Origin of the sequence: Pseudomonas sp. B15(2017) (assembly GCF_002113215.1) — a bacterium.
GTDB lineage: Bacteria > Pseudomonadota > Gammaproteobacteria > Pseudomonadales > Pseudomonadaceae > Aquipseudomonas.
In genome coordinates, this window is record NZ_NEJZ01000006.1 from 112,347 (window position 1) to 170,017 (window position 57,671).

51 protein-coding genes and 2 pseudogenes (2 of these 53 cut by a window edge) are annotated in these 57,671 nt (G+C 60.8%); 33 read left to right on the plus strand and 20 right to left on the minus strand.

Annotated elements, in window-relative coordinates:
* The 3 genes from fdhD to CAF73_RS11430 form a co-directional block, all read left to right on the plus strand.
* Window positions 1-820: the 3' portion of a formate dehydrogenase accessory sulfurtransferase FdhD gene (gene fdhD / locus CAF73_RS11420; protein ID WP_085702727.1), read on the plus strand. 20 nt of this gene lie to the left of the window's left edge; the window shows 820 of its 840 coding nt (coding positions 21-840); its start codon lies off the left edge, out of view; its stop codon occupies window positions 818-820.
* Complete coding sequence (locus CAF73_RS11425) at window positions 817-3,165, plus strand: FdhF/YdeP family oxidoreductase (protein ID WP_085698022.1); 2,349 nt, start codon at window positions 817-819, stop codon at window positions 3,163-3,165. Before fdhD ends, CAF73_RS11425 begins: the two co-directional genes overlap by 4 nt.
* Window positions 3,166-3,375: 210 nt before the next feature.
* Window positions 3,376-3,855, plus strand: a complete 480-nt coding sequence (locus CAF73_RS11430) for a YMGG-like glycine zipper-containing protein (protein WP_085698021.1) — start codon at window positions 3,376-3,378, stop codon at window positions 3,853-3,855.
* A 64-nt stretch (window positions 3,856-3,919) separates the two neighbouring features.
* Here the strand turns inward: CAF73_RS11430 and CAF73_RS11435 are convergent, their stop codons facing one another.
* From CAF73_RS11435 to CAF73_RS11450, 4 genes are all read right to left on the minus strand, one after another.
* On the minus strand, window positions 3,920-4,351 hold the full coding sequence (locus CAF73_RS11435) for a thioesterase family protein (protein ID WP_085698020.1): 432 nt from the start codon (window positions 4,349-4,351) through the stop codon (window positions 3,920-3,922).
* 31 nt (window positions 4,352-4,382) lie between these two features.
* On the minus strand, window positions 4,383-5,606 hold the full coding sequence (locus tag CAF73_RS11440) for a 3-hydroxyacyl-CoA dehydrogenase (protein WP_085702728.1): 1,224 nt from the start codon (window positions 5,604-5,606) through the stop codon (window positions 4,383-4,385).
* A gap of 109 nt (window positions 5,607-5,715) precedes the next feature.
* Window positions 5,716-7,644, minus strand: coding sequence for an ATP-dependent DNA helicase RecQ (locus CAF73_RS11445; protein ID WP_085702729.1), 1,929 nt, complete (start codon window positions 7,642-7,644; stop codon window positions 5,716-5,718).
* A gap of 371 nt (window positions 7,645-8,015) precedes the next feature.
* Window positions 8,016-8,519, minus strand: coding sequence for a polysaccharide deacetylase (locus CAF73_RS11450; RefSeq protein ID WP_085702730.1), 504 nt, complete (start codon window positions 8,517-8,519; stop codon window positions 8,016-8,018).
* A 304-nt stretch (window positions 8,520-8,823) separates the two neighbouring features.
* Between CAF73_RS11450 and CAF73_RS11455 the strand changes: the two genes are divergently transcribed.
* The 5 genes from CAF73_RS11455 to CAF73_RS11475 all read left to right on the plus strand — a co-directional run bounded on the left by CAF73_RS11455 (window position 8,824) and on the right by CAF73_RS11475 (window position 11,854).
* On the plus strand, window positions 8,824-9,105 hold the full coding sequence (locus tag CAF73_RS11455; protein WP_085698016.1) for a hypothetical protein: 282 nt from the start codon (window positions 8,824-8,826) through the stop codon (window positions 9,103-9,105).
* A gap of 102 nt (window positions 9,106-9,207) precedes the next feature.
* A complete protein-coding gene (locus CAF73_RS11460) occupies window positions 9,208-10,335 on the plus strand; it encodes a hypothetical protein (protein WP_085698015.1) in 1,128 nt (375 codons plus the stop codon).
* A 347-nt stretch (window positions 10,336-10,682) separates the two neighbouring features.
* Window positions 10,683-10,982, plus strand: a complete 300-nt coding sequence (locus CAF73_RS11465; RefSeq protein ID WP_085702731.1) for a hypothetical protein — start codon at window positions 10,683-10,685, stop codon at window positions 10,980-10,982.
* A gap of 156 nt (window positions 10,983-11,138) precedes the next feature.
* Window positions 11,139-11,582 carry a hypothetical protein gene (locus tag CAF73_RS11470; RefSeq protein ID WP_085698013.1) on the plus strand — a complete coding sequence of 148 codons (444 nt, stop codon included), beginning with the start codon at window positions 11,139-11,141 and terminating at the stop codon, window positions 11,580-11,582.
* Window positions 11,582-11,854: a type II toxin-antitoxin system RelE/ParE family toxin gene (locus CAF73_RS11475; RefSeq protein ID WP_085698012.1), complete on the plus strand. Its 273-nt coding sequence runs from the start codon at window positions 11,582-11,584 to the stop codon at window positions 11,852-11,854. The genes CAF73_RS11470 and CAF73_RS11475 overlap by 1 nt, the downstream gene beginning before the upstream one ends.
* Window positions 11,855-12,026: 172 nt before the next feature.
* Here CAF73_RS11475 and CAF73_RS11480 read toward each other — a convergent pair whose 3' ends face one another.
* Window positions 12,027-13,568 (minus strand): phosphoenolpyruvate carboxykinase, encoded by a 1,542-nt coding sequence (locus CAF73_RS11480; protein ID WP_085702732.1) that lies wholly within the window; start codon window positions 13,566-13,568, stop codon window positions 12,027-12,029.
* Between the two features lie 181 nt (window positions 13,569-13,749).
* Window positions 13,750-14,652 carry an Hsp33 family molecular chaperone HslO gene (gene hslO / locus CAF73_RS11485; RefSeq protein WP_085702733.1) on the minus strand — a complete coding sequence of 301 codons (903 nt, stop codon included), beginning with the start codon at window positions 14,650-14,652 and terminating at the stop codon, window positions 13,750-13,752.
* A 104-nt stretch (window positions 14,653-14,756) separates the two neighbouring features.
* Here hslO and CAF73_RS11490 point away from each other — a divergent pair, with 104 nt between their 5' ends.
* Window positions 14,757-15,557: a phosphatase PAP2 family protein gene (locus CAF73_RS11490; protein ID WP_085698009.1), complete on the plus strand. Its 801-nt coding sequence runs from the start codon at window positions 14,757-14,759 to the stop codon at window positions 15,555-15,557.
* A 65-nt stretch (window positions 15,558-15,622) separates the two neighbouring features.
* Here CAF73_RS11490 and CAF73_RS11495 read toward each other — a convergent pair whose 3' ends face one another.
* Entirely contained in the window at window positions 15,623-16,030 is a 408-nt protein-coding gene (locus CAF73_RS11495; protein ID WP_085702734.1) for an RNA-binding S4 domain-containing protein, read from the minus strand.
* Window positions 16,031-16,146: 116 nt separating this feature from the next.
* Between CAF73_RS11495 and CAF73_RS11500 the strand changes: the two genes are divergently transcribed.
* Genes CAF73_RS11500 through rimK form a run of 3 tightly spaced genes read left to right on the plus strand, consistent with a single transcriptional unit; the run spans window position 16,147 to window position 18,324 of the window.
* Window positions 16,147-16,926, plus strand: coding sequence for an EAL domain-containing protein (locus CAF73_RS11500; protein WP_085702735.1), 780 nt, complete (start codon window positions 16,147-16,149; stop codon window positions 16,924-16,926).
* 49 nt (window positions 16,927-16,975) lie between these two features.
* Window positions 16,976-17,422 carry an ATP-dependent zinc protease gene (locus CAF73_RS11505; protein ID WP_170844915.1) on the plus strand — a complete coding sequence of 149 codons (447 nt, stop codon included), beginning with the start codon at window positions 16,976-16,978 and terminating at the stop codon, window positions 17,420-17,422.
* Entirely contained in the window at window positions 17,419-18,324 is a 906-nt protein-coding gene (rimK, locus tag CAF73_RS11510; RefSeq protein WP_065257794.1) for a 30S ribosomal protein S6--L-glutamate ligase, read from the plus strand. Before CAF73_RS11505 ends, rimK begins: the two co-directional genes overlap by 4 nt.
* A gap of 35 nt (window positions 18,325-18,359) precedes the next feature.
* On the opposite strand, the gene CAF73_RS11515 is transcribed toward rimK, so the two are convergent.
* Both CAF73_RS11515 and ompR read right to left on the minus strand, forming a co-directional pair.
* Window positions 18,360-19,673 carry an ATP-binding protein gene (locus tag CAF73_RS11515; RefSeq protein ID WP_085698006.1) on the minus strand — a complete coding sequence of 438 codons (1,314 nt, stop codon included), beginning with the start codon at window positions 19,671-19,673 and terminating at the stop codon, window positions 18,360-18,362.
* Between the two features lie 114 nt (window positions 19,674-19,787).
* Window positions 19,788-20,528: a two-component system response regulator OmpR gene (gene ompR / locus CAF73_RS11520; RefSeq protein ID WP_007952694.1), complete on the minus strand. Its 741-nt coding sequence runs from the start codon at window positions 20,526-20,528 to the stop codon at window positions 19,788-19,790.
* A 360-nt stretch (window positions 20,529-20,888) separates the two neighbouring features.
* Here ompR and CAF73_RS11525 point away from each other — a divergent pair, with 360 nt between their 5' ends.
* The 7 genes from CAF73_RS11525 to tauD all read left to right on the plus strand — a co-directional run bounded on the left by CAF73_RS11525 (window position 20,889) and on the right by tauD (window position 29,287).
* Entirely contained in the window at window positions 20,889-23,213 is a 2,325-nt protein-coding gene (locus tag CAF73_RS11525) for a Tex family protein (protein ID WP_085702736.1), read from the plus strand.
* Complete coding sequence (locus tag CAF73_RS11530) at window positions 23,213-23,596, plus strand: PaaI family thioesterase (RefSeq protein ID WP_007952699.1); 384 nt, start codon at window positions 23,213-23,215, stop codon at window positions 23,594-23,596. The genes CAF73_RS11525 and CAF73_RS11530 overlap by 1 nt, the downstream gene beginning before the upstream one ends.
* 317 nt (window positions 23,597-23,913) lie before the next feature.
* Window positions 23,914-25,497, plus strand: coding sequence for a glutamate--cysteine ligase (gene gshA / locus CAF73_RS11535; protein WP_085698004.1), 1,584 nt, complete (start codon window positions 23,914-23,916; stop codon window positions 25,495-25,497).
* Window positions 25,498-25,762: 265 nt separating this feature from the next.
* On the plus strand, window positions 25,763-26,740 hold the full coding sequence (gene tauA, locus CAF73_RS11540; protein ID WP_085702737.1) for a taurine ABC transporter substrate-binding protein: 978 nt from the start codon (window positions 25,763-25,765) through the stop codon (window positions 26,738-26,740).
* Window positions 26,741-26,756: 16 nt separating this feature from the next.
* A complete protein-coding gene (tauB, locus tag CAF73_RS11545) occupies window positions 26,757-27,551 on the plus strand; it encodes a taurine ABC transporter ATP-binding subunit (RefSeq protein WP_085702738.1) in 795 nt (264 codons plus the stop codon).
* Complete coding sequence (gene tauC, locus CAF73_RS11550) at window positions 27,548-28,387, plus strand: taurine ABC transporter permease TauC (RefSeq protein ID WP_085702739.1); 840 nt, start codon at window positions 27,548-27,550, stop codon at window positions 28,385-28,387. Before tauB ends, tauC begins: the two co-directional genes overlap by 4 nt.
* Window positions 28,388-28,444: 57 nt before the next feature.
* A complete protein-coding gene (gene tauD / locus CAF73_RS11555) occupies window positions 28,445-29,287 on the plus strand; it encodes a taurine dioxygenase (RefSeq protein WP_085698001.1) in 843 nt (280 codons plus the stop codon).
* A gap of 161 nt (window positions 29,288-29,448) precedes the next feature.
* On the opposite strand, the gene mgrA is transcribed toward tauD, so the two are convergent.
* The 3 genes and pseudogenes from mgrA to CAF73_RS11570 form a co-directional block, all read right to left on the minus strand.
* Window positions 29,449-30,486, minus strand: a complete 1,038-nt coding sequence (mgrA, locus tag CAF73_RS11560; RefSeq protein ID WP_085702740.1) for an L-glyceraldehyde 3-phosphate reductase — start codon at window positions 30,484-30,486, stop codon at window positions 29,449-29,451.
* Between the two features lie 39 nt (window positions 30,487-30,525).
* Window positions 30,526-31,845 (minus strand): LLM class flavin-dependent oxidoreductase, encoded by a 1,320-nt coding sequence (locus CAF73_RS11565; RefSeq protein WP_085702741.1) that lies wholly within the window; start codon window positions 31,843-31,845, stop codon window positions 30,526-30,528.
* A gap of 1 nt (window position 31,846) precedes the next feature.
* A pseudogene (locus tag CAF73_RS11570) lies at window positions 31,847-32,941 on the minus strand (TonB-dependent receptor); the annotation flags it as partial.
* Between CAF73_RS11570 and CAF73_RS11575 the strand changes: the two are divergent.
* Window positions 32,942-33,682, plus strand: a pseudogene (locus CAF73_RS11575) (substrate-binding domain-containing protein); the annotation flags it as partial.
* A 22-nt stretch (window positions 33,683-33,704) separates the two neighbouring features.
* On the opposite strand, the gene CAF73_RS11580 reads toward CAF73_RS11575, so the two are convergent.
* Entirely contained in the window at window positions 33,705-34,106 is a 402-nt protein-coding gene (locus CAF73_RS11580; protein ID WP_085684410.1) for a type II toxin-antitoxin system HicB family antitoxin, read from the minus strand.
* 59 nt (window positions 34,107-34,165) lie between these two features.
* A complete protein-coding gene (locus CAF73_RS11585) occupies window positions 34,166-34,348 on the minus strand; it encodes a type II toxin-antitoxin system HicA family toxin (protein WP_065261145.1) in 183 nt (60 codons plus the stop codon).
* A gap of 268 nt (window positions 34,349-34,616) precedes the next feature.
* Here CAF73_RS11585 and CAF73_RS11590 point away from each other — a divergent pair, with 268 nt between their 5' ends.
* Window positions 34,617-34,877 (plus strand): hypothetical protein, encoded by a 261-nt coding sequence (locus CAF73_RS11590; RefSeq protein WP_085697997.1) that lies wholly within the window; start codon window positions 34,617-34,619, stop codon window positions 34,875-34,877.
* Between the two features lie 24 nt (window positions 34,878-34,901).
* Here the strand turns inward: CAF73_RS11590 and betT are convergent, their stop codons facing one another.
* The gene (gene betT / locus CAF73_RS11595; protein ID WP_176247724.1) at window positions 34,902-36,863 is read right to left on the minus strand and encodes a choline transporter BetT; all 1,962 of its coding nucleotides are present in this window, start codon (window positions 36,861-36,863) and stop codon (window positions 34,902-34,904) included.
* A 288-nt stretch (window positions 36,864-37,151) separates the two neighbouring features.
* Window positions 37,152-38,078, minus strand: coding sequence for a serine O-acetyltransferase EpsC (epsC, locus tag CAF73_RS11600; RefSeq protein ID WP_085697995.1), 927 nt, complete (start codon window positions 38,076-38,078; stop codon window positions 37,152-37,154).
* Window positions 38,079-38,268: 190 nt separating this feature from the next.
* Between epsC and CAF73_RS11605 the strand changes: the two genes are divergently transcribed.
* The 12 genes from CAF73_RS11605 (at window position 38,269) to CAF73_RS11660 (ending at window position 50,430) form a co-directional block, all read left to right on the plus strand.
* A complete protein-coding gene (locus CAF73_RS11605; RefSeq protein ID WP_085702744.1) occupies window positions 38,269-39,273 on the plus strand; it encodes a D-cysteine desulfhydrase in 1,005 nt (334 codons plus the stop codon).
* 311 nt (window positions 39,274-39,584) lie between these two features.
* The gene (tcyJ, locus tag CAF73_RS11610; RefSeq protein ID WP_085697993.1) at window positions 39,585-40,385 is read left to right on the plus strand and encodes a cystine ABC transporter substrate-binding protein; all 801 of its coding nucleotides are present in this window, start codon (window positions 39,585-39,587) and stop codon (window positions 40,383-40,385) included.
* The gene (gene tcyL, locus CAF73_RS11615; protein ID WP_011331947.1) at window positions 40,385-41,050 is read left to right on the plus strand and encodes a cystine ABC transporter permease; all 666 of its coding nucleotides are present in this window, start codon (window positions 40,385-40,387) and stop codon (window positions 41,048-41,050) included. Before tcyJ ends, tcyL begins: the two co-directional genes overlap by 1 nt.
* Before the next feature lie 3 nt (window positions 41,051-41,053).
* Window positions 41,054-41,803 carry an L-cystine ABC transporter ATP-binding protein TcyN gene (tcyN, locus tag CAF73_RS11620; RefSeq protein ID WP_064382730.1) on the plus strand — a complete coding sequence of 250 codons (750 nt, stop codon included), beginning with the start codon at window positions 41,054-41,056 and terminating at the stop codon, window positions 41,801-41,803.
* A 456-nt stretch (window positions 41,804-42,259) separates the two neighbouring features.
* Entirely contained in the window at window positions 42,260-43,024 is a 765-nt protein-coding gene (locus CAF73_RS11625) for a hypothetical protein (protein ID WP_085702745.1), read from the plus strand.
* Window positions 43,025-43,290: 266 nt separating this feature from the next.
* Window positions 43,291-44,532, plus strand: a complete 1,242-nt coding sequence (locus CAF73_RS11630) for an SfnB family sulfur acquisition oxidoreductase (protein ID WP_085702746.1) — start codon at window positions 43,291-43,293, stop codon at window positions 44,530-44,532.
* A gap of 37 nt (window positions 44,533-44,569) precedes the next feature.
* Window positions 44,570-45,763 (plus strand): SfnB family sulfur acquisition oxidoreductase, encoded by a 1,194-nt coding sequence (locus CAF73_RS11635; protein ID WP_085702747.1) that lies wholly within the window; start codon window positions 44,570-44,572, stop codon window positions 45,761-45,763.
* A complete protein-coding gene (locus tag CAF73_RS11640) occupies window positions 45,763-47,115 on the plus strand; it encodes an LLM class flavin-dependent oxidoreductase (protein ID WP_085702748.1) in 1,353 nt (450 codons plus the stop codon). Before CAF73_RS11635 ends, CAF73_RS11640 begins: the two co-directional genes overlap by 1 nt.
* A gap of 69 nt (window positions 47,116-47,184) precedes the next feature.
* Entirely contained in the window at window positions 47,185-47,994 is an 810-nt protein-coding gene (locus CAF73_RS11645) for a MetQ/NlpA family ABC transporter substrate-binding protein (protein WP_085702749.1), read from the plus strand.
* Between the two features lie 2 nt (window positions 47,995-47,996).
* Entirely contained in the window at window positions 47,997-49,121 is a 1,125-nt protein-coding gene (locus CAF73_RS11650; protein ID WP_085702750.1) for a methionine ABC transporter ATP-binding protein, read from the plus strand.
* The gene (locus tag CAF73_RS11655; RefSeq protein ID WP_065261159.1) at window positions 49,111-49,755 is read left to right on the plus strand and encodes a methionine ABC transporter permease; all 645 of its coding nucleotides are present in this window, start codon (window positions 49,111-49,113) and stop codon (window positions 49,753-49,755) included. Before CAF73_RS11650 ends, CAF73_RS11655 begins: the two co-directional genes overlap by 11 nt.
* A 48-nt stretch (window positions 49,756-49,803) precedes the next feature.
* The gene (locus CAF73_RS11660; protein WP_085697986.1) at window positions 49,804-50,430 is read left to right on the plus strand and encodes a bifunctional 2-polyprenyl-6-hydroxyphenol methylase/3-demethylubiquinol 3-O-methyltransferase UbiG; all 627 of its coding nucleotides are present in this window, start codon (window positions 49,804-49,806) and stop codon (window positions 50,428-50,430) included.
* A gap of 3 nt (window positions 50,431-50,433) precedes the next feature.
* Here CAF73_RS11660 and CAF73_RS11665 read toward each other — a convergent pair whose 3' ends face one another.
* The 4 genes from CAF73_RS11665 to CAF73_RS11680 form a co-directional block, all read right to left on the minus strand.
* A complete protein-coding gene (locus CAF73_RS11665; protein ID WP_085702751.1) occupies window positions 50,434-52,686 on the minus strand; it encodes a glycoside hydrolase in 2,253 nt (750 codons plus the stop codon).
* A gap of 90 nt (window positions 52,687-52,776) precedes the next feature.
* Window positions 52,777-55,842, minus strand: coding sequence for an efflux RND transporter permease subunit (locus CAF73_RS11670; RefSeq protein WP_085702752.1), 3,066 nt, complete (start codon window positions 55,840-55,842; stop codon window positions 52,777-52,779).
* Window positions 55,839-56,903, minus strand: coding sequence for an efflux RND transporter periplasmic adaptor subunit (locus tag CAF73_RS11675; protein WP_085702753.1), 1,065 nt, complete (start codon window positions 56,901-56,903; stop codon window positions 55,839-55,841). The genes CAF73_RS11670 and CAF73_RS11675 overlap by 4 nt, the downstream gene beginning before the upstream one ends.
* On the minus strand, window positions 56,900-57,671 hold the 3' portion of the coding sequence (locus tag CAF73_RS11680; protein WP_085702754.1) for an efflux RND transporter periplasmic adaptor subunit. It continues 332 nt past the right edge of the window; the window shows 772 of its 1,104 coding nt (coding positions 333-1,104); its start codon lies off the right edge, out of view — the gene reads right to left on this strand; the stop codon is at window positions 56,900-56,902. The genes CAF73_RS11675 and CAF73_RS11680 overlap by 4 nt, the downstream gene beginning before the upstream one ends.

Below are 57,671 nucleotides of genomic sequence, written 5' to 3' on the forward strand. Positions count from 1 at the left end.
CTGCGCGGCGCCTGCTCTCGAAACGCCCGCGCCTGCTGCCAGTCAGACCTACAGTTACAGCGATCTTCCCCTCACGGAATCGGCCAGCACCGCGCTGGCCGAAGAGGTCGCGCTGGCGATTGCCTACAACGGCATCAGTCAGGCCGTGATGCTGGTGACGCCGACCGACCTTGAAGACTTCATCGTCGGCTTCAGCCTCGGCAGCGGCATCATCGAAGACGCTTCGGACATCTACGACCTGCAACTGACCGGCTCGGGCTCGGCGCAATACGCGCAAGTGACCATCGCCAACCGCGCCTTCTGGAACCTCAAGCAACAGCGTCGGCAACTGGCCGGCACCAGCGGATGCGGGTTGTGCGGCGTGGAAGCGGTGGAACAGGCGCTGCCTGATCTCAAGGTTTTACCCGGCGCCCCCTTGCCGCCCATCGAATGGCTCGACGGTCTGCGACAGCGCATCGGCGCGTTTCAGCCGCTGGGCCAGCACTGCGGCGCGGTACATGCGGCGGTGTTCATGAACGCCAGCGGTGAATTGCTGCTGGGTCGCGAAGACATCGGACGGCACAACGCCCTCGACAAACTGATCGGCGGCCTGATCCGGCAAAAGATATCCACAACGGGCGGCCTGGCGATTGTCACCAGCCGTTGCAGCCTCGAGTTGATCCAGAAAGTCCTTCGGGCCGGGATTCAGACCCTGGTCAGCCTGTCCGCGCCCACCGGCCTCGCCGTGCAATGGGCCCGACGCCATAACCTCAATCTCATCCACCTGCCGCAAAAAAACGCGCCGCGGGTGTATAGCCCAGAAATGGAGAAACACCCGTGAGCCAACACCATCAAGCCGACCAGAAACCCGTTCCGCGCTACAAGCCTTACAAGGGCCCAGCCGGTGGCTGGGGCGCACTGATCAGCGTGGCCCAGGCCTGGCTGACCAGTGACAACGCGTTGAAAAACCTGCGCGCGATGCTCAAGACCAACCAGAACGGCGGCTTTGACTGCCCGGGCTGCGCCTGGGGTGATTCGCCGGAAAGCGGCATGGTCAAGTTCTGCGAGAACGGCGCCAAAGCGGTGAACTGGGAAGCGACCAAGCGTCGGGTGGACGGCAAATTCTTCGCCAAGCACAGCGTCACTGCGTTGCTGGAGCAGAGCGACTACTGGCTCGAATATCAGGGTCGTCTGACCGAGCCAATGGTCTATGACGCCGAAACCGATCACTACAAGCCGATCAGTTGGGACGATGCCTACGCGCTGATCGGCAAACACCTGCAAGGGCTGTCGAGTCCGGATCAGGCCGAGTTCTACACCTCGGGCCGCGCCAGCAACGAAGCGGCGTACCTGTATCAACTATTCGTGCGCGCCTTCGGCACCAACAACTTCCCCGACTGCTCGAACATGTGCCACGAGGCCAGCGGTGTTGCGCTTGCGCAAAGCGTTGGTGTCGGCAAAGGCACCGTGACCTTCGATGACTTCGAACACGCCGATGCAATTTTCGTCTGGGGCCAGAACCCGGGCACCAACCACCCGCGCATGCTCGAACCGCTGCGCGAAGCGGTGAAACGCGGCGCTCAGGTGGTGTGCATCAACCCGCTGAAAGAACGCGGCCTGGAGCGCTTCCAGCATCCGCAGCACCCGATCGAAATGCTCACCAACGGCGACAAGCCGACCAACACCGCGTATTTCCGCCCGGCACTGGGCGGCGACATGGCGGTCCTGCGCGGCATGGCCAAGTTCCTGCTGCAATGGGAACGCGATGCGCAGAAGGCCGGTGCGCCGGCGGTGTTCGATCACGACTTCCTCAATGAGCACAGCGTCAACGTGCTGGAATACCTCGGTGTCGTCGACGACACGCCGTGGGAGCAGATCGTCGCGCAGTCCGGCCTGACGCTGGTGGAAATCGAGCAAGCGGCGCGCATGTACGCCAAAGGCAAGAACGTGATCATGTGCTGGGCGATGGGCATCACCCAACATCGTCATTCGGTGCCGACCATCCAGGAAATCGCCAACCTGATGCTGCTGCGCGGCAACATCGGCAAGCCCGGCGCGGGTCTGTGCCCGGTGCGTGGCCACAGTAACGTACAGGGCGACCGCACCATGGGTATCAACGAGCGTCCGCCGGTGGCGTTCCTCGATTCCCTGGAGCGTCGCTTCCAGTTCAAGGTGCCGCGCCACAACGGGCACAACGTGGTCGAAGCGATTCACGCGATGGCCGAAGGCCGCGCCAAGGTGTTCATCGGTCTGGGCGGCAACTTTGCCCAGGCCACGCCGGACAGCTCGCGCACCTTCCAGGCGCTGAGCAACTGCGACCTGACTGTGCAGATCAGCACCAAGCTCAACCGCAGCCATCTGGCCCACGGCAAGGAAGCGTTGATCCTGCCGTGCCTGGGCCGTACTGACATCGACATCCAGACCGAAGGCCCGCAGGCCGTCACCGTGGAAGATTCGTTCAGCATGGTGCACGCTTCCAACGGCCAGTTGCAGCCGCTGTCGAACCAGATGCGTTCGGAGCCGTCGATCATCGCCGGCATCGCCGCCGCAACCCTGGGCAGCAAACCGGTGGACTGGAACTGGCTGGTGGCCGACTACCGACGCATCCGCGAACTGATTGCCGACACCATCCCGGGCTTCAAGGATTTCAACGAGAAGGTCAAGAACCCGGGCGGCTTCTACCTCGGCAACAGCGCCGGCGCGCGCAAGTGGAACACCACGTCGGGGCGGGCCAACTTCAAGCCGAACATGCTGCCCAAGGACCTGATCCACGAGCGCACTCGCGCTACCGGCAAACTGCCGGACCTGATCCTGCAATCGATGCGTTCCCACGATCAGTACAACACCACGATTTATGGTCTGGACGACCGTTATCGCGGCGTGAAGGGACAGCGTGATGTGCTGTTCGCCAACGAAGCCGACATCATTCGTCTGGGCTTCAAGCCGGGGCAAAAGGCTGACATCGTGTCGCTGTGGGACGATGGCCGCGAGCGTCGGGTGAAGGGCTTCACGCTGCTGGCGTTCGACATTCCGGCGGGGCAGGCAGCGGCTTATTACCCTGAGGTGAATCCGTTGGTACCGCTGGAAAGCACCGGCGATGGCAGCCATACGCCGACGTCGAAGTTCATCGCTATCCGGCTGGAAGCGGCGAGTGAGACGGGGCTGATTATGGCCAGATCGGCCTGATACAAAACTTTTCTGCGCCCACAAAAAAGGCCGCTTTTGCATAAAAGCGGCCTTTGTGAAGTAGCTAAAGACCGGCGAAAATCCGTTAAGTTCCGCCCAAAAATCAGTAAGTTGCAGAATTGTATACAAGTCGTGTTATTCGTCGGATTTCGATTGTCACGCCCATTCCAGAGCCTCAGGATCGCGCCGTCATCCCTTTGAGGCTCCTCTATGAAGTTCTCCTCGATTCTCTTGTTGTCCCTTGGCCTGGTCAGTGGCTTCGCTTCTGCCGGAGGCACCACCGAAGCAGGTGTGGGCGGCGCATTGGGCGGGGTTCTTGGCTCGGTCGTCGGTCAGTCGTTAGGCGGCAGTACAGGTTCAACCATTGGCGCAGCCCTGGGCGGCGCGGGTGGTAGTGCGGTCGGCGCCGACAAGCGCAGCCGTGGCGAAGCAGCCATCGGTGGTGCGCTGGGCGCAGCCGGCGGCAACGTGGTCGGCCGCAGCATGGGCGGCACCACCGGCAGCCTGATCGGCGCAGCAGCCGGCGGCGGCGCCGGTGGCGCGCTGGGCAACTACATGGGCAACAAGAGTGACGACGATGATCGCCGTTACGATCGTCGCCATGATGATCGTCGCTATTACCGCGACCGTCACCCAGGTCGTGGTCATGCCTATGGTCATCGCAAGCACCACCGCTACTACCGCGACTGAGGTTTGACCTCGTTGCCGTAACAGCCAGATCGCAGCTCCCCCGGGCTGCGATTTTTTTTGCCTGTCACACCGCCAGGCGTTCCATCGCTTGGCGCAATCGGGCTGGAATCGCCACCGGCCGATTGGATGCCCGGTCGACGAATACATGCACGAAACGTCCGGCCGCACAGGCTTCCACCTCTCCTTCCTTGAACACCGCCAGTTCGTATTGCACCGAACTGTTGCCCAGCTTGCCGACCCGCAGACCGATTTCGATTCGATCCGGGAAAGCAATCGACGCGAAGTAGTCGCAGGACGAACTCACCACAAACCCCACCACCTCGCCGTCATGGATATCCAGCCCTCCGACCTGGATCAGGTAGGTGTTCACCGCCGTGTCGAAGAAGCTGTAATAGGTGACGTTGTTGACGTGGCCATAGGCGTCGTTGTCATGCCAGCGCGTGGTGATCGGCTGGAAGTGCGGGTAGTCGCTGCGTTGCGGCATCGGGTTAGACATGAGTGTCGATTCCTGGAGTGATTTGCCCAGTCTAAAGGTAAAAACCCTTGCCTCGCGCCGCCAGCTCGCCAATCAATGACGCCGGCCGCCAGTGATCGCCCTGCCGGGTCTCCAGCGCCAGCAATCGCTTGTGAATGTCAGCCAGCCCCTGATCGTCCGCCCAGGCCATCGGCCCGCCTCGCTCTACCGGGAAGCCGTAGCCATTCAGATAGACCTGATCGATGTCATGCGCCGACTCGGCAATCCCTTCCTGCAGGATCTTTGCGCCCTCGTTGACCAACGCCAACAGGCACCGCTCCAGGATCTCCTCCGAGCCGATATCCCGGCGATGAAACCCCAAACCTTCGCTGACACTCAACACCAGCGCATCGACCTCGGGATCATGTTCGGCCTGACGACTGCCGGGCTCGTAGTGGTAATAACCATTGCCAGACTTCTGACCGAACCGGCCCCGTTCGCACAAGCGGTTATCCACCTGAACCTCGGGCGCGTCCTGCCCCTTGCCGGCAAGCTCGCGAGCGCGCCACTCAAGATCGATGCCGACCACGTCGTACATGCGAAACGGCCCCATGGCGAAACCGAAACTCTGCAATGCCGCATCGACCTGCTGCGGGTATGCCCCTTCGAGCAACATCTTGCGCGCTTCGAGCACATACGGATGCAGCATGCGGTTGCCGATGAATCCGTGGCAGTTGCCCGACACCACACTGACCTTGCCCATGCGCTTGCCCAGCTCAAGCGCGGTTTCAAGCACCGCTGGCGAGGTCTGCGCGCCACGGACTATTTCCAGCAATTTCATGATGTGCGCCGGGCTGAAGAAATGCAGGCCCAGCACTTGAGTCGGACGCCGTGTCGCGGCGGCGATGGCGTCGATGTCCAGCGCCGAGGTATTGCTCGCCAGCAGCGCCTCAGGCTTCAGCACGCCATCGAGCTCGCGGAAGATCTTCTGCTTGAGTTCAAGGTTTTCGTACACCGCTTCGATCACCAGATCGACGTTGCGGATCGCCACATAGTCCGCCGCTGCGCTGATACGGGCGATCCGGGCATCGGCATCGGCCTGTTCAATTCGCCCCTGTCGCACGTTGTGCGCATAGTTGTCGGCCACGGTGGCCAGCGCCTGCTCGAGCATCTGTGGATTGTTATCGACCCACTGCACTGACACGCCGGCGTTGGCCAGGCACATGACAATGCCGCGGCCCATGGTGCCGGCGCCGATCACGGCGGCCTGCTGAATAGCGAAGGATTTCTGGCTCATGTTGTTCTCTTGTTGGCGATCCGAAGACAGCCATCACCATAGTCAGCCACCGGGCATTTTTGAAGTTCATGGCCGTGATGATCGACATTCAGCAGATGGATTCGAGAACTCAGAGATGCGCCTGAGCCCAGGCCCTCACCTCGGCGTAGGGATATTCCTCCAGCGCCGCAAACCCGGAAATGGCCCGCGCCTTGAGCTTGGTAAACAACGGCACGCTGATGCCGCACAGGAACCGGGTAACCTGCTCCGCCGACGGAGTACTGCCAGCGTGCTGCTGATGCCTGTGGATAAAATCGCCACACAACGCCGCGAAATTTTTACCCACAAGCGCCGGCAATTCCGGAGTTGTCGGCAGCCGGGCGACTTGCCCGTGACACACCGAACAATGCCCGCACTGCTGCGGCGCATCGTGATCGCCGAAATATTCGGCCAGCCGATAACCAAGGCATCGCTCGGTGGCGAACAGCTCGAGCATGGCGTGAATCCGCGCCACTTCGGTTTGCTCATGGCGGGTGAAATAGTCGTGCAGTTCAGCGCTCAAGGCCTGGCTGTCGAAATCGCCGCGCAGGACGTTGTAGACCTCGGTCATCTGCTTGCTCTCAAGCTCGACCCAGCCCTTTTCCTGGAAATAATCCAGTGCCTTCACCACCCGATTGCGCTCGGCCGAATACTGCTCGTACATCGCCTCGAAATTCACCGTGGCCCAAGTACGCGCGCGGCTTGAGGTCTGGATGATCGCGGCAACGAAATCCCTGCGCTCGCCCTCGAAACGCTCAAGCAGCGCTTCGGGCTCCAGCAAGTACTTGAAACGGTATTCGGCGTAGTACGCGTAGCGCGGGGCAATCAGCCCTCGCAGTTCCAGCTGCACCAGCAACGTCTTCAAAGGCAACGAACGAATGTTGCTCTGATCCGCCAACGGCCCGAGCAGAAACTCCCATTGGCCTTCGGCTGCGGCGGCCTGCAACTCGTCCAACACATGGCGAATGCCATCCTGTTCCGGCGTGTCGCCGTACACAAAGTTTTCCAGCACGTTGAGGCTGTCGCGGTTGGCCAGCACCAGGCAATCGGACGGCTGCCCGTCACGCCCGGCGCGACCGATTTCCTGGCTGTAGTTTTCGATGGATTTGGGCAGGTCGAAATGCACCACATTGCGGATGTCGCTCTTGTCGATACCCATGCCGAAGGCAATGGTGGCGACGATGCAATTGGACTGTCCGCTCATGAAGTGCTTCTGGATCGCGTCCCGTTGCTCATGGGGCAAACCGGCGTGATAAGCCTCGGCCTGAATGCCATTGCGCTCAAGATGTTCGGCAATCTGTTCGGCGGTTTTCTGCAGGGTGACGTAGACGATGCTCGGCTGACCCGCACGCTCGCTCATCCACTCCACCAGCCGGCGGCGCTTGTCCTGTCCACGCACCGGCTCGACCAGCAGATTGAGGTTGGGCCGATAGAAACCGGTGGTCACCACATCTTCTGCAGCGATGGCGAATTTCGCCTGCATGTCGGCGATGACTTTCGGTGTTGCCGTGGCGGTCAGCAGCAAGGTTTGCGGGATGTTGAACTGGCGCTGGTAGTCCGGCAGCTTGAGGTAGTCGGGGCGGAAATTGTGGCCCCACTCGGAGATGCAGTGCGCCTCGTCCACCACCAGCAGCGAGATCGGCACCTGCTGCAAAAAGTTGCGAAAGCGCTCGTTCTTCAAACGCTCCACGGAAATCATCAGGATCTTCAGTTCACCGGAACGGGCGCGAGCCATCACATTGTTGGCGTCTTCGCGGCTCTGCGCCGAATCGATGCTGCCTGCCGAAATCCCGTGCCGACGCAAGAACTCCAGCTGATCCTGCATCAACGCCAGCAGCGGCGAGACCACCAGCGTCAGGTGTGGCAGCAGGATTGCCGGCACCTGATAACAAAGGGACTTGCCGGAGCCGGTGGGAAAGATCGCAGCCGCCGAGCGCCCGGCGAGAACGGCGCTGATTGCCGCTTCTTGACCGGGACGAAACTGTGGATAACCGAAAACCTGTTCCAGGGTGTTGTGCATTCGCTGTCACTCCGTTGACCGCTGTGATGCCAACAGCCTAGCGGGCGATCGCAGCGCGTCGAGAAAGGTCGGGGGTCAAATCGATACGGGATGATACAGCGTGAAATGCCGAGTCACGGCTTGAAACAAACGAAACACTTTGTTCCTCGCCTGCATCGCCGTGGCGAGAGTAACGTCCGACATTCATCGCGCCAGGACGGCCGATACATCTAGAGACTCGCCAAGGAATGAATATGTCGAACCGTTTGAAATTGCTCTTCGCCCTTCTTGTCCAGAGCCTGTTACTGGGCGGGTGCCTGCCCTTTCCCGGCGAGCTTCCGCCACTCGCCAGCGTGGTGGCGGCGAGCCCCACGCCAACGGCTTAGCAGACTCTACGGCTGCAACACCGCCACTCGCAATTGCTCGTTCAACAGCTGCTCATGCACGCCCAGGCTTTTGCTGGCCCACAGTGCATGGGCCGGGCTGATATCACCGGTGAATGCCGCCGCCAGCTGACGCAGGTCGGCAACACTGCGCACCCGTGGGCAGAACGCTTGCTCGTCGCAGCTCTGACTGGCGTTGCGATAGGTGGCGAGCAGACGATCCCATAAACCCTCACGCACCTGACGGATTGACTTGAGCTGCGCATGCGGCACACCCAGGCGTTGTTTGAGTGCGGATTCATCCAGGCCTTCGCAGGCCAGCAGTGCCTTGCCGAACATCAACACTTCGGCACGGGAAGCCGTGTCGATGCCGGCCTGGGTCGTGAGTGCGTCCGGCCAGTCCGTGCGCTCCACGTGCGCGAGCAACAGTCCGTTGCCCGCCTCGGAGGCCAACGCCAAACGACATCCACTGGCCCAAAGCAAAATGATCGAGGCCATTCGTAGCCACTGCATACCTAATTCCCTTTAAGTCTGGGTCGGACGTCCGGAAACGCCCCACGGATTCTGGCGCGCACCATACAGATGTTTAACGGGAATCGCCCGCTAAACACGTAGGAAATCTCTCCACTCAGGGTTTGGCTGTGAAAAAGCCGTAAAACTGCGTAGGGAAAATGCCCGAACCCCGGAAAAACCCCTACGAATTCTGTCCATTGTGGCTGTCTTGTCCCATTCGAAGGAGCCCTTCTATAGTGGCCGGCGCGACTGAAAACTCTGTGTCGGCCCGCCGAAGCGACTTCGAAAAGGACACGCCTCAAACATGAACATTTCCACACCGCTGAATAATCGTTTTCGCCCTCTCAAGAGCTGCGACGGCAACAACCCGGTAATGGTCATCGACACCGAAGCAACACCGGTTGACTTACTCGATGCCGCCGATCTTCGGTTGCGCGCCGCCAGCGATCTTCTGGAAACTCTTTACTGCTTGTGTTTCAAACAGGCCGATGTAAAAGACATCCCCAACATCGTCAATGCGCTTTATTTATTGACGCAGGACGGCTGCGACTTATTGGAAGTTGCCAGGCAACGATTAAATAATTAGCGCTCGCGGACAAACTTACAAAGTTCGCAACAACCCACCACTTCCCTTACAGCAAAGTTCAGAACTAGCCTGTTCGCTCTTACATCAACCAAGAGCAATAACATGACTACGCTGACTATTTTCTTTTGCGGTACAGGTTCGACAAAGTTTGATGATACTCACGAAAACTATTGGAATGGAGAATTGGTCTCCACACTTGCGTCTCATCACACGGGGCGCGAGTTCGCCGAATGGATCGTCGTCGATGGCCCCGGTACCAGCAACCTGCAAGCTGATGATCTGTTCACCAAATCCAAGGACTACGGTCTCAGCGGAACTTTGTTCGGCAAGGGCTGGGAGGAGAACGTCCAACACGCGGTAAACATCATCAAGGGCCAATGTGACTGGCAGCGCGAGCAACTGACCGAAGCGGAATATAACCGCCTCAAAGCCGCCGGCATCCCGATTGAAGATGTAAAGGTCGAAGGTTCGTGGCTGTGGCGCAAATACAACTATGGCGATCGCAGCGTCACGCAACAGAAGTTACAGGAGCAGATTATTAAAACCTTCCGAAAGGGTGGTGTTATTCCAACAAAAGTCAATCTGGTGGGCTGGAGCCGCGGGGGTATCAGTTGTCACATGCTGGCCAATGTCATGTTCAAGGACAGTGCACTGAAAAACATTCCAGTGAATATCTTCGCCATTGACCCGGTGCCAGGTATTGGCAACTTTCAGGAACATCGGGTAAAGCTCAACAGCAACGTAAAAGAGTATGTGGGTTTCTACGCTCGGGATGAACGTTCCAAGGGCTTCAGTTGCGTCATCCCGCAAACCGCGACCGGAACCAAGACCAGCATCTTCCCGATGCCCGGCCGTCACGCCACCCTGGTGGGCAACGCCTCCGCCGATGGCAACAGTGGTCCAAAAGTGCTGGCCGAACCCGGCCTGATCGTGCGCCACTTTGCCGAGGTCTGCCTGAAACGCTGGGGCACCGTACTCGACAAAAACCTCAACCTCACCGATGCCGCCCTTCGCAACCACACCGCCGCCATCGTCAACGCGGCAGCGAAATACAAGGCCATGGAGAAGTGTTCCTACACCTGGTTCACCGAGCTGGATCAAGGCGAGCGCTACGTTTCGCTGGGCAGCAAAGGCGTTCCGTTCTCGACGGTGAAAGGCACGATCTATACCCCGGCGACCGGGCTGACCACGAGTGTGCTGGATATTGAGGCGTATCGATCGATTCGTTGAAAACCGTGATTGATCCGTAGGAACGGGCTGCACGAATCTGCATCCCGTTCCTACACGCAGCGGCGCCTTGTCTTCTATCGGCGCCAGTGGGCCGAAACCTATAGTTGTGACTGTCGCTGACAATTCAGCGACTCGGGCTTGGTCACCCGAATGGATCATGCATTCGCGTCCGCTGTATGCTGCCGGCACTCAATTGCCAGCAGCGTTATGGTGGCTGTGTTTGGGACGCTTTCGAGCGTGCCGGGTATGTGCATGATCCTCACCGGTTGACCAACCCGAACACAGTCGCCTCCAGTCGCTTGGTCACGATGTGGTGGCTTCATTCGAAGCAATTGAGGATCTAAAAAATGAAATCATGGAACGAGCTCCACTCCAATCGCTACCGCCCACTCGACTCCAATCTCACCGACACCAAGCCCCTCGTCATCGACACCGAAGCCAACCCGCAAGACATCCTCGAATGCGCCGTCCAGCGCCTACGCGCCTCAAGCGACCTGCTGCAAACCCTCTACTGCCTCTGCTTCAAACACGCCGACGTCGAAGACATCCCGCACATCACCCACGCCCTCTACCTGCTGACCAAAGACGGCTGTGACCTGCTGCAAGTCGCCCAGCAGAAAGTGCTCAGCTGGAAAGCCCCGGCCTGACGAACTTCGGGCAGGCGTGTTCATGGCTAGAACTGTCTGTCTCCATCTCGAACACTGACGCTGACATTTCCGGCGCAAAACTTAAGGACCTGAATTTTGCAAACTATTATTGATTGCGTACGATGGGAGCCATTGTTCAACCAAGGGCTTGCTTTCATGACCATTGAAACCATTGATCACAGCACTCTCACGCGACTGTTTGAGAGCGGTTCGATCAGTAGCGCACATATCGTCGCCAAGCCCGGTGGCTGGTCGATTCAAGTTCAGCAAGGAAGCAAAGAGTATTCACTGGCGGCGCAACGCAGTGGCCAGGTGCGGCTGTTTAAGCGGTTCGAAACACTGGTGACCTACCTGCAAGGAGTGGGTATCAATCACTTCGATGTGGACGCCTCCAGTTATGATCCTCTTCAAATAAAAACCTATGCTCGCCCTGATCGCGCCGAAGCGATGAAGCAAGCTCATGAAGCCGCTGCATATGAAGAATGGGTCAAACAACAGGTACAAATCAGCATTGATGACACAAGACCCAGCGTCAGCGATGAAGACGCTCGCAAATTATTTGCCGCCAAGCGGGATGCCTTGCGTCAGCGAGTACGTTGATGAGGTTGGTCTGGCGCCAAGAGGCGCTGGATGACCGAGACAACATCATGGAGCGTATCGGACAGGAAAATCCCGTTGCAGCGATTGAGCTCGATGAGGTTTTCGAACTGAAAGGAGAAAGCGCTCGCAAGCACCCAGCCATATACCGAAAAGGTATCGCGGAAGGCACCCGCGAAATCGTCGTCACCCCAAACTACATCATCATCTACGCAATCAAATTTGATGCTGTGGAAGTGCTGCGAGTGCTGCATACCAGAAGGCAATGGCCATGATGACTGGAGAAAAAATGCTTAGGAGTTCGCGGACCCTTAAGTAGCATTATTCTGGCTGTTCAGCGCGGACTCTGCGGGAATAATGGCAGCTGATCTGACAACGATGTCTAACCAATCACCCACAAAAAAGCCGCCCTCAAGAGGCGGCTTTTTCATTCACCAAAACCCAGTCTTACAACTTAGGCCCGGCAGCCTTGATCGCGTCGCTCACTTCGAACTTCTTGAAGTTCTCGATGAACAGACCGGCCAGTGCTTTGGCAGCTTCGTCGTACGCAGCCTTGTCAGCCCAGGTGTTGCGCGGGTTGAGCAGGTTGGTTTCGACGCCCGGTACAGCCAGTGGCACGTCCAGGTTGATGGTGTCCAGGTGCTCGGTGGCTGCGCCGATCAGCGCGCCGCTCTGGATCGCTGCGATCACCGCGCGGGTGGTCGGGATGTTGAAGCGTTTGCCGACGCCGTAGCCACCGCCGGTCCAGCCGGTGTTGACCAGGTAGACCTTGGAGCCGAAGCCGCGGATGCGCTTGATCAGCAGTTCAGCGTATTCGCCGGCCGGACGCGGGAAGAATGGTGCGCCGAAGCAGGTGGAGAAGGTCGACTTGATGCCGCTGCCCGAGCCCATTTCAGTCGAGCCCACCAGTGCGGTGTAGCCGGACAGGAAGTGATAGGCCGCTTGTTCTTCGTTGAGGATCGACACGGGTGGCAGGACGCCGGTCAGGTCGCAGGTCAGGAAGATCACAGCGTTTGGCTCACCGCCCAGGTTCTTCGCGGAACGCTTGGCAACGTGCTCCAGCGGGTAGGCCGCGCGGCTGTTCTGGGTCAGGCTGACATCGGCGTAGTCGGCGTGCTTGGCGTCGTCGATCACGACGTTTTCCAGCACCGCGCCGTGCTTGATGGCTTTCCAGATGACCGGCTCGTTCTTCTCGGACAAGTCGATGCACTTGGCGTAGCAGCCGCCTTCGATGTTGAAGACAACGCCTTCGCCCCAGCCGTGTTCGTCGTCACCGATCAGATAACGGCTTTCGTCGGCGGACAGGGTGGTCTTGCCGGTGCCCGACAGACCGAAGAACAGGGTCACGTCGCCTTCTTCGCCGATATTGGCAGCGCAGTGCATTGGCAGCACGTCAGCGGCCGGCAGCAGGAAGTTCTGCACGGAGAACATGGCTTTCTTCATTTCACCGGCGTAACGCATGCCGGCGATCAGCACTTTCTTCTGGGCGAAGTTGATGATCACGCAACCGTCGGAGTTGGTGCCGTCACGCTCTGGTACGCACTCGAAGTTGGCAACGTTCAGCACTTGCCACTCTTCGCGACCGGCCGGGTTGTACTGAGCCGGGTTGATGAACAGGCAACGACCGAACAGGTTCTGCCAGGCAGTCTGGGTGGTCATCTTCACGGCCAGGTAGTGATCTTCGGCCGCGCCTACATGCACGTGGGAAACGAAATGCTCTTGCGCGTTGTTGAATGCTTCAACACGAGCCCACAGCGCGTCGAACTTGTCGGCCGGGAACTTGCGGTTGATCGGGCCCCAGGCAATGGCAGCCTGGGTGGAAGGCTCTTCAACGATGAAACGGTCGACTGGCGAACGGCCGGTGCGGTGACCGGTGCGAACAACCAGAGCGCCGGTATCGGCAAGCTCGCCTTCACCGCGGTTCAGGGCTTCTTTTACCAGATCATCAACACTCAGATCGGTGTACACGGCGTTATTGGCTTGCGTCATGAGGTTCCCCGTCGGCCAGTGGCCGAGTGTGCTCCAAACGTTTTGTAGTAGAAAGTCGTGCACTACTACCGCGAAAAAAGTGGGCCGGATTATGCCAGAAAAGCCCAAAAAGAGTAGGGCCCTCCCGTCGTAACGGCGTTATTCCGTCGTTGAGCAGTGAATTTACCTGCGCTGAACCGTTTTAGTGCCGGGTCTCTGACGGCGTCTCGACGCCTGCGCCAGCGAACAATTGAGCGATATCTGCCGCATCGAACAGGTAGCGCTGGTTGCAGAACTGGCAATCGATCTCGACTTGTCCACCTTGCTCGGCAACAAGTGCCTGCGCATCTTCCAGACCCAGGCTGACCAGTGCATTGCCCGAACGCTCGCGGGAGCAGCTGCAGTGGAAGCGCAATTTCTGCACATCGAACAGACGAACCTGCTCTTCATGGTAGAGGCGATGCAGAATCGTTTCGTTGTCCAGGCTCAACAGTTCATCAGCGGTCAGGGTGTTGCCCAACGCGGTGATGTGCTGCCAGCTGGCGGCGCGTTCTTCTTCGTCTTTCAAGCGATCGGCCGGCAGTTGCTGCAGCAGCAGACCACGGGCACGACGACCATCGGCGCACAGCTTGAAGCGGGTGCCAACCTGCTGGGACATGACGAAATAGTTGGTGAAGCAGTCGGACAGGGTTTCGCCGTCGAGGTCGACGATGCCCTGATAGCGCTGGCCGACGATCGGGTCGACGGTCAAGGCCAGCACACCGTTGGGCATCAGTTCGCCGAGGGTGGCGTCGGCCGGAATCTGATCGGCGTGATAGCGCGCCAGGCCACGGATTTCGCGCTCGCTGGAGCACTCGATCATCAGCAGCGGGATCGGGCCTTCGGAACGGGCCTGAAGAATCAGCAAGCCATCGAATTTCAGGGTGCCCACCAGCAACGACGCGGCAGCCATCAGTTCGCCCAGCAATTGCGCAACCGGTTCCGGGTACGGGTGCTTGGCGAGCACTTCGGCATAGCTGCGCTCCAGCGACACCAGTTCGCCGCGAGTGTCGCTGTCATCGAAGATGAAGCGTTGGGTGTAATCGGTATCGAGGAAATCGGTCATAGGTCTGGGTATCTGAATGTGATGACAAAATGGTTACAAAGGATGAAAATTCCGCGCTTCTGGCATCCTTCTTGATGCCGATGTTCAGCCACGGGAGGCATTTTATGAACAATCCGGGTTTGTTCCAATCAAGGTGGAACCTCGGCCGGCTGGTTCTGTGCAACATCGTGCCATTGGCACTGTTGGCTTTCTGGTTATGGCCTACGGGTCAGATGCTGTGTGTGATTTTCGACGAGTGGCTGTTCCGCTCACTCAACGCACCGCTGGCCAGCAACCCCATATGGCTCCACATCTGGGCAATTGCAAGTCTGCGACCGTTCGACATCGTCGTCGGCCTGATTCTGCTGATGCTGCTGATCAAGGGCGACTGGGTGTTCAGGGCGATTGACGTGCGTCGCGCCTTTTTCGGATTTTTCTCGATCCTGCTGTTGATGGTGGTGATCCGCGCGCTGTTTTCCAAGTTCGCCGATCACATGGACTGGCAACACAGCAGCCCGTCGATGGTGCTCGAAGGCGCGGTGCATATCAGCGATTACTTCCCGCATCTGGAGAAGACATGGGAACTGAAGGATCGCTCGAGCCAGAGCTTCCCCGGTGACCACGCTTCGGTGTTGCTGATCTGGGCGCTGTTCATGGGCGTGTTCAGCCGCACGGTCGGCCAGTTCGCAGTGATCTGGGGCCTGGCGCTGCTGTTCATGCTGCCGCGTCTGGTCGCCGGTGCCCATTGGGGCCAGGACGATTACATCGGCGGCATGCTGCTGGCGGTGTGGGCACTGGGCTGGGGTTACTACACGCCATTTGCTTATCACGCGGCGAACTTCTGGTTGAAGGTCACGTCGCCGGTTTTCCGGCTGCTGGGCAAACTGCCGGTGATTTCGCGGATGAGTGTGGTGTCCGCGCAGTAATCAAATGGCTGAAAAAAACGCAGCCGCCAGCGGGTCTTGAACCCAGTCCGGCAGGCTGCGTTTTTTTATTCGCCGCTACTGTTCCCACGAAATTTAAACAGATCCCGACGCTGCTTCTTGCTCGGTTTACCGTCAGTGGTCACGCCCAGAGCGCCGGCCTTGCGCATCGCAGCAGCCGATTCACGTTTGGCAATACTCGCCTCGGTCTCGGCATACAGCGTCTGCGCCTCAGGTGCGCCGCGACGCACGATCGACAAGGCCTGAACCACCACGGTCTTCTCGTCGAAGCCGGTACGAATCTCGAACTCATCACCAATGCGTGGTTCTTTGCCAGGTTTGCAGCGCTCTCCCCGACAATGCACTTTGCCGCTCTCGATGGCAGCCTTGGCCAACGCGCGAGTCTTGAAAAAACGCGCAGCCCACAGCCACTTGTCGAGACGGACCTTGTCGTCCTCTTCCTGTTTTTGCGCCATATGAATTCCTCGTTCAGCCAGTAGTCGGAACTGTACTACCGATTCTGTCGGGCGCAAGAATCCGGCCCTCCAGATAAACTGTGATCTTCGCCGGGTCAACGGCATGGAGTGATCGAGTGACCAAATTTCCGTCTTCATTGACCTCACCCAAATCCGGGTGCGCGGGCTGCCAGCAAAGCGAACCGCTGGGCTTCGATTTTTCCTTCGCCTATCAGCCCATCGTGGATCTGCGTGACGAGTCGGTGTACGCCTACGAGGCACTGGTTCGTGGTGTGGCCGGTGAAGGCGCTTTAACCGTGCTGGATCAGGTTACGGAAGATAATCGCTACCGTTTCGACCAGCTCTGCCGGACTCGCGCCATCGAAGGCGCAGCCGAACTAAATATGCAGACACACTTGTCGATCAACTTCATGCCCAACGCCGTCTATCGTCCAGAGTTATGCATTCGCAGCACCCTGGAGGCTGCCAGGAAACACAATTTCCCGATCGACCGGCTGATTTTCGAAACCCTGGAAAGCGAGCACGTAGATAACTATCGCCATTTGACCAATATTCTGCGTGAATACCGCGAATTCGGCTTCAAGACGGCCATCGACGATTTCGGTGCCGGTTATTCGGGGCTCAATCTGCTGGCCGATTTCCAACCGGATCTGATCAAACTCGACATGTCGCTGATCCGCGATATCGACCGTGACCGTGTTCGTCAGGCTATCGTTCGGGGGATTGTCACAATCTGTGCGGAGTTGAACGTTACAGTCATCGCCGAAGGCATAGAGATTGCGGGGGAACGGGATTTCCTGGCGGACTGCGGAATATTTCTGATGCAGGGTTTCTGGTTCGCCAGGCCCGCATTCAAAGCGTTGGCCCAGGTGTCCCCTGAAGCGTGGACGCGTTAATCGTTGGTTTTTTCCTTTGAAGACATTTGACCATTTGACCGTTATCGGTCTGCGCGAGTGGGTGGCGCTTCCGGATCTGGGAGTCGCCGGCCTTCGGGCAAAAATCGATACCGGCGCCAGCACCTCCAGCCTGCATGCCACCGACATCGAGCCGTTCGAACGCGACGGTGAGAAGTGGGTGCGCTTCACCGCGCACCTGGGCACCGTCGTGCAGTTGCGCCATCGGCGATGCGAGGCGCCGCTGGTCGCCCGCAAGACCATCAAGAGTTCCAATGGCCAGGCCCAGGTGCGCTACGTGATCAGCACCACGCTGGCCCTGGGTGACAGGGTCTGGCCGATCGAGTTCACCCTCGCCTGCCGCAAGTCCATGCGCTATCGCCTGTTGCTCGGTTCCAAAGCCCTGATCGACGGCCAGCTGGTGGTCAATCCGGGCATCAAATATGTACAAGACAAGCCGGTGTTCCCGGTATCTACCTCCTCCACAGGTGTTGCATGAAGATCGCTGTGCTGTCGCGAAATCCGCGTCTGTATTCCACCCGCCGTCTGGTCGAAGCCGGAACTGAACGCGGGCATGAAATGGTGGTGATCGACACCTTGCGCGCCTATATGAACATTGCCAGCCACAAGCCGCAGATCCACTACCGCGGCAAGCCGCTGGAGGGTTTCGATGCAGTGATCCCGCGGATCGGCGCGTCGGTGACGTTTTATGGCTGCGCAGTGTTGCGCCAGTTTGAAATGATGGGAGTGTTTCCGCTCAACGAATCGGTGGCCATCGCCCGCTCCCGGGACAAGCTGCGTTCGCTGCAATTGCTGTCGCGCCGGGGCATCGGCCTGCCGGTGACCGGGTTCGCCCACTCGCCGGATGACATTCCCGACCTGATCGACATGGTCAACGGCGCGCCGCTGGTGATCAAGGTGCTGGAAGGCACCCAGGGAATCGGCGTGGTGTTGTGTGAAACCGCGACGGCGGCAGAGTCGGTGATCGAGGCGTTCATGGGCCTGAAGCAGAACATCATGGTGCAGGAATACATCAAGGAAGCCGGCGGCGCGGACATCCGCTGCTTCGTGGTCGGCGACAAGGTGATCGCGGCGATGAAGCGTCAGGCCAAGCCCGGCGAGTTCCGCTCCAACCTGCACCGGGGCGGCAGCGCCAGCCTGATCAAAATCACCCCGGAAGAACGCATGACTGCGCTGCGTGCAGCCAAGGTCATGGGGCTGACGGTGGCGGGCGTGGATATTCTGCGTTCCAACCACGGGCCGCTGGTGATGGAAGTGAATTCGTCACCGGGTCTGGAAGGGATCGAAACCACCACGGGCAAAAACGTGGCGGGGATCATCATCGAGCACCTTGAGAAGAATGGCGGGCCGAACATGACCCGCACAAAAGGCAAGGGTTGAACCTTGAATCAGGCGGCCGCAAGGCCGCCTGAAACTTAAACCGCGTCTCGCGGCAGCATCAATCCCAATGGCAACCGGACCCGCGCCTCCAGCCCGCCACCGGAGCGGTTGCGCAACTCGACATTGCCGCCGTGCATCGAAGCAATCCGCTTCACAATCGCCAGTCCCAGCCCGGTGCCCTTGCCGCCCCGCGCACGATCGCCACGGGTGAACGGGTTGAAGATCGCCTCAAGCTCGGAAGGATCGATCCCCGCACCCCGATCCATTACGCTCAGCACCACGTACGGCGCACTGGTGTCTCCGGAGACATAGGCCGCGACGTCCACGCTGCCGCCGGCATGATTCAAGGCGTTGCCGATCAGGTTGTTCAGCAAACGCTTCATCGACACCCGACGCAGCGGGAACGGCTGGATCGGCTCCAGGCGCAGGCGTACTTTCTCTTCACTCTGGTTGAAGGGCGCCGCCACTTCACGCACCAGATCGCTGAGATCCACTTCCTCCACCGACTCGTCCCGGCCATCGCGAATGAATGCGAGGAACTGGTCGAGGATCGCGTCCATGTCTTCGATGTCTCGGACCATGTCCTCGGTCAGGTCGGTGCGGTCGCCCATCAACTCCAGTGACAGCCGCAAACGGGTCAGCGGTGTGCGCAAGTCATGGGATACCCCCGCGAGCATCAGCTCACGCTCGCGACCGGCCTGCTCGACGTCTTCGGCCATCTGGTTGAACGCACGATAAACCTCGGCCATTTCGCTGGGGGTATCGCTGATCGGCAGGCGCACGCTACGGCCCTGGCCGAGTTGCCGGGCGGCATATACCAGACGTTTCAACGGTTGGTTGAGCTGGCTGACGAAAATCCACGCCGACGCCGTGGACAGCAAACCGATCGCCAGGAACCAGCCAAGCACGTTCCAGATTTTCTGGCCGCGCAGCGGGTGTGGATACAGCGGGACTTTCAGCCAACCATCACCGAGACTCGGCGCGCGAACCCACAAGGCCGGCGGCGAGTGCATGCGCAAGCGCACTTCGGTGTCGGCGCCCAGCTCCGCCTGCATCTGCCGCTGGTAGATTTCGCTGTACGGCCAGTGCTGTTCACCTTCCGGCACACCGGCACCAACCACCCGGATCAGGGTCGCGGCATCAGCGATTTTCGCGCGGTTTTCTTCGTCGGCCGCCCAGTAGGCACGCAGCGTCAGGGCGACGCCGTGGCTGTATTGCCGATCCACCAGCACGTCCTCGTTCATCAACAGATAAACCAGAGTCAGTGCCTTGGAAAACAATACGACGATGAGCACCAGCCACAGGGTGCGGGAGAAGAAACTTTGGGGGAACCAGACGGGGGTTTTCATGGATAAGCGCTACACACTTGCAGGAGCGAGCAATGCTCGCATATTGCGGATTGCGAGTCTGCGCGGACGGCATTTCCGACCGTTTCGCGCAGACCCGCTCCTACAAATCACCCATCACTTGGTGGAGTTGCCATCCGGCACGAACACGTAGCCGACACCCCAGACGGTCTGAATGTAACGCGGTTTGGACGGATCGGGTTCGATCATCCGGCGCAGACGAGAAATCTGCACGTCGATGGAACGCTCCAGAGCATCCCACTCGCGGCCACGGGCCAGGTTCATCAGTTTGTCGCGGGTCAGTGGCTGGCGGGCATTCATCACCAGAGCCTTGAGTACCGCAAACTCACCGGTGGTGAGCATGTGCACTTCGTCGCCGCGCTTGAGTTCCCGGGTGGCCAGGGACAGCACGTAATCGCCAAACGTGACGTTTTCTTCTTCACTGCCCGGCGCGCCCGGCACCGGTGCCGCCTGGCGGCGCAATACGGCTTTGACGCGAGCCATCAGCTCGTCCGGGTTGAACGGCTTGGCCAGGTAGTCGTCGGCGCCCAGTTCCAGACCCTTGATACGGCTCAGCTCGTCGCCCTTGGCGGTGAGCATGATGATCGGAATCTGATTGTTCGCACCGCGCAGGCGGCGGCAAGCGGTGAGGCCGTCTTCGCCCGGCAGCATCAGGTCGAGGACGACCAGGTTGAACACTTCACGCGACAGCAGACGATCCATCTGCTCGGTATTCGGTACGGCGCGGGCACGGTAGCCCTTGCTGACGAAAAAGCGTTCCAGCAGGCTGCTCAGCCCCGGATCGTCGTCAACGATGAGAATTTTTTCGCCTTCAGCAGTTTGTGCAGTGCTGCTCATTGGATGCTCCTTTTAGCTCGGCGCGCATTATGGCGTAGCTGCCGTTATACGCACCGTGTGCATTGTTAGCAGATTTTTCCTTCACTGCCAGAAAACCGGGGCTTGTGCCTACAGACTGCGTCGCCCCCGAATGACAGAACGCTGGTTATAATGCGCGGCCTTTTGTGTCAGGCAACGTCTGAATCGTTACCGCAGGTGGCCGCCCCTTATTTTCATGGGCGCCGCAGTAATTGTTCGATTTCACGGGTCAATGGGATGCCTTTTGACCCAGGCAGCGGCCAGCATCAAGCCGCCCCACCAGACTCCGGGCCTTTATTTACGCGCCTGCGAGCCTGCTTTCACAATTTGTCAGGTGGTTTTATGGACAGCATCAACAGCCGCATCGCCGAGGAACTCGGCGTACGCCCACAACAGGTCGAAGCGGCCGTCGCGCTACTCGATGAAGGCTCTACCGTTCCCTTCATCGCCCGTTACCGGAAAGAAGTGACCGGCAGCCTCGATGACACCCAATTGCGTCATCTGGAAGAGCGTCTGCGCTACCTGCGAGAACTCGACGAACGGCGCATCAGCATTCTTTCCAGCATTCAGGAGCAGGGCAAACTCACCCCTGAGCTGGAGCGCGAAATCAAACTCGCCGACACCAAGACCCGCCTCGAAGACTTGTACCTGCCGTACAAACAGAAGCGCCGTACCAAGGGCCAGATCGCCCTGGAAGCCGGCCTCGGCGAGCTGGCCGACGGGCTGTTCAACGATCCGAACCTGGCCCCGGAAACCGAAGCAGCGCGCTTCATCGACGCCGAAAAAGGCGTGGCGGACATCAAGGCTGCGCTGGAAGGCGCCAAGTACATCCTCATGGAGCGTTTCGCCGAAGACGCCAACCTGCTGGAAAAACTGCGCAACTATTTGAAGCAGGAAGCCACCCTCAGTGCCCGCGTGATCGCCGGCAAGGAGGAGGAAGGCGCCAAGTTCCGCGATTACTTCGAACACGACGAACCGCTCAAAGGCGTGCCGTCGCACCGCGCGCTGGCAATTTTCCGTGGCCGCAACGAAGGCATCCTCAGCTGCGCGCTGAAAGTCGGCGAAGAACTGCCGGGCACCCTGCACCCGTGCGAAGGCATGATCGGCCAGCACGTCGGCATTCAGAACCAGAACCGGCCGGCCGACAAATGGCTGGGTGAAGTGGTGCGCTGGACCTGGAAGGTCAAGCTCTACACTCACCTGGAAACCGACCTGCTGGGCGAGTTGCGCGACGGCGCCGAAACCGAAGCGATCAACGTGTTCGCTCACAACCTGCACGACCTGCTGCTGGCCGCCCCGGCCGGCCCGCGCGCCACCCTGGGCCTCGACCCGGGCCTGCGTACCGGTTGCAAGGTTGCGGTGGTCGACTCCACCGGCAAGCTGCTGGATCACACCACGGTTTACCCGCACGTGCCGCACAACAAATGGGATCAGACCATCGCCATCCTGGCCGCCCTGTGCGCCAAGCACTCGATCGACCTGATCGCCATCGGCAACGGCACCGCCAGCCGTGAAACCGACAAGCTGGCGATCGAGCTGATCAAAAAATATCCGGCGATGAAAATGACCAAAGTCATGGTGTCCGAGGCGGGCGCGTCGGTGTATTCGGCCTCGGAGCTGGCAGCCAAGGAATTCCCGGATCTGGACGTATCGATCCGTGGCGCCGTGTCGATCGCCCGTCGCTTGCAGGATCCGCTGGCCGAACTGGTGAAGATCGATCCGAAATCCATCGGTGTCGGCCAGTACCAGCACGACGTGTCGCAGCTGAAACTGGCGCGCGGCCTGGACGCCGTGGTCGAGGACTGCGTGAACGCCGTGGGTGTGGACGTGAACACCGCGTCCGTGGCGCTGCTCGCGCGGATCTCCGGCCTCAACGCGACCCTGGCGCAGAACATCGTGACTCACCGTGACGAGCACGGCGCGTTCAAGACCCGCGCTGCGTTGAAGAAAGTCGCGCGTCTGGGCGAGAAAACCTTCGAACAGGCCGCCGGCTTCCTGCGCGTGATGAACGGCGACAACCCGCTGGATTCCTCGGCCGTTCACCCGGAAGCCTATCCGCTGGTGCAACGCATCGCCGCTGAAACCGACCGCGACATCCGCTCGCTGATCGGCGACGCCGGGTTCCTCAAGCGCCTGGATCCGAAGAAGTTCACCGACGAGACCTTCGGTCTGCCCACCGTCACCGACATCCTGCAGGAACTGGAAAAGCCGGGCCGCGACCCGCGTCCGGAGTTCAAGACCGCCGAGTTCCAGGAAGGCGTCGAGGACTTGAAGGACCTGCAACTGGGGATGATCCTCGAAGGCGTGGTGACCAACGTCACCGCGTTCGGTGCGTTCGTCGATATCGGCGTGCACCAGGACGGTCTGGTACACATTTCGGCGCTGTCGGAGAAATTCATCAAGGATCCGCGCGAAGCGGTGAAGGCCGGTGATGTGGTGAAAGTGAAGGTCATGGAAGTCGACATCCCGCGCAAACGCGTCGGCCTGTCGATGCGCATGAGCGACACCCCGGGCGAGAAGATCGACGGTGCCCGTGGCTCGCGTCCGGGCTCGGCACCACGCCAGTCGCAGGGTTCGGCGCCACGCAAGGAAAGCACCCCGGCTGCTCCGGTGAATAACGCGATGGCGTCGTTGTTTGCCAACGCCAAGCAGTTGAAGAAACGCTGATGGACATTCCGGCCGGGCTCGTCGAGAGCGCGTTTTTCAAGCTGTTGGGCTGCCGCCTGCACAGCCTGGAAACCGGGGTGGCGCAAGTCGCCCTGGCGCTGGAACCCGAACTGCGCAACCGCGGCGGCAAGCTGCACGGCGGCGCGCTGTTCAGTCTGGTGGATATCGCCATGGGGCTGGCCTGTTCCAGCACCCACGGCTTTGACCAGCAGAGCGCGACCATCGAGTGCAAGATCAACTACATCCGCGCCGTCTCCGAAGGCGAGGTGATGTGCACGGCACGGGTGATCCACCCGGGCCGGCGCACGCTGGTGGTCGAAGCCGATGTGATGCAGGGCGACAAACTGGTCGCAAAAGCGCAAGGCACGTTCGCTGTCCTGTAGATGTTGTTCATCATTTTGAGTTAATTTCGGCGCTGTGATTGCAGCGTCGAGCTTTTCTGTGGGAGCGGGCTTGCCCGCGAATGGGGTGTGTCAGACCAGTTGATACTGGCTGATACGCCCCATTCGCGGGCAAGCCCGCTCCCACAGGGACTGCGTAATCTTCGCGTGCATCGGCCAGATTCAGGGAGTGAAGTTGGCGTTTCAACGGGTGCTTCAGAGCCCGAAAAACCAGGCGAAAACGCCAGTTTCAACTTCACCCTTGTAGACCGTCCTGCCCACCCCCATATTGGGGCGACTGACGCGTGAAGGAATCCAAATTGAGCGAACTTCTCAACCGCCGCCTGGCTCTGCTCGGCGAGCGCGCTAACCTCTCTCTGCTTGAGCAGTGCCTTCACGGTATCGAACGTGAATGCCTGCGCGTGACCGGCGAAGGCCGCCTGGCCCAAACCCCGCACCCTGAAGCCCTGGGTTCCGCGCTGACCAACGAACAGATCACGACCGACTATTCCGAGTCGCTGCTGGAGTTCATCACGCCCGCCCTGCCAGAGCCTGCCGACACGCTGGCGAGCCTGGAAAAGATTCATCGCTTCGCCTACAGCAAGCTCGGCAACGAGTACCTGTGGAGTCCATCGATGCCGTGCCCGTTGCCGGCCGAGGAAGACATCCCGATCGCCTATTACGGCACCTCCAACATCGGACAGCTCAAGTACGTTTACCGCAAGGGCCTGGCCCTGCGTTACGGCAAGACCATGCAGTGCATCGCCGGGATTCACTACAACTTCTCCCTGCCGGAAAAGCTCTGGCCATTGCTCAAGGAAGCCGAAGGCTTCGTCGGCACCGACCGGGATTTCCAGTCATCGTCCTATATCGCGCTGATCCGTAATTTCCGCCGCTACAGCTGGCTGCTGATGTACCTGTTCGGTGCCTCGCCGGCGCTGGACGCCGGTTTCCTGCGCGGTCGTCCGCATCAGTTGGAACAACTGGATCCGGACACCCTGTACCTGCCTTACGCCACCAGCCTGCGCATGAGCGACCTCGGTTACCAGAGCAACGCCCAGGCCGGCCTGACCCCGTGCTACAACGACCTGGCGAGCTACACCGACAGCCTGCGCAAAGCGGTGGCCACGCCGTACGCGCCGTATGTCGAAGTCGGCACGCACCAGGATGGCGAGTGGGTGCAGTTGAACACCAACATCCTGCAGATCGAAAACGAGTACTACTCGAACATCCGCCCGAAACGCGTGACCTACACCGGCGAGCGGCCGATCCAGGCCTTGATGTCTCGTGGCATTCAGTACGTCGAAGTGCGCTGCCTGGACATCAACCCGTTCCTGCCGATGGGCATCGACCTCACCGAGTCGCGCTTCCTCGACGCGTTCCTGCTGTACTGCGCACTCAACGAAAGCCCGCTGCTGACCAACAACTCCTGCGGCAACGCCACCTCCAACTTCCTCAGCGTGGTCAAGGAAGGTCGCCGTCCGGGCCTGCAATTGCAGCGCGACGGTCAACCGGTCGAGCTGAAGGAATGGGCCGCCGAACTGCTGGAAAAAATCGCTCCGCTGGCGGCGCTGCTGGATCAAAGCCACGGCGGCGATGCCCACAGCAAGGCGCTCGATGCGCAGTTGGCGAAGGTCAAGGATTCGTCCCTGACGCCTTCGGCCCAGGTGCTGGCGGCGATGGCCACGCACAAGGAAAGCTTCGCGCAATTCTCCCTGCGCCAGAGCCAGGCCCACGCCGAGTTCTTCCGCAGCGAGCCGTTGGCGGCTGAAGAACAAGCGAGGTTCGAAGAACTGGCGCGGTCTTCGCTGGCGCAACAGGCTGAGCTGGAACAGAACGAGGTTGGCGATTTCGACGTGTTTGTCGGTGCGTATCAGGCGAGCATTCTGGCGATCAGCAACTGATCGTTTGTCTTTTATCGTTGATCGTTCCCACGCTCTGCGTGGGAATGCCTCAAGGGACGCTCTGCGTCCCAGTGACGCAGAGCATCACGAGCTGAATTCCCACGCAGAGTGGGAACTGTCAACCGTCTGCGTGGGAACTATCACCTTCCCTTCCTTAGATTTTTCCGCTCATAAGCTCATTCTAAAAAGTTATTTATTTTTAGTTTCTTAGATCATTTAGTCTCCTTTCACGCCGACGTTCGGTCGCCTGATATGGAGCTTTTCAATGAAACTGAATTTCCCGCTTCGCCTGCTGGCCGTGGCCTCTCTGGCTGCCGCGAGTTTCCTGGCTCAGGCCGCCGACCTCACCGTCGCCTACCAGACCACCGTTGACCCGGCGAAAGTTGCCCAGGCCGATGGCGCCTACGAGAAAGCCACCAAGGCCGACATCAACTGGCGCAAATTCGATAACGGTGCCGACATCATCGCCGCCATCGCGTCCGGCGACGTGCAGATCGGCTACCTCGGTTCCAGCCCGCTGACCGCGGCGATCACCCGCAAGGTCCCGGTGGAAACCTTCCTCATCGCCACCCAGATCGGCGCCGCCGAAGCACTGGTCGCCCGCGACGGCTCCGGCATCAAAACCCCGCAGGATCTGGTCGGCATGAAAATCGCCGTGCCGTTCGTGTCCACCGGTCACTACAGCCTGCTCGCCGCACTGAAGCACTGGAACATCGACCCGTCGAAAGTCACCGTCCTCAACCTCGCCCCACCAGCGATCATTGCCGCGTGGAAACGCGGTGACATCGACGCCACCTACGTTTGGGATCCGGCGCTGGGTGTGGCCAAGGAAAACGGCAAAGTGCTGATCACTTCCGGCGAACTGGCCAAGTTCGGTGCGCCGACCTTCGACGCCTGGATCGTGCGCAAGGACTTCGCCGAGCAGCACCCGGAAATCGTTACCGCTTTCGCCAAGGTCACCCTCGACGCCTATGCCGACTACCGCAAGGATCCGAAAGCCTGGCTGGCCAATCAGAGCAACGTCGACAAGCTGGTGAAGCTCTCGGGCGCCAAGGCCAGCGACATTCCATTGCTGCTGCAGGGCAACGTCTACCCGCTGGCGGCGGATCAGGTCAGCGACCTCGGCGCACCGACCACCAAAGCCATCACCGACACCGCCGCGTTCCTCAAGGAGCAAGGCAAGGTCGAAGCGGTACTGCCGGACTACGCGCCGTACGTCAGCGCCAAGTACATCACCAACTGATCGGGAGTTAATTGCGATGGCCTTGCTACAGCTGGAGCGCATCAGCGCACAGTATCCCGGCAGCCCGGAACCGGTTCTGTCCGACATTTCCCTGACCCTCGGCCCTCGGCAATTGCTGGTGGCCCTGGGCCCGTCCGGCAGTGGCAAGACTTCGCTGTTGAACCTGATCGCCGGTTTCGTCGAACCGAGCGCCGGGCGCATCACTCTCGACAACGTGCCGGTCAAAGGCCCGAGCGCCGAGCGCGGCGTGGTATTCCAGGACGACGCCCTGCTGCCCTGGCAGGACGTGCTGGCCAACGTTGCCTTCGGTCTGGAGCTGGCCGGTGTGGCCAGGGACAAACGCGAACAGATCGCCCGGGAAATGCTGGCGCTGGTCGACCTTTGCGGTTTTGAACATCGTCGCATCTGGCAGCTTTCCGGCGGCCAGAAGCAGCGTGTCGGCCTGGCCCGCGCCCTCGCGGCGGACCCGCGTGTGTTGCTGATGGACGAACCCTTCGGCGCCCTCGATGCCTTCACCCGCGAACAGATGCAGGAGCTGTTGCTGCAAGTCTGGCAACGCACCTCCAAACCGGTATTCCTGATCACCCACGACATTGAAGAGGCGGTGTTCCTCGCCACTGACCTGATTCTGCTGGCGCCGAATCCGGGGCAGATCGTCGAGCGCCTGCACCTGGATTTCGGCAAGCGTTACGCCGCCGGCGAATCGGCGCGGGCGATCAAGTCCGATCCACGCTTCATCGAAACCCGCGAACACGTGCTGACAAAAGTGTTCTCGCAACGCAGCGCCGTTCAACGGCAGGAGCGCGCATGAGCAGTTACGACGTTTCCGCCACCGCAGTGAAACCCGCCACCACGTCGGTGGCGATTCCCGTGCGCCGCAGCCTCAGCATCCGCTGGATCAGCCTGCTGACCCTGTTCGCGTTACTGGTGATCTGGTGGGCCGTCACGGCCACCGGCCTGATCGAGCCGCTGTTCCTGCCGCCACCGTCTGCCGTCCTGCAAAAAGGCTGGTTGCTGGCGACCACGGGCTACATGGACTCGACGTTGTGGCAGCACTTGGGCGCGAGCCTGAGCCGCATTGGCCTGGGCCTCGGTTTCGCGATTCTGACCGCCGTGCCGGTGGGCATTGCGATCGGCGCCAATCGCATCGCCCGTGGCGTGCTCGATCCGCTGATCGAGTTCTACCGGCCGATTCCGCCACTCGCCTATCTGCCGCTGATCGTGATCTGGTGCGGCATCGGCGAGTTGTCGAAAGTGCTGCTGATCTACCTGGCGATTTTCGCCCCGATCGCGATTGCTACCGCCACCGGCGTGCGCACCGTCGACCCGGCCAAACTGCGCGCCGCGCAATCGCTTGGCGCCACCCGCGCACAACTGATCCGCCACGTTATTTTGCCCAGCGCCCTGCCGGACATTCTGACCGGTGTGCGCATTGGTCTGGGTGTCGGCTGGTCGACTCTGGTCGCCGCCGAATTGATCGCAGCCACCAGCGGCCTGGGCTTCATGGTGCAGTCGGCCGCGCAATTTCTGGTTACCGATGTGGTGGTGCTGGGGATTCTGGTCATCGCCCTGATCGCCTTCGCCATGGAAATGGGCCTGCGCGCCCTGCAACGCAAGCTGGTGCCGTGGCACGGCCAGGCCCACTGATTTTTCAGCACTGACTACCCCGACAGTTTCGGGGCCCCGGAATTGAAGAGAACCACCATGAGCAGCCTGAACATCACCCCGTTAAGCTCGGCCCTCGGCGCACAGATCAGCGGCGTCGACATCAGCCAGCCGCTGAACCTGGAACAACGCGACGCCATCGAGCAGGCGCTGCTCAAATACCAGGTGCTGTTCTTCCGCAATCAGCCGATCGAGCCGTCGCAGCAGGCGCGTTTCGCCGCCTACTTCGGCGATCTGCACATTCATCCGATCTACCCGAACGTGCCGGAACAGCCAGAAGTGCTGATCCTCGACACCGCCGTCACCGACGTGCGCGACAACGCGATCTGGCACACCGACGTGACCTTCCTGCCGACCCCGGCCATGGGCGCGGTGCTCAGCGCCAAGCTGTTGCCGGAGTTTGGTGGCGACACGTTGTGGGCCAGCGGCATTGCCGCGTATGAAGCGCTGTCGGCGCCGATGAAGGCAATGCTCGAAGGGTTGACCGCTACGCATGATTTCACCCGCTCGTTTCCGCTGGAGCGCTACGGCAATACCCCGGAAGCACTGGCGCAGTGGGAAGCGGCGCGGCGCAAGAATCCACCGCTGTCGCACCCGGTAATTCGCACACACCCGGTGAGCGGACGGCGTTCGCTGTTCGTCAGTGAAGGGTTCACGTCGAAGATCAATGAGCTGTCGGAAACCGAGAGTGAAGCGGTGCTGAAGTTCTTGTTCGCCCACGCGACACGCCCGGAATTCACCATTCGCTGGCGCTGGCAGAAGGATGACATCGCGTTCTGGGACAACCGCGTGACCCAGCATTACGCGGTGGATGATTACCGTCCGGCGCGGCGGGTGATGCAGCGGGCTACGGTATTGGGGGATGTGCCGTTCTTTAAATAGGCACCGATTTTCCTGGTGCTTGAGCCGTCCTCTTCGCGGGCAAGCCCGCTCCCACAGGTACAGCGGCGTTCACAAGTTTTGTGTACGACTCGGCCCCCTGTGGGAGCGGGCTTGCCCGCGAAAGCGTCAGAGCAGGCGCCGAATGACTCGGCGCCAGTCACTTATTCAGCCGTGGAAGGCTTCTCCCAAAGATTGATCCCGCCCTCTTGGGCAAACCGGTCAATTTCCGCCAGCTCCTGCGCACTGAAGCTCAGGTTCTTCAACGCTTCGACGTTCTCGATAATCTGCTCCGGCCGGCTCGCGCCGATCAGCGCCGAGGTCACTCGCGGATCGCGCAACGTCCACGCCAACGCCAGTTGCGCCAGGCTCTGGCCACGACGCTTGGCGATCTCGTTCAGCGCCCGCACGTGAGCGATGTTGGCCTCGGACAAGTGCGAAGCCTGCAACGAACCACCGCCCGGACGATTGACCCGTGCATCCGCCGGCACGCCGTTGAGGTATTTGTCGGTCAGCAGACCTTGCGCCAGCGGAGTGAACGCAATCACGCCGGTGCCGAGTTCGTCGGTGGTGTCGAGCAGGTCCTTTTCCACCCAGCGGTTGAGCAGGTTGTACGCCGGTTGGTGAATCAACAGCGGCACTTTCCACTCTTTGAGCAACGCGGCGATTTCGCGGGTTTTCACCCCGGAGTACGACGAGATACCGATGTACAACGCCTTGCCTTGCTGCACCGCAGTGGCGAGGGCGCTGGCGGTTTCTTCCAGCGGGGTGTCCGGGTCGAAGCGGTGGGAATAGAAGATATCCACATAGTCCAGACCGAGGCGTTGCAGGCTCTGGTCGAGGCTGGCCAGCACGTATTTGCGCGAACCGCCGCCCTGGCCGTAAGGGCCGGGCCACATGTCCCAACCGGCCTTGCTGGAGATGATCAGTTCATCGCGGTACTGCTTGAAGTCTTCGCGCAGCAGGCGGCCGAAATTGGTCTCGGCGCTGCCGTAGGGCGGGCCGTAGTTGTTGGCCAGGTCGAAGTGGTTGATCCCCAGATCGAACGCGGTACGCAGCAACGCGCGCTGGGTGTCGATCGGCGTGCTGTCGCCGAAGTTGTGCCACAGGCCCAGCGACAGCGCCGGCAGCACCAGACCGCTGCGTCCGACGCGACGGTAAGGGATGGAGTCATAGCGGTTTTCGGCAGCGGTGTAAGTCATCGAATCCTCTCTTGTCGGTCTTGAATCGGGTGTCGATTGCTACGCAAATCTGTTGCCGGGCCGGGCGAGGCCAAGGTTCTGGCGCAAGGTACGGCCCTCGTATTCGGTTCTGAACAGCCCGCGCCGTTGCAGTTCCGGAACCACGCCAATGGCGAAGTCCTCGAGCCCGCCCGGCAGGTGCGGCACCAGCACGTTGAAACCGTCCGCCGCGCCTTGCTCGAACCATTCCTGCAAGCGGTCGGCAATCTGCGCCGGGGTGCCGACGACGCTGTAATGCCCGCGACCGCCGGCGATTCTGCGACCCAGTTCGGCCAGGGTCAGATGCTCCCGGCCGGCCAGTTCGGTCAGCAGTTTCTGTCGACTTTGCTGGCCGCTTTCAGTCAGCGGCAGTTCCGGCAGCGGCCCGTCCAGCGGGTACTTCGACAGATCGAAGTTGCCCAGCATACGCCCAAGCAGGGCGACGCCAACCTCGGGTTCGACCAATTGCTGAAACGTTTCACATTTTTCCTGCGCTTCGGCTTCCGTTTGTCCGACCACGACAAACACGCCGGGCATGATTTTCAGCGAATCGGCGTTGCGTCCGTACTTCGGCAAGCGGCCCTTGAGGTCGGCGTAGAACGCCTGGGCGCTGGCCAACGAGGTCTGCGCGGTGAACACCACTTCGGCCGTCTGCGCCGCCAGTTCACGCCCGGCTTCCGACGAGCCGGCCTGCACAATCACCGGCTGACCCTGTGGCGAACGCGCAACGTTCAACGGGCCCTTGACCCGAAAGTGTTCGCCGACGTGATCCAGCACATGCAGTTTTTCCGGATCGTAATACGCGCCGCTGGCCTTGTCGCGAATGAAGGCATCGTCCTGCCAACTGTCCCAGAGCCCGGTGACCACCTGATGAAATTCCCGGGCGCGGCTGTAGCGTTCGGCATGGCCGATGTGTTCATCGCGGCCGAAACTCTGTGCTTCGGCGGCGTTGTCCGAGGTCACCAGATTCCACCCCGCTCGCCCGCCCGACAGGTGATCGAGCGAGGCGAATTTACGCGCCAAGTGGTAGGGCTCGTTGTAGCTGGTGGTGGCGGTGGCGATCAGGCCGATGTGTTCGGTCACTGCGCTCGAAGCCGAGAGCAACGTCAGCGGTTCGAAGTGATCCGAACGGGCCATGCGGCTGGCGATGTCCTGGGTCGGCGCGGCAACACTGTCGGCGACGAACAAGGTGTCGAACTTCGCTGCCTCGGCAATCTGTGCCAGGCGTTTGTAATGGGCGAAATCCAGCCCGGCGTTGGCGGGTACGTCCGGATGCCGCCACGCAGCAACGTGGTGCCCGGTGGCCATGAGGAACGCGCCGAGTTTCAACTGCCTGCTCATCTCAGAAGTCCTTGCGCAGTTGCACGCCGAAGTAGCGCTCGTCGTCGCGCGGCACAGCGCGGTAGATGTAGTTGCCACCGCTGGCGAGCAATGGCGAATACGTCTTGTCGGTGAGGTTCTTGCCCAGCAACGCCACGCGCCAGCCATTGGAGTAATCGGCCAGTGCCACGCTGGCGTTCCAGAGACCGTAGGCGCCCTGTTTGGTGTCGGCGTTCTGGCTGATGTCGTACTGCACTTCGCTCTGCCAGCTGTAGTCGGTGCCGAGTTCGATATCCAGGCCGTTATCCAGCGCGATGGTGTAGTCGGCCCGCACGTAGCTTTTCCAGTCCGGGCTGAACGGCAGCGGTTTGCCGTTGACGTTGCACGACGCCGCCGCACCGGCCGGGCAGGCGAACTCATCAATCCGGGCGCGGGTGTAGGCCAGCGCGCCGGAGAACTTCAGTTGCTGGGTCGCCTGCAGAGCGAAATCAAGTTCCACACCCTCGGTGCTGACGCTGCCGGCGTTGATTAGCCGAGTTACGACTTGCCCGGCGACGGTGTCGAAGAAGTTCGCCTGATAGTTGTCGTAGTCGCTGTGGAAAACCGCGAGGTTGGTGGTCAGGCGATTATTCCAGCTTGAGGCTTTGATACCCGCCTCCCAGGTGTTGGAGGTTTCCGGTTTCAGCGCTTCGGTGTCGCGCGGCTGCATGTTGAAGAACACGTTGTAGGCCGGGCCTTTGTAGCCGCGCGAGTAAGTCAGATAAGTGGTGACGGTATCGCTCAGGTCGTATTGCAAACCGAGCCGGCCGGACCAACCGTCCTCGTCCACCGAACCGGAACTCCTGGTGGCCGGTTGAATGCCGCTGACGGTGGTGGCGGAAGTGGAAACTCGACGGTGATCGTATTCCAGATCGTCGTGGGTGTAGCGCAGGCCGGCGATGCCACGCAAGTCCGAAGTGAAATTCAGCGTGCTCTCGCCGAACACTGCATAGCTGTCGCTGGTGGTGCTGTAATCGGCAACGCCGCGATCTGTGCGCGTGGTAGTGGTCAGCGTGCGCTGATAGGTCTCGTCATCCTTGCCGTGCATGTAGAACAGGCCGCCGACGTATTCAAGGAACGTCATGGCTACCAACTGCTGCTGGCCTCGAGTTACTTCAGCGCGGAGCAAGAAGAAAACGCGGTACGGGCATTCCTCGGCTGGTCACCGGCGGCGCTGGTGGTGACCAGTCACTTCCACAGTCCGGGCACGGAAAAGATGCTCGCCGAAGCAGATATCCCGGTGATCGAGACCTGGGATTACCAACCGGATCGCGAACCGATTCAGATCGGTTTCTCGCACTTCGAAGTGGGGGTCAACGCCGCTCGTTATTTGCACGGCAAAGGCTATCGGCGAATCGCCTTCGTGCAGAACAGCGCGCCAGGTGACTTCAGCGCACTGGAACGCCGCGACGGTTACGCCGCGACCATGCGTGAATTCGGTCTGGAACCGTGGGTGTTCGCACCGGACGCCGATCACGCCCCGTTCGAGGCCGGCAAGCAAGGAATGGAAGCGCTGATGAACGCCTCACAACGCCCGGACGCCATCATCTACGCCAACGACAACCTCGCCGCCGGCGGCCTGCTCGCCGGGCAACGCGCCGGCCTCAAGATCCCCGAAGACTGCGCCGTCCTCGGCTTCGGCGATTACCCGTTTGCCGAGATGCTGCTGCCGAGCCTGAGCACCATCAAACCGCCGGCGCTGGAGATCGGCGTACTCGCGGCGACGCGGGTGCTGGAAAGCCTGGGCGTGCTGCCGAGCGATGAGGTGCAGCGACTTAATTTGCTGCAATGCCAAGTCATCGAGCGAGAAAGTACCTGACCCAGAATTCTGTAAATCGGCCTTAAGCTGACAATTCACGCAAGGCAGCAGCAGCCAGAAATCCGGAGCGAGAGCTGTAACGCTGATCACGTCGCACAGTCTGGTCAATACGCTCCAGCAACTGCTCCGGGAGCGTAGCGTTGAAGCGCACCGACTTGCCGAAGTAGGGAGTGATATCAAACTCGACTACACCCCAGATACCGCCGGCGTAATCCGGATTCTCGAGATGGGCATCAATGTCCTGAACCCGAGGCAACGGTGCGCCATCAGCGACCAGTCCTTCATAGTGCAAGGCCAGTGCCTCCTGAGTGTTGTCAAATGCTTCGGCTACCGTAGTGCCTGCGGAGAAGCACCCGGGTACATCCGGGATAATCACTCCGTAGTCTGAGTCGGCATCCTTGTGCAGAACGACCGGGAATTTCATGTAAGTGCATCCTTCCTCTGACATGTCCATTAAGGGAATTTCGTTTCCAATGACGGGCTTCATTTCAAACCCGCCTGTTTCAAGATGCTGTTGATCGTTCCCTTGGGAAGATCTGAATCCGGATGCTTGATCGTCACCCTCCCTGGCTTGCCCGGATGTTTGTATTGGTGGTGACTGCCTTTGACGGCGACCAGATACCATCCATCCTCCTCGATCATCCTGATCATTTCCCGACTACGCATTTCCTTCGCCCTGTTCGACAGCAAGAGCTGCGTACTTTAAGAGCTGTCCTTCTTCATCAATACACACCATACACACTTGGAGACATATTAGCCTAGTGGACAGGCGCGTGTTTAATCGCCAGATCGGCGGTGGACGCGCCCTGGCACACAGCTCTCATAAACAGATGTATACGTGGCGAAATGTGTCGATCAGCATGAGCCCGACAGCTGACCTATGCTCAACATGAGCAAAGCCAGGACGACTCCCATCCACAGGTAGATCCCGACCATGCACACCGCAATCATCATCTTCTTCGGCCTGATCCTGCTGGCGCTGATGTTCTACATCGGCGAGCGCATCGGCTTCAGTCGGCAGACGCTGGCCTATGGCTTCGCGGCGTTGTGGCTGGCGTTGACGGTGATCAACGGGGCGGTCGGCGTGGTGCACGCCGGGCAGACGCTGGGGTCGGAGATTGCGATCGGCAGTGCCGTGTTCGGCGTGCCGATTGCGGCGATGGTGTTGTTCATGGTGCTGAGCGCCGAGACCTGAAAACGTCCCGGCGCCCTGCCCCGATCAACGCACCAGATGCAGGAACTGCATGTGCCGTTCGTATTGGTCGAGGATGTCGTTGATGATCTGCTCTTTCGTGTAACCGACCAGATCGTAGTCCTGACTGCCCTCGCTCAGATGCACTTCGGCGCGGTAATAGCGGCGATTGTTGAGCTGCTTGGAGCCCATGCCACCGCGGGCGAACGAAGGAGTGAAGTAGCCGCGCATCTGCACCTGGTAGATGAAAGGGTGCTGCTCGCCGTGACCGATTTCCAGGCTGACGCTGTCGTGCGCCGGATCGGGTTGCGTAACGACATTGAGCCCTTTCTCGGCGAACACGGCCGTCACTTCCTCGATGGCCGGTTTCACCGTGGTGTCCATGAAACGGTACACCTCGTCCCGCGACGGGAAGTGCACGGCCTGACTCAGGCGCTGGCGCCAGCCGCCCTTGCCCCGCCGTGAGCCGGACACCGGCGCCAGCGAATGCAGTTGCGCGATCTGCTTCTGCGACTCCAGATAGAAGGCTTTGTGCAGGCCCCACATCATCAGCAGCAGAATCATCGAGAAGGGCAGCGAGGTCAGCACCACCGCCGACTTCAGCGCATCGATGCTGCCGGAGAACAGCAGCGCACTGGTGATCAGTGCGGTCATCGCGCCCCAGAACACCCGCAGCCATTTCGGCCCGTCTTCATCCGGGTTTCCGCCCTTGGCCGACAGGGTCGAGAGCACCACGGTGCCGGAGTCGGCAGACGTGACGAAGAACACGAAGCTGATAAACACCGTCACCGCAATGACGGTCTTGCTCCACGGGTAGGTTTCCAGCAACAGGTAGAGGGTCATCGACGGGTTGTCGAGGGCCGACATGCCCAGAGCCGACATACCGTGATTGAGCACCTGGTCGATGGCGCTGTTGCCGAAGATCGACATCCACGCCAGGGTGAAACCGAGCGGGATCAGCAGCACGCCGAAGACGAATTCGCGGATGGTCCGGCCACGGGAAATCCGTGCGATGAACAGGCCCACGAACGGCGACCATGCAATCCACCAGGCCCAGTAGAACACCGTCCAGCCGCCGAGCCAGTCGCTCGGTTTGTTGTAGGCGTAGAGGTCGAAACTCTTCATCGGCAACGCGCCGAGGTAGTCGCCCAGATTCTGGATCAGGGTGTTGAGCAGATGCTGTGTGGGGCCGGCGAACAACACGAACAGCAGCAGCGCGCAGGCCAGCAGCATGTTGATGTCGGACATGACCCGCACGCCTTTATCCACACCGGAGACGGCGACGATGATCGCTGCGCCCATCATCAGCGTGATCAGGCCGACCTGAATCCACTGGGTGTGGGCGATGCCGAACAGGTAGTCCAGACCGGAGTTGAGATGGAGCACGCCGAAGCCCATGTCCGCACCGAGGCCGAACACCGTGGCGATGATGCCGAAGCCGTCCACCGCGTAGCCGATGGGGCCGTTGATGCGTTTGCCGATCAGCGGGTACAGCGCCGAACGCAGGGCCAGTGGCAGGTTGTGCCGATAAGCGAAATACGCCAGCGCCATGCCGACAAAGGCGAACACGCCCCAGCCGTGCAGGCCCCAGTGCAGAAACAGAATCTGCATCCCCTGACGCGCCGCTTCAGCCGTGCCGGCCTCGCCTTGCGGCGGCTGGATCATGTGGGTCAGCGGTTCGGACACGCAGAAGAAAAACAGCGTGATGCTGATCCCGGCGGCGAACAGCATGCCGGCCCAGGACAGGTAACTGAATTCGGGTTCGTCGTGGTCGGCACCGAGTTTGATCTTGCCGTAGCCCGACAATGCGGTGACCACCACGAAGATCAGATAGAGGGTCATCGCGAGCATGTAGTACCAGCCGACCGTGTTGGCCGCCCAGTTCTGCGCTTCGAGAAGCCAGGCGCCGGCCTGTTCCGGCATGGCGATGACCGTCAGGCCGAACAGCAGGATCACCGTTGCGGCGAACCAGAACACCGGTGGATTCATGCGTACCAGACCGCTGGCGGGGGTGGAGGATGCACTCATGAACGGTGCACCTCACGGGGTTGGAAAATGGCTGAAATGATCGGACTCAGCAAAGGCAAGCCTCCTGTTGTGAGCGGGCAGCGAACCGCCGGTTTAACTTGAATGAACGTTCAAGTTAAACATGGATAGTACGCTCAGGACTAATCGCAGGGCTCAGCGGTACCTTTCGTACGCTAGCTCAAGGAGGGGTATGACGCTTTAGTGAGAGCGATCGTTCCCGCCTTGCGCGGGAACGATGAGGCGCAAGTGTTACTTCTGTGTCCCGTCATCATGCTGCAGATTGGCCTGGGTCAGGTTGCACCCGGCCGGCACGCTGCGGGTCAGCCAGACGTTGCCGCCGATGGTCGAGCCTTTGCCGATGGTGATCCGCCCGAGAATCGTCGCTCCGGCGTAGATCACCACGTCGTCCTCGACGATCGGATGCCGCGGATGGCCCTTCTGCAACTGGCCGTCCTCGTCCGCCGGGAAGCGTTTGGCGCCGAGGGTCACCGCCTGATAGATCCGAACGCGCTCGCCAATGATCGCGGTCTCGCCGATCACCACTCCCGTCCCGTGATCGATGAAGAAACTGCGGCCGATCTGCGCGCCCGGGTGAATATCGATGCCGGTTGCCGAGTGAGCGATTTCCGAACTGATCCGCGCCAGCAGCGGCAGGCCTGCGCGGTACAAATGGTGAGCCAGACGATGGTGGATCACCGCCAGAATCCCCGGATAGCACAGCAGCACTTCATCGACGCTGCGCGCCGCCGGATCGCCGTGATACGCCGCCAGCACATCGGTGTCGAGCAGACTGCGCAGGCCCGGCAGCGCCAGAGCGAAATCCTGAATGATCCTGGTGGCCTGCGCCTCGACTTCGCTGTCATCCCGGGCGCTGTGGCGGGCGACGTAACGCAGTTCAAGTCGTGCCTGGGCCAGCAACGCATTCAACGCAACATCGAGGGTGTGCCCGACGTAAAAATCTTCGCTCTCTTCACGCAGATCCACCGGCCCCAGCCGCATCGGAAACAGCGCGCCGCACAGGGCTTCAAGGATCTGCGCCATCGCATCACGGGACGGCAATTCGCGCCCGCCCTGCTCGCCGGAAGCACGGCCATTTTGTGCCCGCCACTGATCCCGCGCGGTACGCAGCTGGCTGACGATGGTCTGCAATTGCCAATGGCTGGAACGCTCGCTCACGGTAAAGACTCCTCACGGGCGGCCGGACTGTCTGGCCGCGTCAACGGCGACTACTTTACGGCAAGCCCACGGGCGCGAATTAAGAACCGATAGTGCTGGCTCAAGCACTTTTGGCTATAAGCGATTGGCGGTTGCCCCGGAAAATCGGCGTGCCTATAGTCCTGTGATCTTCCTCCGCCAGTACGGAACCATGTCCACACAACCGATCAAACAACAGCTGCAACGCTTTAACCGCCTCGACCTGCTCGGCCAACCGACCCCACTGGAAAAACTTGAACGCCTGTCCACCTGGCTCGGCCGCGATGTCTACATCAAGCGCGATGACCTGACGCCGCTGGCCATGGGCGGCAACAAGCTGCGCAAGCTTGAATACCTCGCCGCCGATGCCCTCGCCCAAGGCGCGGACACCCTGATCACCGCCGGCGCACTGCAATCGAACCACGTTCGCCAGACCGCCGCGCTGGCCGCGAAACTGGGCCTGGGCTGCGTGGCCCTGCTGGAAAATCCGCTGGGCACCGATGACAGCAACTACACCGGCAACGGCAACCGCCTGCTGCTGGATCTGTTCGACACCAAGGTCGAGCTGGTCGACAACCTCGACAACGCCGACGAACAACTGGCCGCCCTCGCCGTGCGCCTGCGCAGCAACGGCAAGAAGCCGTATCTGGTGCCGATCGGTGGCTCCAACGCCCTCGGCGCGCTGGGTTACGTGCGCGCCGGTCTGGAGCTGGCTGAGCAGATCAAGGACACCGGGCTGCAATTTTCCGCCGTAGTCCTGGCCTCGGGCAGTGCCGGCACCCACAGCGGTCTGGCGCTGGCGTTGAGCGAAGCCCTGCCGCAACTGCCGGTGATCGGCGTAACGGTTTCGCGCAGCGAAGAAGATCAGCGCCCGAAAGTCCAGGGCCTGGCCGAACGCACCGCCGACCTGCTGGGCGTGGCGCTGCCGGACAGCTTCAAGGTCGAGCTGTGGGACGAATACTTCGGCCCGCGCTATGGCGAGCCAAATGCCGGGACGCTGTCGGCAGTGAAGCTGCTGGCCAGCCAGGACGCTGTGCTGCTCGATCCGGTCTACACCGGCAAAGCCATGGCCGGGCTGCTCGACGGCATCGGACGCGGGCGCTTCGATGAAGGCCCCATCATCTTCCTGCACACCGGCGGCGCTCCGGCGTTGTTCGCGTACAAGGACTTTCTGTAATTCGAAGCGCGTACCGCAGCGCTCGTTCCCACGCTCTGCGTGGGAATGCAGCCCGGGACGCTCCGCGTCCCCTTTGAAAGGACACGCGGAGCCAGGAAACACTCGGCAAACAACAACAAATATTCTAAATAAGAATAACAAATTGAAAATTCATTATTTTCCATTCTAAAAGAGCCGGCATATAGTCTCGCCGCAGGCGAATTTCGCGAGAGACGCATAAGCTGCTTTAAGGCAGGATAGCGCTGTCGTCCAATTCCCGGATTCGCCAACTTTCCATAAGCGTCTTCCATAAGAAAACACAGGGGCTTGTCATGATTCTTTCCGCACTACGTCGAAATCTGCTGGTAGGTTCGCTGGGCCTGGCACTGAGCGCCGGTCTGCTGGGGCAGGCGGTTGCCGGTGAGCAACTGCAACAGATCAAGGACAAAGGCGTTATCAACGTCGGCCTGGAAGGCACTTACCCACCATTCAGCTTCGTTGACGAGAACGGCAAGCTGTCCGGTTTCGAAGTCGAGCTGTCCGAAGCACTGGCCAAGAAGCTGGGCGTGAAGGCCAAGATCCAGCCGACCAAATGGGACGGCATCCTCGCGGCCCTGGAATCCAAACGTCTGGACGTCGTGGTCAATCAGGTGACCATCTCCGACGAGCGCAAGAAGAAATATGACTTCTCCGAGCCGTACACCGTTTCCGGGATTCAGGCGCTGGTGCTGAAAGACAAGGCCGCCGCGCTGAACATCAAGTCCGCCGCTGACCTCTCCGGCAAGAAAGTCGGCGTGGGTCTGGGCACCAACTACGAACAGTGGGTCCGCGCCAACGTGCCGGGTGCCGACGTTCGCACCTACGACGATGATCCGACCAAGTTCGCCGACCTGAACAACGGCCGTACCGACGCCATCCTGATCGACCGTCTGGCTGCGCTGGAATATGCCAAGAAAGCGCCGAAAACCGTCGCTGCCGGTGAAGCCTTCTCGCGTCAGGAAGCCGGTATTGCCCTGCGCAAAGGCGAGCCTGAGCTGCTGGCCGCTGTGAACAAGGCCCTCGACGAACTGCGTGCCGACGGCACCCTTGAGAAGCTGTCCACGAAATACTTCAACGCTGACGTCACCAAATAATGGAAGAGGCTTTCCAACTCGCACTGGACTCCGCGCCCTTCCTCTTGAAGGGCGCGTACTACACGGTAATCCTCAGCCTCGGCGGCATGTTCTTCGGCCTGCTGCTGGGCTTTGGCCTGGCGTTGATGCGCCTGTCGCGTTTCAAGTCGGTCAGCTGGCTGGCCCGCATCTACGTGTCGTTCTTTCGCGGCACGCCGTTGCTGGTGCAACTGTTCGTGATCTATTACGGCTTGCCGCAATTGGGCATGGAACTCGACCCGCTGCCGGCGGCGCTGATCGGCTTCTCGCTGAACATGGCCGCCTATGCCTGTGAAATCCTGCGTGCCGCGATCGGTTCGATCGAACGCGGCCAGTGGGAAGCCGCTGCGAGCATCGGCATGACCCGCGCGCAGACCCTGCGCCGGGCCATCCTGCCGCAGGCCATGCGCACGGCCTTGCCGCCGCTGGGCAACAGCTTCATTTCACTGGTCAAGGACACAGCACTGGCCGCCACCATTCAGGTGCCGGAGCTGTTCCGTCAGGCACAACTGATTACCGCCCGGACTTTCGAAGTCTTCACCATGTATCTTGCCGCCGCGCTGATCTACTGGATTCTGGCCACGGTGCTGTCGCACTTCCAGAACAAGCTGGAAGAGCGGGTCAATCGGCACGACCAGGAGTCCTGACCCATGATTGTCGTGGAAAAACTGACAAAGCAGTTCAAGGGTCAAGTCGTGCTCAACGGCATTGATCTGGAGGTGAAGGAAGGCGAGGTCGTGGCCATCATCGGCCCCAGCGGCTCGGGCAAGACCACGTTCCTGCGTTGCCTGAACTTCCTCGAAGAACCCACCAGCGGCCGGATCAAGGTCGGCGAGATCGAGATCGATACCAGCCGCCCGCTGAACCAGCAGCAGAGCCTGGTGCGCAACCTGCGCCAGCATGTGGGCTTCGTGTTCCAGAACTTCAACCTGTTCCCCCACCGCACCGCGCTGGAAAACGTCATCGAAGGCCCGATCGTGGTCAAGAAGACGCCCCGCGATGCAGCCATTGCCCTGGGCAAGAAGCTGCTGGCCAAGGTCGGCCTGGCGGGCAAGGAAGACGCCTACCCACGGCGCCTGTCCGGTGGCCAGCAACAGCGCGTGGCGATTGCCCGGGCGCTGGCGATGGAGCCGGAAGTGATCCTGTTCGACGAGCCGACCTCGGCCCTCGATCCGGAACTGGTGGGTGAAGTGCTGGCGACCATCCGCGGCCTCGCCGAGGAGAAACGCACCATGGTGATCGTCACCCACGAAATGGCGTTCGCCCGCGACGTGGCCAACCGCGTGGTGTTTTTCGATAAAGGCGTGATCGTCGAACAAGGTGAGGCGAAAGCGTTGTTTGCCAATCCGAAAGAAGAACGCACTCGACAGTTCCTCAGCAAGTTCAGAAACAACGGCTGAGCCGCTAACTTTCCTGAACACAAACTTCCATGGATGGAAGTTTTATTTACATCCTTCCTGCCAAGAACTTAATCAATCCATTGCGGTACATATATATGTCCTGCAACAGACCCGGCGTGATTAAAGTCAGCGCCCTTCGAATAGCCAGCTACCCAAACCAATCGACGTCAGAACCGTCAAACCCGGCAAAATCCGTGGCCCGATTCGCCAAGCCGGATAGGTAGAGTGCTTTATCGATGTAGGAGCATTCTGATAAGTCCGTAATTCTTCAATTAAACAATCCTGTCCGTTGACATGCCATTCGGCGAACTTTTATCTAGTCACTCATCGCAACCCGCACATCACCAATACCCAATACCGATCGGCCGAGAAGTCCTGTTTTTTATTACCAGGTCATTCTGGTCTTTTGAACTTTCAGAAACGGATTTCGCTGCAAGGCTTCAAGGAGAGGATTTCATGACCCGCACTTCGCACATCCCCGAACTGGCCGCGCCGCGCCTGGCGCCCTCGCAAACCAACGGCATCAACCTCGCGGCAGCGGCCCGCTTGCGGGTCGATGTACCGCCCTATCCGGACATGGACACCGGCGACTTGATCGAACTTTTCTGGAACAACTGCTATGTCGCCTCTCATGTGCTGACAGCGCAGGATGTCGCTGCCCCGGTCAGCCTGCGAGTGCCGGAAAGCTTCATCGCCAGCGGCTCGTCACGCATCCACTATCGGGTCATGCGGGTGGGTCACGGGCCATCGCTGTCGGCAGCCGCGCGGGTCACGGTGAAGCTCGACTGCCCCGGCGGGCAGCCTCCAGCGCTGTGTGGCGACGAGAACCAGCAACTTGCACCGGTGACATTGCCCGACACCATTCGCCGCAACGGCGTCAACGCGAACCAGATCAGACGCGGCGTGCCGCTGACCATAGAGCCGTATCTGAACATGGCCGAAGACGACGCCATCACCTTGCGCTGGGGCGATGTACGGATGGACCTGGCGCGCATCACCCCGGCCGACATCGGCAAGCCGGTCCAGGTTTGGGTGCCACCGGCGATCATCACCGAAGCCGGTGAAGATCTGCGGCTGGACGTCACCTACTGCATCCTCGACCGGGTCGGCAACAACTCGCGCTGGGCGCCGCCGCGAACGCTGAAAATCGGCTGCGTGAACCCTTACCTCAAGGTGCCGCTCAAGAAAACGCTGAAGGCAGCAGAGCCGCGAGAAAAATGAGCATCGATGGTCGGCGAGGGACAACGTCCTTCGCCGCCGCACGCTTAACCAGACGGACCACGCCCTCTTCTATACATATTCCCAAAAGTTAGTTTATTTAAAATTTATACGCGTTTAGGGTATATAAACCGGACCACCGGACATTCTTTCGTTCGCCGCACTTTTGCGGCGCCTTTCATGAGATGTGAGGTAGGTAACATGGTCCGGAACACAATCACCCCAGTGCAGATCGCCAGGGCATTGCGTGCAGTCAAGGAGCGGCACTGATGTCCAGTCTGGCAGACGCAAACGTCCAGAGTGACCTGGACATCGCCCCGTTGCTGTTGCCCGCGCAAGTGCTGCGCAACGACGATCAAGCCATCAAGGCCGCCCATGAACTGGCGCAAGTCGCTCGCGTGCAGGCCGCCCAACGTGACCGCCAGCGCAAGCTGCCATGGTCGGAAATCGAACAGTTCACCCGCAGTGGTCTGGGCAGCATCGCCATCCCGCGCGAGTTCGGCGGCCCGCAGGTTTCCTTCGTCACCCTGGCCGAAGTGTTCGCGATCATTTCTGCAGCCGACCCGGCGTTGGGACAGATCCCGCAGAACCAGTTCGGCATCATCAACCTGATCCTCGGCAGCGCCACCGAACAGCAGAAAAAACAGCTGCTGCAGAGCGTGCTCGAAGGCTGGCGAATCGGCAATGCCGGACCTGAACGCGGCACCAAGGACACCCTGGAACTGAAAGCGCGCATCAGCGCCGACGGCGATGACTACGTGATCAACGGCCAGAAGTTCTATTCCACCGGCGCCCTGTTCGCCCACTGGGTGGCGGTCAAGGCGCTGAACGATGACGGCAAGCAAGTCCTGGCCTTCGTCCGTCGCGGTACCCCGGGATTGCGCATCGTCGATGACTGGTCGGGTTTTGGCCAGCGGACAACCGCCAGTGGCACGATCCTGTTGAACAACGTGCGGGTCGATGCCAGCCTCGTGGTGGACAACTGGAAAATCAACGAAAAGCCCAACACCCAGGGCGCAGTGTCGCAGCTGATTCAGGCAGCCATCGACGCCGGCATCGCCCGTGGCGCCATCGATGACGCCATCGAATTCGTCAAGACCCGCGCCCGGCCGTGGATCGACGCCAGGGTCGAGCGGGCCAGCGATGACCTCTACGTGATCGCCGACATCGGCAAACTGAAAATCGAACTGCACGCCGCCGAAGCATTGCTGCGCAAGGCCGGGCAAGTGCTGGATCAGGTGCACGCCGCGCCACTGACCGCCGAATCCGCCGCCCGCGCTTCGATTGCCGTGGCCGAAGCCAAGGTGCTGACCACCGAGATCTCGCTGCTGGCCAGCGAAAAACTTTTCGAACTGGCCGGCAGCCGCGCCACCCTCGCCGAATTCAACCTCGATCGTCACTGGCGCAACGCCCGGGTCCACACCCTGCACGATCCGGTGCGCTGGAAGTACCACGCGGTCGGCGCTTATTGCCTCAACGGAAAACTTCCGGCTCGCCATTCCTGGATCTGACGACCAGAACACTTTGACCAGATCTCTGGAGAAACACATGACTCTTTCCCACCCCGTCGCGGTCATCACCAGCGACGAGCAAGCCCTGATCGTCGCCAGCGACCTGGCCGAAGATTTCCAGCGCGACAGCAACCTGCGCGACCGCGAACGCCGGCTGCCGCTGCCGGAGCTCGACGTGTTTTCCCGCTCCGGCCTGTGGGGCATCAGCGTGCCCAAGGAATACGGCGGCGCCGGCGTATCCAACGTGACCCTGGCCAAAGTCATCGCCCTGATCGCCCGGGCGGACGGCTCGCTCGGGCAGATTCCACAGAACCATTTCTATGCCCTGGAAGTGCTTCGGGTGAATGGCAGCCACGAGCAGAAACAACGCCTGTACGCCGAAGTCCTCGCCGGCCGGCGCTTCGGCAATGCCCTGGCAGAACTGGGCACCAGGACCGCCCACGACCGAGTCACCAGCCTCAAACGCGACGGCAGCGGCTATCGCATCAACGGCCGCAAGTTCTATGCGACCGGCGCGATCTACGCCCAACGGATTCCAACGTCCGTGGTCGATGAAAACGGCGTGCAGCAACTGGTCTTCGTCCCGCGCGACAGCAAAGGCCTGACCGTGATCGACGACTGGAGCGGCTTCGGCCAGCGCACCACCGGCAGCGGTTCGGTGGTGTTCGAAGACGTGTATGTCGCTGCCGAAGATGTCATCGCGTTCCAGAGTGCTTTCGAACGCCCGACCCCGGTCGGCCCGCTGGCGCAGATCCTTCACGCCGCCATCGACACCGGCATCGCCCGCGCCGCTTACGAAGATGCGCTGCACTTCGTGCGCAGCAAGACCCGGCCATGGATCGATTCGGGCAACGACAAGGCCACCGAAGACCCGCTGACCCTCAAGAGTTTCGGCTATCTGAGCATTCGTCTGCACGCCACCGAAGCCTTGCTCGAACGCGCCGGCGAATTCCTCGACACTGCCCAGGCCGAGACCAACACCGAGACGGTCGCAGCAGCCTCTATTGCCGTTGCCGAAGCACGGGCGATCAGCACCGAAATATCCCTGGCCGCCGGCAGCACGCTGTTTGAACTGGCCGGCAGCCAGGCCACCCTGATCGAGCACGGCCTCGACCGTCACTGGCGCAACGCCCGGGTGCACACCCTGCACGACCCGGTGCGCTGGAAGTATCACGCGGTGGGCAATTACTACCTCAACGATGAAAACCCTCCGCTGCGAGGGACCATCTGATGAGCAAGAAAAAGATCCTGCTCAATGCGTTCAACATGAACTGCATCGGCCACATCAACTACGGCTTGTGGACTCATCCACGCGACACCTCGACCCAGTACAAGACCCTCGAATACTGGACCGAGCTGGCACAGCTGCTGGAGCGCGGGCTGTTCGACGGGCTGTTCATCGCGGACATCGTCGGCGTGTACGACGTCTATCAGAACTCGGTGGACGTCACCCTGAAAGAGTCGATCCAGTTGCCGGTCAACGACCCGCTGCTGCTGGTGTCGGCGATGTCTGCGGTGACCAAAAACCTCGGTTTCGGCCTGACCGCCAACCTCACCTACGAGCCGCCGTATCTGTTCGCCCGCCGCCTGTCGACCCTCGATCACCTGAGCCGTGGACGGGTGGGCTGGAACATCGTCACCGGCTATCTGGACAGCGCCGCCAAGGCCATGGGCCTGAGCGAACAGGTCGAGCACGACCGGCGTTATGACCAGGCCGACGAGTACCTCGAAGTGCTCTACAAACTCTGGGAAGGCAGTTGGGAAAACGGCGCGGTACTCAACGATCCACAACAGCGGATCTACGCGCAGCCAGACAAGGTGCACAAGGTCGAACACAAGGGCGAGTTCTATCAGGTCGAGGGTTATCACCTGTGCGAACCGTCGCCGCAGCGCACGCCGGTGCTGTTCCAGGCCGGCAGTTCGGATCGCGGTCTGCTGTTCGCCGGACGTCATGCCGAGTGCGTGTTCATCAGCGGCCAGAACAAGCCATCGACCAGGGTGCAAGTAGACAAGGTCCGTGCCAGCGCCGTCGAAGCGGGGCGCAACCCGGAGGACATCAAGGTGTTCATGGGCCTGAACGTGATCGTCGGCGAGACCGAAGAAGCGGCCTGGGCCAAGCACGCCGAATACCTGAGCTACGCCAGCGCCGAAGCGGGTGTGGCGCATTTTTCGGCGTCCACCGGGATCGATTTTTCTCGGTACGAAATTGACGAGCCGATCCAGTACGTCAAGAGCAACGCGATCCAGTCCGCCACCACGAACCTGCAGAACAACGACGGGACCCGGCGCAAATTGCTCGACCAGCACGCCCTCGGCGGGCGCTACATCACCGTGGTCGGCTCACCGCAACAAGTGGCGGATGAGCTGGAATCGTGGATCGCCGAGACCGGTCTGGACGGCTTCAACCTGACCCGCATCGTCACCCCGGAAAGCTATGTGGATTTCATCGACCTGGTGATTCCCGAACTGCAACGGCGCGGCTCGTACAAGACCGCATACGACACCGGCAGCCTGCGGGAAAAACTGTTTCACGGCGAAGCGCACCTGCCGCAGCAACACACGGGCGCCCACTACCGACACTAACCCTTGCACTGATCGTTCCCACCTCCGCGTGGGAGCGATCAGGCTGATTCAACTGACTGGAAAACCACCATGACCAAGAAACTGCTCTCCCACCCAGTCAAAGCACTGGCCCTGGCCTTCGGCCTGTTCAGCTCGGCGGTGTTCGCCGCCGATGCGCCGTTGAAAATCGGCACCACCGCCGCGTTCGCGATTCCGCTGGAAGCGGCCGTCGAAGAAGCCTCCAAACAGGGCCTGAAAGTGGAACTGGTGGAGTTCACCGACTGGATCGCACCGAACGTCAGCCTCGCCGCCGGTGACATCGACGTGAACTACTTCCAGCACATCCCGTTCCTGGAAAACGCCAAGGCCGCTTCCGGTTTCGACCTGGTGCCGTTCGCGCCGGGCATCATCAACAACGTCGGCCTGTACTCGAAGCAATACAAAAGCTTCGACGAACTGCCTGAGGGCGCCAGCGTCGCCATCGCCAACGACCCGATCAACAGCGGACGCGGTCTGCAACTGTTGGCCAAGGCCGGTCTGATCACCCTGAAACCGGGTGTCGGCTACAAGGCCACCGAAGACGACATCGTCGCCAATCCGAAGAAGATCAAGATCCTCCAGGTCGAAGCCGTGCAACTGGTGCGCGCCTACGACGACGCCGATCTGGTCCAGGGCTACCCGGCCTATATTCGTCTGGCGAAGACTTTCGATGCCGGTTCCGCGCTGCTGTTCGACGGCCTCGATCACAAGGAGTACGTGATTCAGTTCGTGATCCAGCCCAAGAGCCAGAACGACCCGCGCCTGATCAAATTCGTCGATATCTACCAGCATTCGCCGGCCGTTCGCGCGGCGCTGGATAAGGCCCACGGCAAGCTGTACCAGGCCGGTTGGGAAAGCTGAGGATGACGGCAGCCATTCAACGGCGACTGGATCTTCCAGAGTCACCCGCGCTTGCGCAGCGCACCGAACTGCATCCCGAACTGAACCGCGCCCATGTGCGTTTCGTCGGGCTCGGCAAAACCTACGACGGCAAACAAGGCCCGGTCGCGGCCCTGCAAGGCATCGACCTGGCAATCCAGCGCGGTGAAGTGTTCGGCATTATCGGCCGCAGCGGCGCCGGCAAGTCATCGCTGATCCGCACCATCAACCGCCTCGAACAACCGACCTCGGGCCGGGTGTTGATCGATCAGGCGGACATCGGCGAGTACGACGAAGATCGCCTCGTCGCCCTGCGCCGGCGGATCGGCATGATCTTCCAGCACTTCAACCTGATGTCAGCGAAAACGGTGTGGCAGAACGTCGAACTGCCACTGAAAGTCGCCGGCGTCCCGAAGGAGCAACGGGAAAAAAAGGTTCGCGAACTGCTGGAGCTGGTGGGCCTGCAAGCCAAGCACAAGGCGTATCCGGCGCAATTGTCCGGCGGGCAGAAACAGCGCGTCGGCATCGCTCGCGCGCTGGTGCACGACCCGGACATTCTGCTGTGTGACGAAGCCACTTCGGCGCTGGATCCGGAAACCACACAGTCGATCCTCGGCCTGCTGCGCGAGATCAACAAACGCCTGGGCCTGACCATCGTGCTGATCACTCACGAAATGGCGGTGATCCGGGAAATCTGCGACCGCGTCGTCGTGCTGGAACATGGCCGCATCGTCGAACAGGGTCCGGTCTGGGAAGTGTTCGGCAACCCGCAGCACGACGTCAGCCAGACATTGCTCGCGCCACTGCAACATGCCTTGCCCGAAGAGTTGCAGAGCCGTTTGCAGGCGCAACCGTCTTCGTCCGATGCGGCCGTGGTGCTGCGTTTGCAGTTCACCGGCAGCCAGCAGGATGAACCGGATCTGGCCGCGCTGTTCGCCGCCCTCGGTGGTCGGGTGAAATTGCTGCAGGGGGGCGTGGAGCGGATTCAGGGCCATGCACTCGGACAATTGCTGCTGGCAGTCGCGGGATCGAAGCTGAACACCGAGGAACTGCGTCAGCGTGCGGGCCAGTGGGCACAAGGCACGGAGGTGCTGGGTTATGTGGTTTGATCGCTTGCTGCAGGGTTTCATCGACACGTTTCTGATGGTTGGCGTGTCATCGCTGATTGCATTGCTCGCCGGGATTCCCATGGCAGTGATTCTGGTCACCAGCGACAAGGGCGGCATCTACGAGGCGCCAGTGCTCAATCGTGCGTTGGGTGCTTTCGTGAACCTGTTTCGCTCGATTCCGTTCCTGATTCTGATGGTGGCACTGATCCCGTTCACCCGGCTGATCGTCGGCACCACCTACGGTGTCTGGGCGGCCGTTGTGCCGCTGACCATCGCGGCCACGCCGTTTTTTGCGCGGATTGCCGAAGTAAGCCTGCGTGAAGTCGACCACGGCTTGATCGAAGCCGCGCAGGCCATGGGCTGCCGGCGCTGGCACATCGTCTGGCATGTGCTGCTGCCCGAAGCGCTGCCGGGCATCGTCGGCGGGTTCACCATTACGCTGGTGACGATGATCAACTCATCGGCGATGGCCGGAGCGATTGGCGCCGGCGGTCTGGGCGACATCGCCTATCGCTACGGCTATCAGCGCTTCGACAGCCAGATCATGCTGACCGTGATCGTGCTGCTGGTGGCGCTGGTGGCGGTGATTCAACTGGGCGGCGACCGTCTGGCGCGAGGGTTGAACAAGCGCTGAATCCCATGGCGTATAGTCGGCAACATCCATTGCCAGCGCAGCCCGACCATGAAACAGACGCCTATCGATCTGGAACAGATCACCTCCACCACTCTCGGCCACTACAACGCGGTGGCCGAGGATTTTCGTGAAGGCACCCGCGACCATGATGTCAGCCAGAACATCGACGCCCTGCTGCGGCATATTCAGGCTGAAGGGCCGCTTTCCATTCTCGACTTCGGCTGCGGGCCGGGCCGGGACTTGCAGACCTTCACACGAATGGGTCACATCGCCGTCGGCCTCGACGGCGCGGAAAAATTCGCGCAGATGGCTCGAGAGGACAGTGGCTGTGAGGTGTGGTGTCAGGACTTTCTGAAGCTGGATCTGCCGGCAGAACGCTTCGACGGAATCTTCGCCAATGCGGTGCTGTTTCATGTGCCGTTGCAGGAATTGCCACGGGTGTTGAAGCAGTTGCACGGGACACTGAAACCGGGGGGCGTGTTGTTCAGCTCCAATCCTCGCGGGGACAACCGTGAAGGCTGGAACGGGCCGCGTTATGGCTCGTACCACGATCTGGAGGCATGGCGCGGGTTGTTGACCGCTGCCGGATTCGTGGAACTTGAGCATTACTACCGGCCGGCAGGGCTACCTCGGGAGCAGCAGCCATGGCTGGCGAGTGTCTGGCGCAAAACCTGAAACTCAGGGCCTCGCCTCAACCTGAAACCGGGTCGGCGGACTTGCGGGTGAACGCACCGTAAGGCTCCGCCCGGGCAGCGTCTGCCCCTGTACTTCACGCGCCTGAATATCAAAATTGGCCAGCAATCGCGTGCCGTCTTCAAAGGAGGTCTGCTGAACCAGCCGGTCCGCGCTCAACCATTCGAAACCGGTGAGCGCCTGGGTCGCCAGACGTTCATGCAAAGGCCGGAAGAACGCATCCTGACGGGCAATCTGCGGCAATCGCTGTGCAAGCGTGTCAGCACTGAGGTGATACAGCGGCGCAACGTTGTAGAGCAACTGTGCGAGTTCGTTGTCCGCCCGTACATTGGTCAGTTTCAGACTATCGAACAGCCAATGGTGGGACGTGATGACCGACCCATGGAACACCGCCTGATACAACGGCAAACGGCTGGCCGGGTCAAAGTGAATACGCCGCAAAGACTCTTTGATCGGCACAGGTTTGAAGAAAACCTCTGGCTGCTCCGGCGGATACCACTTGCCTGCAAAGTACCTGGATTCGGGGTTCTTGCTCATTTCGACGTCACCCCAACCGATCACCGGGGTCTGCATGCCATGGGTGAACAACACGCCTTGCGCGGTCGTTGCGTTGCCATCCTCTGAACCGGTGGGCAGTTTCAACACTTCATTGATCCAGCGTGATGCCCCGATGTTGCCTTCGGCATTCTGGGCCTGGGTCATCGTTGCCCCGGGTCGGTAGCTGTCGAACAGCATGCCGGTGGCATAGGCATCGAGAAACCAGCTGTTGAAACCGGCGGCGTCGCGAATCGCCGCGACCCGCTGTTCAAGCAACGGCCGCACGCAACGGGGATCGGTGTAATGCCCCGATTGCTGGAAGCCGCTTTTCAGCGTTCCGTCGCTCTTTACGACTGCGCATTCAAGATTTGCCTTGTCCCCCAGATGGGCCGTGGTCCAGTCAGGGTTTTCATTGCGGCTCAGCGCCGTTTCATAGGAGTCATACGGTGCGATCAGATAACCCGCCGCCACGCCGGCCTTGATCGCCTCGGGGTGCCACAGGCCACCTTCCCAGCCTTCGCCCAATCCCACCCACAGACGCGACAGACCGGCATTCTGTACTTGCCTGATCGTTTCCAATGACAAGGTGCTGCCCCAGCGCTCGGGCTCGGGGGTCAGCGCTTCACCGAGTGAAGCTGCCACTTGCGCGCGCACATCAGCGTAACCGCTCGCCAGCGCCTGCATGTCCGGCACGGCACGGGCCTGCCAGGTCTTGCGCGCCAGCGTATTCAAGGCGTGGTTGAGACTGCGCAGGAGCACTTTTTTCTGATAACCGTTCAACACCGTGCCACTGGCAAGGATCTGCAACGCCTCATGATCCATTCCCGCTTTCAGTTCACGGATCAACGCATCACCCCCGCGCAAGGTGTCGAGCAGCAAGGGCCAACTGCGTACATCCCTGGCGCCCAGCAGGTCGTTGCCCCACAGGTACAGATGACTGGCGCCCAACAGCCGCTTCGCCTCAGGTGTTTTTTCGAATTTGCTGTTCAAGCTTTCATGGCGACCGTTATCGATCAGCCACTGCCGGTAGCGTTTGGCGCCAGCCAACGGGTCGGCCGCCCCGAGAAACAGGGTGAATGTCATTGGTGTGGACGGCTCGAGCGGGGTGAAACGATGCCGGGCGGACAGTGCCAGAGCCTTGCCCTGGTCGCTGAACAGCAGCCGATTGTTGTAGGGATTGGTCATCAGCCAATGCAGGCTGAACCCGTCATGTTCAACGCCCCAGAGCGGCAAGCTCAGATCCTGAGTGGTATTGAATTCCCCCTGACTCAACAGAAAGGCCTGCCATACCGGATCGCCACGCGGCACATAGTGCCCCTCGGCCAGAGGCCAGATCAGCGCCTTGCCCAGCGCGCTGGCGGGCTGATGGAGAAATTCCAGTTCTGCCGGCTCACGCGCCTTGATCGAGAAGGACAGATCACGTTGATCGAGCGTGGCGCTGAGGGTCCAGGCCCCGCCATCCCATTGCCAGTCGATGCGGTTGTCGCGTCTGCTCAACTGACTGACTTTGTGTGGGGCAATCCCCGCCGATGCCTGCACCGTCTCGCCGCCGGCCGGGGTGACACGGACAGCCAGCGTTGCAGGATCGAGTTGCACGCGCCACAGCGAGTTTTCCAATGACGTGTCGGCCCATGACAGGGATGAAACGCACAATCCGGCAATCAGCAATAGCGCGCGCAGCCAGCGAATAACGGTAGACATCAGACGTCCCTTCTCCCAAAGGATCGGGGACGTTAACTGAATACGCCGACGCTGTAAGTCAGACCCTTCGCAAATATGTAACAAGCCTGCTTAATGGGCCGATGTCGAAGCGTCCTTCTTCGGCTCGCGAATCTTGTACCAGGCCACATACAGCGCCGGCAGAAACAGCAGTGTCAGCAGGGTCGCCACCACAATCCCGCCGATCATCGCGTAGGCCATCGGCCCCCAGAACACTTCCCGGGCGATAGGGATCATGCCCATGCTCGCCGCCGCAGCGGTCAGCAGAATCGGCCGGCGTCGGTGCTCGGTCGCTTCCACCACCGCATCCCAGGGCGAGTAGCCTTTGCGCTCGAATTCGTCGATCTGGGTCACGAGAATCACCGAGTTGCGGATGATGATGCCGATCAACGCCAGAATCCCGAGGATCGCCACGAAGCCCATTGGCGTACCGGTCGGCACCAGCGCCAGCACCACGCCGATCAACCCCAGTGGCGCGACGCTGGCCACCAGGAACAGCTTCTGCACACTGTGCAGCTGGATCATCAGGAAAGTCGCCATCAGGAACAGCATCAACGGCAACACCTTGGCGATCGGCCCTTGCGCCTTGCCACTTTCCTCGACCGTACCGCCGGTGGCGACCTTGTAGCCCACAGGCAGTTTTTCGGCGAAGGCATCAATGGACGGCTTGAGGATTTTCACCAGATCGGTCGGCTGAATCTCGTCACGCACCGACGCCTTGATGGTGATGGTCGGCAGGCGATCACGACGCCACACCAGCGGCTGCTCCAGCTCATAACGAACCGTGGCGAAGGCCAGCAGTGGAATCGACGTGCCGTTGGGCGTAACGATTTGCAGGTTCTGCAGGGTTTCCGGCGTACCGCGCTCGGAATCCACAGCCCGACCGACCACGTTGATCAGGTAGATATCGTCGTCGACCTGGGTCAGCGGCGCGCCACTGACGATGCTGTTCATCAGGTTCGCCACGTCTTCGGACGACAGGCCGAGCTGGCGCGCCTTGTCCTGGGCGATGTCGATTCGCAGGACTTTGCCAGGCTCGTTCCAGTCGTAAATGATCTCGCCGATGTGCTCGTTCTTGTCCAGTTCAGTCGCCAGGTCGATGGCGTGCTTGCGCACCTGATCAATGTCCTTGCCGCTGATCCGGTACTGGATCGGACGTCCCACCGGCGGGCCCATTTCCAGCGCCTGCACGTAACTGCCGATGCCGACGAAATCCTTGTGCAGACGTTCGCGCAGGCGCTTGCTCAGCGCCTCGCGGGCTTCGAAGTCTTTGCTGACGATCACCAGTTGCGCGTAGTACGGGTTCTGCAATTGCTGGTCGAGCGGCAGGTAGAAACGAATCGCACCCTGGCCGATGTAGGTGCTCCAGCGCACGATGTCCGCATCGCCCTTGAGCGTGGCCTCGAGTTTGTCGACGGCCTTGCGGGTTTCGTCGATCGAGGCGTTTTGCGGCAGGTTGAGGTCGACCAGGATTTCCGGCCGGTCCGAGGACGGGAAAAACTGATTCTGCACAAACCGCATGCAGAACACCGCCAGCACAAACAACAGCACGGTGATGCCGATGGCCCACCAGCGATTGCGCATGCACCACAGCAAACCGCCATTGAATGCGCGGCCGACGCGTCCCGGTTCGGCTTCATGGGGTTTCACGTTGGTGCTGAGAATGTGCACGCCGATCACCGGGGCGAAGAACACCGCCACGATCCAGGATACGATCATCGCCACGGCAATCACCGCGAACAGCGTGAAGGTGTACTCGCCGGCCGAGCTGGCGTTGAGACCGATGGGGACGAAACCGGCGACCGTCACCAGCGTACCGGTGAGCATCGGGAACGCGGTCGAGGTGTAGGCGAATGTCGCGGCCTCTTCCTTGCTCTCGCCCATTTCCAGGCGCGTGACCATCATTTCCACGGTGATCATCGCGTCGTCCACCAACAAGCCGAGGGCAATGATCAGAGCACCGAGGGAAATCCGCTGCATGGTGATGCCGCTGTACTCCATGAACACAAACACCATCGCCAGCACCAGCGGAATCGAGCACGCCACCACCAGCCCGGCGCGCACACCGAGGCTGATGAAGCTGACCACCAGCACGATCACCACCGCTTCGAACAGCGCGCTGGTGAAGCCGCCGACGGCTTCCTCTACCACCACCGCCTGATCGGACACCGTGTGCACACCCACGCCCACCGGCAGATCCGCCGTCACCTCATCAATGCGTTTGTGCAGGGCCTTGCCGAACTCCTGAACGTTGCCGCCCTTCTGCATGGCAATCGCCAGACCGATCGCCGGCTTGCCGTCGAAGCGGAACTCGGGGGTGGCCGGGTCGACGTAACCACGGGTGATTTCGGCGATATCGGCCAGGCGATAGAAGCGGTCGTTGAGTTTGAGATTGACCTCGGCCAGATCTTTCTCCGAAGCGAACTGCCCGGACGTTCTCACCGAAATCCGCTCGGGGCCCGCCTCGATCACACCGGCGGGAGTCACCGCGTTCTGCGATTGCAGGCTCTGCACGACTTGTCGTTGATCGATGCCCAGCGCCGCCAGTTTGCGGGTCGAGAAGTTCAGGTAAATCACTTCGTCCTGCTGGCCGATCATCTCGATCTTGCCCAGCCCCGGCACGCTGCGGATCTCGGCCCGCGCCTGTTCCACGTAATCGCGTAACTGGCGCATGGTCAGGCCGTCGGCGGTGAAGGCGTACACCGAACCGAACACGTCACCGAATTCGTCGTTGAATCCCGGCCCTTGAATGCCTTGAGGGAACTGCCCGCGAATATCGTCGATCTTCTTGCGCACCTGGTACCAGATTTGCGGTATGTCCTTGGCACTGGTGGTGTCGCGCAGGTACACGTAGACCGTCGATTCGCCGGGGCGCGTGTAGCTTTTCACGTAGTCGAGGGAATCGAGTTCCTCGAGTTTTTTCTCGATGCGGTCGGTGACCTGCTTGAGGGTTTCCTCTTGAGTCGCACCTGGCCATCTGGTCTGGATCACCATGGTCTTGATGGTGAACGATGGGTCTTCCTCGCGCCCCAGATTGAAGTAGGAAAACACCCCCATGAGCAATGCCACGAACATCAGATACCAGACGAAAGACTGATGCTTGAGGGCCCATTCGGAGAGATTGAAAGAGCCTTTCATTGACTGTCCTCGTCAAGTTTCACGGATTGTCCGGGTTTGAGGCTGTTGACGCCGGCGCTGACCACGCGCTCGCCGTTCTTCACGCCCCCCGCGAGCACCACGCTGCTGTCGGTGCGGCTGATCACGCTGACGTCGCGCGGGTTGACGGTTTTGCTCTGAGTGTCGATGACCCAGATTCGCGGTTTGCCGTCGACCTCCTGCAACGCCGTGGCTGGTAATTCGATACGCGGCTTGATCGCCGAGCTGAGGGTGACGCTGATCGCCGTGCCGAGGCGGAAGCCGTCGGGTGTATTGGCCAGGGTCAGCCGTGCGCGTCGGGTGCGCGTCGCACTTTGTGCCTGCGGTTCGATCTCGCGCAGGGTTGCCGTGGTGTTGATACTCGGGTCGAGTTGCCCGGCCACCAGAAACACCACGTCGGGCGGGATCTCATCGACCAGGGTGTCGGGCAGATCGATCACGGCTTCCTTGATGTCCGGTTGCGCCAGGGTCACCACCTGTTGGCCCGCCGTCACCACTTGCCCGGCCTCCGCACTCCACGCGGTTACCACGGCTTTGTGATCCGAACGCAACTCGGTGTAGTCGAGTTGATCCTTGCTTTGTTTGACTGCCGCCCGCGCCTGATCCAGCGAAGCCTGGGTGGTTTTCAGGTCAGTCATGGCAATGTCCAGCTGCGCCTGCGCGCCCACGCCCCGGTCGAACAGCGCTTGCTGACGGCGGGCGTTGGCCTGGGCGTTGATCAGCTGTGCCTGAACCCTGGCCAGGTCGCCCTGGGCCGAACGCAACTGGTTCTGCTGATCGGACGGATCGAGGGTGGCGAGCAGCGTGCCCTTTTGCACCTCGGTGCCGACATCGACGTTGCGGCTGGCAATGCGCCCGCCGACGCGAAAACCGGTGTTGCTTTCATAGCGCGCCTGAATGCTGCCGGCGAAACGCCCGAGGTTTTCCTCGTTCATCGCCTCGACCTTGACCGACAACACCGGCCGTACCGGCTCCGGCGGTGGCTCGCTTTTCGAACAGGCGGCCAGCAACACGCCAATGGATATCAGCCCCAGACGCTTCATGGCTGCGCTCCCGGTTGCAGGCCCTTGTAGGTGTTTTCGGCAATTTCGACCTTCATGCCCGGATGCAGCAATTGCCCACCCGCGACAATGACTTTTTCCCCGCCCTTGAGACCTTCGCTGATGATGACCTTGCCGATCAGGTAGCGGCCGACGGTGACGTTGTGCAGCTGCGCTTCACCGTTATCGTCGACCATCCACACCGCTGGATCGCTGACGTTCTTGGTCAGCGCCGACCACGGCAATTCAACGGCCGACTTGCCAGTGCCCTTGGCCGTGGCGCTCACCACCGAGCCCAGTTGCATCCCCTGCGGCAGGCTGTCGAGGCTGACCTTGACCTGCACCGTGCCAGACTGCGCGGACACCGCCGGGGTGATTTCGCGCACGGTACCGGTGGTCTTGATGGCGGGGTTGTCGAGCAGGCTGACGACGATCGAACGTTCCGCCGGCCGCTCGGCCAGCAGGGACTCGTACACGTTGAACACGGCGTCGCGGTCGCCGTCCCGGGCCAGGCTGAAAATCGGCGCTGTGGCCTGAACCACCTGGCCGACTTCGGCCTGACGCTCGGTGATGACGCCGGGCGCATCGGCGATCAGCGAGGTGTAGCTCAATTGATCCCTGGCGTTGGCCAACTGCGCCTGGGCCGCGCTCAGGGCACTCTGGCTGCTGCGCAATGCGGCCTGCGCGGAATCGTATTCGCTCTGGCTGGTGTAGCCCTTGGGCAAGAGTTTCTGTTGGCGGACGAACGCGGCGGCGCTCTGTTTGACCCGC

Bases quoted from the DNA above. Each gene is read 5' to 3' on its own strand.
- CAF73_RS11450 (WP_085702730.1), bottom strand. From the start codon at position 8,519: ATGCAGTGGCTACGAATGGCCTCGATCATTTTGCTTTGGGCCAGTGGA.
- CAF73_RS11650 (WP_085702750.1), top strand. From the start codon at position 47,997: ATGACGGCAGCCATTCAACGGCGACTGGATCTTCCAGAGTCACCCGCG.
- CAF73_RS11640 (WP_085702748.1), top strand. From the start codon at position 45,763: ATGAGCAAGAAAAAGATCCTGCTCAATGCGTTCAACATGAACTGCATC.
- tauC (WP_085702739.1), top strand. From the start codon at position 27,548: ATGAGCAGTTACGACGTTTCCGCCACCGCAGTGAAACCCGCCACCACG.
- CAF73_RS11445 (WP_085702729.1), bottom strand. From the start codon at position 7,644: ATGCACAACACCCTGGAACAGGTTTTCGGTTATCCACAGTTTCGTCCC.
- CAF73_RS11525 (WP_085702736.1), top strand. From the start codon at position 20,889: ATGGACAGCATCAACAGCCGCATCGCCGAGGAACTCGGCGTACGCCCA.
- CAF73_RS11495 (WP_085702734.1), bottom strand. From the start codon at position 16,030: ATGGCGCAAAAACAGGAAGAGGACGACAAGGTCCGTCTCGACAAGTGG.
- mgrA (WP_085702740.1), bottom strand. From the start codon at position 30,486: ATGACTTACACCGCTGCCGAAAACCGCTATGACTCCATCCCTTACCGT.
- tauB (WP_085702738.1), top strand. From the start codon at position 26,757: ATGGCCTTGCTACAGCTGGAGCGCATCAGCGCACAGTATCCCGGCAGC.
- hslO (WP_085702733.1), bottom strand. From the start codon at position 14,652: ATGACCGATTTCCTCGATACCGATTACACCCAACGCTTCATCTTCGAT.
- tcyL (WP_011331947.1), top strand. From the start codon at position 40,385: ATGGAAGAGGCTTTCCAACTCGCACTGGACTCCGCGCCCTTCCTCTTG.
- CAF73_RS11480 (WP_085702732.1), bottom strand. From the start codon at position 13,568: ATGACGCAAGCCAATAACGCCGTGTACACCGATCTGAGTGTTGATGAT.
- CAF73_RS11460 (WP_085698015.1), top strand. From the start codon at position 9,208: ATGACTACGCTGACTATTTTCTTTTGCGGTACAGGTTCGACAAAGTTT.
- tcyN (WP_064382730.1), top strand. From the start codon at position 41,054: ATGATTGTCGTGGAAAAACTGACAAAGCAGTTCAAGGGTCAAGTCGTG.
- CAF73_RS11625 (WP_085702745.1), top strand. From the start codon at position 42,260: ATGACCCGCACTTCGCACATCCCCGAACTGGCCGCGCCGCGCCTGGCG.
- betT (WP_176247724.1), bottom strand. From the start codon at position 36,863: ATGAATCCACCGGTGTTCTGGTTCGCCGCAACGGTGATCCTGCTGTTC.
- CAF73_RS11490 (WP_085698009.1), top strand. From the start codon at position 14,757: ATGAACAATCCGGGTTTGTTCCAATCAAGGTGGAACCTCGGCCGGCTG.
- CAF73_RS11580 (WP_085684410.1), bottom strand. From the start codon at position 34,106: ATGAAATTCCCGGTCGTTCTGCACAAGGATGCCGACTCAGACTACGGA.
- CAF73_RS11475 (WP_085698012.1), top strand. From the start codon at position 11,582: ATGAGGTTGGTCTGGCGCCAAGAGGCGCTGGATGACCGAGACAACATC.
- CAF73_RS11630 (WP_085702746.1), top strand. From the start codon at position 43,291: ATGTCCAGTCTGGCAGACGCAAACGTCCAGAGTGACCTGGACATCGCC.
- CAF73_RS11665 (WP_085702751.1), bottom strand. From the start codon at position 52,686: ATGTCTACCGTTATTCGCTGGCTGCGCGCGCTATTGCTGATTGCCGGA.
- CAF73_RS11675 (WP_085702753.1), bottom strand. From the start codon at position 56,903: ATGAAGCGTCTGGGGCTGATATCCATTGGCGTGTTGCTGGCCGCCTGT.
- CAF73_RS11635 (WP_085702747.1), top strand. From the start codon at position 44,570: ATGACTCTTTCCCACCCCGTCGCGGTCATCACCAGCGACGAGCAAGCC.
- CAF73_RS11670 (WP_085702752.1), bottom strand. From the start codon at position 55,842: ATGAAAGGCTCTTTCAATCTCTCCGAATGGGCCCTCAAGCATCAGTCT.
- CAF73_RS11470 (WP_085698013.1), top strand. From the start codon at position 11,139: ATGACCATTGAAACCATTGATCACAGCACTCTCACGCGACTGTTTGAG.
- CAF73_RS11435 (WP_085698020.1), bottom strand. From the start codon at position 4,351: ATGTCTAACCCGATGCCGCAACGCAGCGACTACCCGCACTTCCAGCCG.
- CAF73_RS11585 (WP_065261145.1), bottom strand. From the start codon at position 34,348: ATGCGTAGTCGGGAAATGATCAGGATGATCGAGGAGGATGGATGGTAT.
- ompR (WP_007952694.1), bottom strand. From the start codon at position 20,528: ATGAGCAGCACTGCACAAACTGCTGAAGGCGAAAAAATTCTCATCGTT.
- CAF73_RS11565 (WP_085702741.1), bottom strand. From the start codon at position 31,845: ATGAGCAGGCAGTTGAAACTCGGCGCGTTCCTCATGGCCACCGGGCAC.
- CAF73_RS11515 (WP_085698006.1), bottom strand. From the start codon at position 19,673: ATGAAAACCCCCGTCTGGTTCCCCCAAAGTTTCTTCTCCCGCACCCTG.
- tauD (WP_085698001.1), top strand. From the start codon at position 28,445: ATGAGCAGCCTGAACATCACCCCGTTAAGCTCGGCCCTCGGCGCACAG.
- CAF73_RS11590 (WP_085697997.1), top strand. From the start codon at position 34,617: ATGCACACCGCAATCATCATCTTCTTCGGCCTGATCCTGCTGGCGCTG.
- CAF73_RS11465 (WP_085702731.1), top strand. From the start codon at position 10,683: ATGAAATCATGGAACGAGCTCCACTCCAATCGCTACCGCCCACTCGAC.
- rimK (WP_065257794.1), top strand. From the start codon at position 17,419: ATGAAGATCGCTGTGCTGTCGCGAAATCCGCGTCTGTATTCCACCCGC.
- CAF73_RS11455 (WP_085698016.1), top strand. From the start codon at position 8,824: ATGAACATTTCCACACCGCTGAATAATCGTTTTCGCCCTCTCAAGAGC.
- tauA (WP_085702737.1), top strand. From the start codon at position 25,763: ATGAAACTGAATTTCCCGCTTCGCCTGCTGGCCGTGGCCTCTCTGGCT.
- CAF73_RS11655 (WP_065261159.1), top strand. From the start codon at position 49,111: ATGTGGTTTGATCGCTTGCTGCAGGGTTTCATCGACACGTTTCTGATG.
- CAF73_RS11660 (WP_085697986.1), top strand. From the start codon at position 49,804: ATGAAACAGACGCCTATCGATCTGGAACAGATCACCTCCACCACTCTC.
- CAF73_RS11430 (WP_085698021.1), top strand. From the start codon at position 3,376: ATGAAGTTCTCCTCGATTCTCTTGTTGTCCCTTGGCCTGGTCAGTGGC.
- CAF73_RS11605 (WP_085702744.1), top strand. From the start codon at position 38,269: ATGTCCACACAACCGATCAAACAACAGCTGCAACGCTTTAACCGCCTC.
- tcyJ (WP_085697993.1), top strand. From the start codon at position 39,585: ATGATTCTTTCCGCACTACGTCGAAATCTGCTGGTAGGTTCGCTGGGC.
- CAF73_RS11440 (WP_085702728.1), bottom strand. From the start codon at position 5,606: ATGAGCCAGAAATCCTTCGCTATTCAGCAGGCCGCCGTGATCGGCGCC.
- CAF73_RS11645 (WP_085702749.1), top strand. From the start codon at position 47,185: ATGACCAAGAAACTGCTCTCCCACCCAGTCAAAGCACTGGCCCTGGCC.
- CAF73_RS11530 (WP_007952699.1), top strand. From the start codon at position 23,213: ATGGACATTCCGGCCGGGCTCGTCGAGAGCGCGTTTTTCAAGCTGTTG.